The 57516-nt window shown below is 69.9% G+C and carries 53 protein-coding genes (2 of these 53 running past the window's edge); 24 read left to right on the forward strand and 29 right to left on the reverse strand.

Annotated features, from left to right (window positions below; genetic code table 11):
• The 3 genes from mmsB to chvE all read right to left on the reverse strand — a co-directional run.
• Positions 1-541 carry the 5' portion of a multiple monosaccharide ABC transporter permease gene (gene mmsB / locus BLU81_RS16920; protein ID WP_231954593.1) on the reverse strand. Its footprint begins 656 nt before the window's first position, so the window shows 541 of its 1197 coding nt (coding positions 1-541); the start codon lies at positions 539-541; its stop codon lies beyond the left edge, outside the window.
• Complete coding sequence (gene mmsA / locus BLU81_RS16925) at positions 538-2091, reverse strand: multiple monosaccharide ABC transporter ATP-binding protein (RefSeq protein ID WP_092545553.1); 1554 nt, start codon at positions 2089-2091, stop codon at positions 538-540. The genes mmsB and mmsA overlap by 4 nt, the downstream gene beginning before the upstream one ends.
• Positions 2092-2162: 71 nt before the next feature.
• Positions 2163-3287: a multiple monosaccharide ABC transporter substrate-binding protein gene (gene chvE / locus BLU81_RS16930; protein WP_197686256.1), complete on the reverse strand. Its 1125-nt coding sequence runs from the start codon at positions 3285-3287 to the stop codon at positions 2163-2165.
• Positions 3288-3579: 292 nt separating this feature from the next.
• Between chvE and BLU81_RS16935 the strand changes: the two genes are divergently transcribed.
• Entirely contained in the window at positions 3580-4779 is a 1200-nt protein-coding gene (locus BLU81_RS16935; RefSeq protein ID WP_092545554.1) for an ROK family transcriptional regulator, read from the forward strand.
• A 191-nt stretch (positions 4780-4970) separates the two neighbouring features.
• Here the strand turns inward: BLU81_RS16935 and BLU81_RS48340 are convergent, their stop codons facing one another.
• The 4 genes from BLU81_RS48340 to BLU81_RS16950 form a co-directional block, all read right to left on the reverse strand.
• Positions 4971-5141 carry a hypothetical protein gene (locus BLU81_RS48340; RefSeq protein WP_157751640.1) on the reverse strand — a complete coding sequence of 57 codons (171 nt, stop codon included), beginning with the start codon at positions 5139-5141 and terminating at the stop codon, positions 4971-4973.
• A gap of 1 nt (position 5142) precedes the next feature.
• A complete protein-coding gene (locus BLU81_RS16940) occupies positions 5143-5538 on the reverse strand; it encodes a nucleotidyltransferase family protein (protein WP_157751641.1) in 396 nt (131 codons plus the stop codon).
• 568 nt (positions 5539-6106) lie between these two features.
• A complete protein-coding gene (locus tag BLU81_RS16945; protein ID WP_231954595.1) occupies positions 6107-7360 on the reverse strand; it encodes an MFS transporter in 1254 nt (417 codons plus the stop codon).
• 393 nt (positions 7361-7753) lie between these two features.
• On the reverse strand, positions 7754-8614 hold the full coding sequence (locus tag BLU81_RS16950; protein WP_092545557.1) for a helix-turn-helix transcriptional regulator: 861 nt from the start codon (positions 8612-8614) through the stop codon (positions 7754-7756).
• On the opposite strand from BLU81_RS16950, the gene BLU81_RS16955 reads away from it, so the two are divergent.
• Positions 8613-9020: a DUF2000 domain-containing protein gene (locus BLU81_RS16955; RefSeq protein ID WP_092545558.1), complete on the forward strand. Its 408-nt coding sequence runs from the start codon at positions 8613-8615 to the stop codon at positions 9018-9020. The genes BLU81_RS16950 and BLU81_RS16955 overlap by 2 nt on opposite strands.
• On the opposite strand, the gene BLU81_RS16960 is transcribed toward BLU81_RS16955, so the two are convergent.
• A complete protein-coding gene (locus BLU81_RS16960) occupies positions 8995-9909 on the reverse strand; it encodes an Acg family FMN-binding oxidoreductase (protein WP_092545559.1) in 915 nt (304 codons plus the stop codon). The two genes, BLU81_RS16955 and BLU81_RS16960, sit on opposite strands and share 26 nt — an antisense overlap.
• A 127-nt stretch (positions 9910-10036) precedes the next feature.
• Between BLU81_RS16960 and BLU81_RS16965 the strand changes: the two genes are divergently transcribed.
• On the forward strand, positions 10037-10738 hold the full coding sequence (locus BLU81_RS16965; protein WP_157751642.1) for a hypothetical protein: 702 nt from the start codon (positions 10037-10039) through the stop codon (positions 10736-10738).
• A 7-nt stretch (positions 10739-10745) separates the two neighbouring features.
• Here the strand turns inward: BLU81_RS16965 and BLU81_RS16970 are convergent, their stop codons facing one another.
• From BLU81_RS16970 to BLU81_RS16985, 4 genes are all read right to left on the reverse strand, one after another.
• Positions 10746-11276 carry a flavoprotein gene (locus BLU81_RS16970; RefSeq protein WP_092545561.1) on the reverse strand — a complete coding sequence of 177 codons (531 nt, stop codon included), beginning with the start codon at positions 11274-11276 and terminating at the stop codon, positions 10746-10748.
• Positions 11277-11344: 68 nt separating this feature from the next.
• Entirely contained in the window at positions 11345-12574 is a 1230-nt protein-coding gene (locus BLU81_RS16975) for a WD40 repeat domain-containing protein (protein WP_231954599.1), read from the reverse strand.
• A gap of 52 nt (positions 12575-12626) precedes the next feature.
• Complete coding sequence (locus BLU81_RS16980; protein WP_092545562.1) at positions 12627-15299, reverse strand: molybdopterin-dependent oxidoreductase; 2673 nt, start codon at positions 15297-15299, stop codon at positions 12627-12629.
• Positions 15300-15347: 48 nt separating this feature from the next.
• Positions 15348-16094 carry an FAD binding domain-containing protein gene (locus BLU81_RS16985; protein ID WP_092545563.1) on the reverse strand — a complete coding sequence of 249 codons (747 nt, stop codon included), beginning with the start codon at positions 16092-16094 and terminating at the stop codon, positions 15348-15350.
• A gap of 154 nt (positions 16095-16248) precedes the next feature.
• Here BLU81_RS16985 and BLU81_RS16990 point away from each other — a divergent pair, with 154 nt between their 5' ends.
• Genes BLU81_RS16990 through cydC form a run of 4 tightly spaced genes read left to right on the forward strand, consistent with a single transcriptional unit; the run spans position 16249 to position 22108 of the window.
• Positions 16249-17634, forward strand: a complete 1386-nt coding sequence (locus BLU81_RS16990) for a cytochrome ubiquinol oxidase subunit I (RefSeq protein ID WP_092545564.1) — start codon at positions 16249-16251, stop codon at positions 17632-17634.
• 12 nt (positions 17635-17646) lie between these two features.
• A complete protein-coding gene (cydB, locus tag BLU81_RS16995; RefSeq protein ID WP_092545565.1) occupies positions 17647-18642 on the forward strand; it encodes a cytochrome d ubiquinol oxidase subunit II in 996 nt (331 codons plus the stop codon).
• Positions 18643-18665: 23 nt separating this feature from the next.
• On the forward strand, positions 18666-20336 hold the full coding sequence (cydD, locus tag BLU81_RS17000; protein ID WP_092545566.1) for a thiol reductant ABC exporter subunit CydD: 1671 nt from the start codon (positions 18666-18668) through the stop codon (positions 20334-20336).
• Entirely contained in the window at positions 20333-22108 is a 1776-nt protein-coding gene (gene cydC / locus BLU81_RS17005) for a thiol reductant ABC exporter subunit CydC (protein ID WP_157751643.1), read from the forward strand. Before cydD ends, cydC begins: the two co-directional genes overlap by 4 nt.
• 4 nt (positions 22109-22112) lie before the next feature.
• Here the strand turns inward: cydC and BLU81_RS17010 are convergent, their stop codons facing one another.
• On the reverse strand, positions 22113-24041 hold the full coding sequence (locus BLU81_RS17010; protein ID WP_092545567.1) for an ATP-binding protein: 1929 nt from the start codon (positions 24039-24041) through the stop codon (positions 22113-22115).
• Between the two features lie 343 nt (positions 24042-24384).
• On the opposite strand from BLU81_RS17010, the gene BLU81_RS17015 reads away from it, so the two are divergent.
• On the forward strand, positions 24385-24999 hold the full coding sequence (locus BLU81_RS17015) for a DUF6230 family protein (protein WP_092545568.1): 615 nt from the start codon (positions 24385-24387) through the stop codon (positions 24997-24999).
• 42 nt (positions 25000-25041) lie between these two features.
• A complete protein-coding gene (locus BLU81_RS17020) occupies positions 25042-26310 on the forward strand; it encodes a DUF6114 domain-containing protein (protein WP_092545569.1) in 1269 nt (422 codons plus the stop codon).
• Here BLU81_RS17020 and BLU81_RS17025 read toward each other — a convergent pair.
• Positions 26307-27836, reverse strand: a complete 1530-nt coding sequence (locus tag BLU81_RS17025) for a GGDEF domain-containing protein (protein ID WP_092545570.1) — start codon at positions 27834-27836, stop codon at positions 26307-26309. The genes BLU81_RS17020 and BLU81_RS17025 overlap by 4 nt on opposite strands.
• A 99-nt stretch (positions 27837-27935) precedes the next feature.
• Between BLU81_RS17025 and BLU81_RS17030 the strand changes: the two genes are divergently transcribed.
• From BLU81_RS17030 to BLU81_RS17045, 4 genes are read left to right on the forward strand one after another with little or no spacing between them, the layout of a single operon-like run.
• On the forward strand, positions 27936-28202 hold the full coding sequence (locus BLU81_RS17030; protein ID WP_092545571.1) for a DUF2277 domain-containing protein: 267 nt from the start codon (positions 27936-27938) through the stop codon (positions 28200-28202).
• Between the two features lie 51 nt (positions 28203-28253).
• Positions 28254-29132, forward strand: a complete 879-nt coding sequence (locus tag BLU81_RS17035; RefSeq protein ID WP_092545572.1) for a carbohydrate ABC transporter permease — start codon at positions 28254-28256, stop codon at positions 29130-29132.
• The gene (locus BLU81_RS17040; RefSeq protein WP_092545573.1) at positions 29132-29956 is read left to right on the forward strand and encodes a carbohydrate ABC transporter permease; all 825 of its coding nucleotides are present in this window, start codon (positions 29132-29134) and stop codon (positions 29954-29956) included. Before BLU81_RS17035 ends, BLU81_RS17040 begins: the two co-directional genes overlap by 1 nt.
• An 8-nt stretch (positions 29957-29964) precedes the next feature.
• Positions 29965-31245 (forward strand): ABC transporter substrate-binding protein, encoded by a 1281-nt coding sequence (locus BLU81_RS17045; protein WP_092545574.1) that lies wholly within the window; start codon positions 29965-29967, stop codon positions 31243-31245.
• Here BLU81_RS17045 and BLU81_RS17050 read toward each other — a convergent pair whose 3' ends face one another.
• The 15 genes from BLU81_RS17050 to BLU81_RS17120 all read right to left on the reverse strand — a co-directional run bounded on the left by BLU81_RS17050 (position 31246) and on the right by BLU81_RS17120 (position 48062).
• Positions 31246-31860 carry a hypothetical protein gene (locus BLU81_RS17050; protein WP_157751644.1) on the reverse strand — a complete coding sequence of 205 codons (615 nt, stop codon included), beginning with the start codon at positions 31858-31860 and terminating at the stop codon, positions 31246-31248.
• Positions 31817-33133 (reverse strand): nucleotide disphospho-sugar-binding domain-containing protein, encoded by a 1317-nt coding sequence (locus BLU81_RS17055; RefSeq protein WP_092545576.1) that lies wholly within the window; start codon positions 33131-33133, stop codon positions 31817-31819. Before BLU81_RS17055 ends, BLU81_RS17050 begins: the two co-directional genes overlap by 44 nt.
• Positions 33130-35187 carry a glycosyltransferase gene (locus tag BLU81_RS17060; protein WP_197686258.1) on the reverse strand — a complete coding sequence of 686 codons (2058 nt, stop codon included), beginning with the start codon at positions 35185-35187 and terminating at the stop codon, positions 33130-33132. The genes BLU81_RS17055 and BLU81_RS17060 overlap by 4 nt, the downstream gene beginning before the upstream one ends.
• A gap of 477 nt (positions 35188-35664) precedes the next feature.
• Positions 35665-36531 (reverse strand): formate transporter FocA, encoded by an 867-nt coding sequence (gene focA, locus BLU81_RS17065; protein ID WP_197686259.1) that lies wholly within the window; start codon positions 36529-36531, stop codon positions 35665-35667.
• A gap of 399 nt (positions 36532-36930) precedes the next feature.
• Positions 36931-38292 carry an MFS transporter gene (locus BLU81_RS17070; RefSeq protein ID WP_092545579.1) on the reverse strand — a complete coding sequence of 454 codons (1362 nt, stop codon included), beginning with the start codon at positions 38290-38292 and terminating at the stop codon, positions 36931-36933.
• Complete coding sequence (locus tag BLU81_RS17075; RefSeq protein WP_092545580.1) at positions 38293-39189, reverse strand: polysaccharide deacetylase family protein; 897 nt, start codon at positions 39187-39189, stop codon at positions 38293-38295. It lies immediately after the preceding gene.
• Positions 39186-40103, reverse strand: coding sequence for a polysaccharide deacetylase family protein (locus BLU81_RS17080; RefSeq protein ID WP_092545581.1), 918 nt, complete (start codon positions 40101-40103; stop codon positions 39186-39188). Before BLU81_RS17080 ends, BLU81_RS17075 begins: the two co-directional genes overlap by 4 nt.
• Positions 40100-40729 carry a cysteine hydrolase family protein gene (locus BLU81_RS17085; RefSeq protein ID WP_092545582.1) on the reverse strand — a complete coding sequence of 210 codons (630 nt, stop codon included), beginning with the start codon at positions 40727-40729 and terminating at the stop codon, positions 40100-40102. The genes BLU81_RS17080 and BLU81_RS17085 overlap by 4 nt, the downstream gene beginning before the upstream one ends.
• Positions 40726-41322, reverse strand: a complete 597-nt coding sequence (locus BLU81_RS17090) for an isochorismatase family protein (protein ID WP_092545583.1) — start codon at positions 41320-41322, stop codon at positions 40726-40728. Before BLU81_RS17090 ends, BLU81_RS17085 begins: the two co-directional genes overlap by 4 nt.
• Entirely contained in the window at positions 41319-41612 is a 294-nt protein-coding gene (locus tag BLU81_RS17095; RefSeq protein WP_092545584.1) for a Dabb family protein, read from the reverse strand. Before BLU81_RS17095 ends, BLU81_RS17090 begins: the two co-directional genes overlap by 4 nt.
• 18 nt (positions 41613-41630) lie before the next feature.
• Positions 41631-42374, reverse strand: coding sequence for a maleate cis-trans isomerase family protein (locus BLU81_RS17100; RefSeq protein ID WP_092545585.1), 744 nt, complete (start codon positions 42372-42374; stop codon positions 41631-41633).
• Positions 42371-44443 carry an FAD-dependent oxidoreductase gene (locus BLU81_RS17105; protein WP_092545586.1) on the reverse strand — a complete coding sequence of 691 codons (2073 nt, stop codon included), beginning with the start codon at positions 44441-44443 and terminating at the stop codon, positions 42371-42373. The genes BLU81_RS17100 and BLU81_RS17105 overlap by 4 nt, the downstream gene beginning before the upstream one ends.
• A gap of 14 nt (positions 44444-44457) precedes the next feature.
• On the reverse strand, positions 44458-46584 hold the full coding sequence (locus tag BLU81_RS17110) for a xanthine dehydrogenase family protein molybdopterin-binding subunit (RefSeq protein ID WP_092545587.1): 2127 nt from the start codon (positions 46582-46584) through the stop codon (positions 44458-44460).
• Positions 46581-47582, reverse strand: coding sequence for an FAD binding domain-containing protein (locus BLU81_RS17115; RefSeq protein ID WP_092545588.1), 1002 nt, complete (start codon positions 47580-47582; stop codon positions 46581-46583). Before BLU81_RS17115 ends, BLU81_RS17110 begins: the two co-directional genes overlap by 4 nt.
• 3 nt (positions 47583-47585) lie before the next feature.
• Complete coding sequence (locus BLU81_RS17120; protein ID WP_092545589.1) at positions 47586-48062, reverse strand: (2Fe-2S)-binding protein; 477 nt, start codon at positions 48060-48062, stop codon at positions 47586-47588.
• 195 nt (positions 48063-48257) lie between these two features.
• Here BLU81_RS17120 and BLU81_RS17125 point away from each other — a divergent pair, with 195 nt between their 5' ends.
• The 11 genes from BLU81_RS17125 to BLU81_RS17175 form a co-directional block, all read left to right on the forward strand.
• Positions 48258-49085 (forward strand): IclR family transcriptional regulator, encoded by an 828-nt coding sequence (locus BLU81_RS17125; RefSeq protein ID WP_157751645.1) that lies wholly within the window; start codon positions 48258-48260, stop codon positions 49083-49085.
• A 16-nt stretch (positions 49086-49101) separates the two neighbouring features.
• Positions 49102-50175 carry a class I SAM-dependent methyltransferase gene (locus tag BLU81_RS17130; protein ID WP_157751646.1) on the forward strand — a complete coding sequence of 358 codons (1074 nt, stop codon included), beginning with the start codon at positions 49102-49104 and terminating at the stop codon, positions 50173-50175.
• A 1-nt stretch (position 50176) separates the two neighbouring features.
• Entirely contained in the window at positions 50177-50476 is a 300-nt protein-coding gene (locus BLU81_RS17135) for a hypothetical protein (RefSeq protein WP_092545592.1), read from the forward strand.
• 36 nt (positions 50477-50512) lie between these two features.
• The gene (locus tag BLU81_RS17140) at positions 50513-52024 is read left to right on the forward strand and encodes an ABC transporter substrate-binding protein (RefSeq protein WP_157751647.1); all 1512 of its coding nucleotides are present in this window, start codon (positions 50513-50515) and stop codon (positions 52022-52024) included.
• A gap of 63 nt (positions 52025-52087) precedes the next feature.
• The gene (locus BLU81_RS17145; protein ID WP_092545594.1) at positions 52088-53164 is read left to right on the forward strand and encodes a class I SAM-dependent methyltransferase; all 1077 of its coding nucleotides are present in this window, start codon (positions 52088-52090) and stop codon (positions 53162-53164) included.
• Positions 53161-54198 (forward strand): ABC transporter ATP-binding protein, encoded by a 1038-nt coding sequence (locus BLU81_RS17150; protein ID WP_092545595.1) that lies wholly within the window; start codon positions 53161-53163, stop codon positions 54196-54198. Before BLU81_RS17145 ends, BLU81_RS17150 begins: the two co-directional genes overlap by 4 nt.
• On the forward strand, positions 54195-55214 hold the full coding sequence (locus tag BLU81_RS17155; protein ID WP_092545596.1) for an ABC transporter ATP-binding protein: 1020 nt from the start codon (positions 54195-54197) through the stop codon (positions 55212-55214). The genes BLU81_RS17150 and BLU81_RS17155 overlap by 4 nt, the downstream gene beginning before the upstream one ends.
• Positions 55211-55483 (forward strand): hypothetical protein, encoded by a 273-nt coding sequence (locus BLU81_RS17160; RefSeq protein WP_092545597.1) that lies wholly within the window; start codon positions 55211-55213, stop codon positions 55481-55483. The genes BLU81_RS17155 and BLU81_RS17160 overlap by 4 nt, the downstream gene beginning before the upstream one ends.
• On the forward strand, positions 55480-56406 hold the full coding sequence (locus BLU81_RS17165; RefSeq protein ID WP_092545598.1) for an ABC transporter permease: 927 nt from the start codon (positions 55480-55482) through the stop codon (positions 56404-56406). The genes BLU81_RS17160 and BLU81_RS17165 overlap by 4 nt, the downstream gene beginning before the upstream one ends.
• On the forward strand, positions 56403-57314 hold the full coding sequence (locus BLU81_RS17170) for an ABC transporter permease (RefSeq protein ID WP_157751648.1): 912 nt from the start codon (positions 56403-56405) through the stop codon (positions 57312-57314). The genes BLU81_RS17165 and BLU81_RS17170 overlap by 4 nt, the downstream gene beginning before the upstream one ends.
• Positions 57315-57326: 12 nt before the next feature.
• On the forward strand, positions 57327-57516 hold the 5' end (the start) of the coding sequence (locus BLU81_RS17175; protein WP_092545599.1) for a carbon-nitrogen hydrolase family protein. 1511 nt of this gene lie beyond the right edge of the window; 190 of the gene's 1701 nt are visible here — the first part of the coding sequence; its start codon is at positions 57327-57329; its stop codon lies off the right edge, out of view.

A 57516-nucleotide genomic window follows, 5' to 3' on the forward strand; every position in this document is an offset into this window, starting at 1 on the left:
GGTTGCCGAGGAAACCGAGCCAGTTCGGCAGCGCGCCGTTGGCCAGGGCGTTGAAGTCGCTGGGCAGGCCACCGACGGTGGTGCCGACGAAGTAGATCGCCAGACCGCGGAACAGCAGCATGCCGCCGAGGGTGACGATGAACGCCGGGATGCCGACGTACGCGACCCAGAAGCCCTGCCACGCGCCGACGATGCCGCCGATGATGATCGCCAGCAGGACCGCGACCGGCCACGCCACGTCCCACTGCATGACCATCAGACCGGTGAGGCCGCCGACGAAGGCGACCACCGAACCGACCGACAGGTCGATGTGACCCGCCACGATGATCATGACCATGCCGATGGTCAGGATGAACACGTACGCGTTCTGCTGGATCAGCGACACGACGTTGTTCGGCAGCAGCATCAGTCCGTTGGTGTCGAACTGGAACCACAGGGTGATCACGACCAGCGCCGCGACCATCACGTACTGCTTCAGGTTGCCGCCGAGGTAGCCGGCGAGCGAGCCGCCCTCGGTCTTGGTCTTGGTGGCCGTGCTCACCGGGTTGCTCCGCTCTTCTCCATGGTCATGTAACGCATGAGGCTCTCCTGCGAGGCCTCGGCGCGGGGCAGCTGACCGGTGATGCGCCCCTGGCTCATCGCGTAGATCCGGTCGCAGATGCCGAGCAGCTCGGGCAGCTCGGACGAGATCACGATGACGGCTTTGCCGGAGTCGGCAAGCTTGTTGATGATCTCGTAGATCTCGTACTTGGCGCCGACGTCGATACCGCGCGTCGGCTCGTCGAGGATCAGCACCTCAGGCTCGGCGAACAGCCACCGGCTGAGCACCACCTTCTGCTGGTTACCGCCGGACAGCTTGCCCACCTGCACGTCGACGCTGGGCGTCTTGGTGCGCATGTCCTTGCGGTACTGCTCGGAGATGGTGATCTCCTTGGCGGCGTTCACCACGCCGAGACGGGCGATCTTCGTCAGCCGCGCCGCGGTGGTGTTGCGCTTGATGTCCTCGATCAGGTTCAAGCCGTAGTGCTTGCGGTCCTCGGTGGCGTAGGCGATGCCGTTCTCGATGGCCGCCGACACGGTCTTGATACTGACCGGCTTGCCGTGCAGGAACAGCTGGCCGGAGATCCCGGAGCCGTAGCTGTGGCCGAACACGCTCATCGCCAGCTCGGTCCGGCCGGCGCCCATCAGCCCGGCGATCCCGACGATCTCGCCGGCCCGCACGTTGAGCTGGGCGTTGTCCACCACGACCCGGCTCGGGTCGTTCGGGTGGTGCACTGTCCAGTTCTCGATCCGCAGGATCTCCTCGCCGATGGTCGGCGTGTGATCCGGGTAGCGGTTCTCCAGGTCCCGGCCGACCATCGTACGAATGATGCGGTCCTCGGAGACCGGCTCCACCCCGTGCATGTCGAGGGTCTCGATGCTCTGGCCGTCGCGGATGATCGTCGTGCTGTCGGCGATCGCGGCGATCTCGTTGAGCTTGTGCGAGATGATGATCGACGTGATGCCCTCGGCCTTGAGCTGGCGCAGCAGACCGAGCAGGTGAGCGCTGTCCTCGTCGTTCAGGGCCGCGGTCGGCTCGTCGAGGATGAGCAGCTTGACCTTCTTGGACAGGGCCTTGGCGATCTCGACGAGCTGCTGCTTACCGACACCGATGTCCATGATCTTGGTGTCCGGCTGCTCGTTCAGGCCGACGCGCTCCAGCAGGTCGGCAGCCTGCCGGTTCGTCTGCGCCCAGTTGATCACGCCGCCCGAGGCCCGCTCGTTGCCGAGGAAGATGTTCTCGGCGATCGACAGGTACGGGCTGAGCGCGAGCTCCTGGTGGATGATGACGATGCCGCGCTCCTCGGAGTCACGGGTCGTCTTGAACTTGCAGGTCTCGCCCTCGAAGACGATGTCGCCCTCGTAGGAGCCGTGCCCGTAGACGCCGCTGAGAACCTTCATCAGCGTCGACTTACCAGCGCCGTTCTCGCCACAAATGGCGTGGACCTCCCCGCGGGCCACGCTCAGCGTGACGTCCGAGAGCGCCTTGACGCCCGGGAAGGTCTTGGTGATCCCCCGCATCTCCAGGATCGGGGTCGTGTCGTTGGCCATCGTACGACTCGCTTGCTCTAGGTCCGACCGGAACGGCCGGGCCCCCTCGCGGGGACCCGGCCGGTTGCGACTTACAGGCCGAGCTTGTCGGCGGTGTAGAAGCCGGAGTCGACCAGCTTGGTCTTGATGTCGTCCTTGACGACGACCACCGGCGGGAGCAGGTACGACGGGACGACCTTGTTGCCGTTGTTGTAGGTCTTCTCGTCGTTGACCTCGACCGTGGTGCCCTTGACGATCGCGTCGATCATCTTGGCAACCTGGTCACCCAGGGTGCGGGTGTCCTTCCAGACCGTCATGGACTGCGTGTCGGCCTGGATGTTCTTGACGTTCGCCAGGTCGGCGTCCTGACCGGTCAGGATCGGGTAGTCAGCGCCCGGCTTGTAGCCCTTGGACGCCAGCGACTGCGCGATACCCAGCGCGAGGGAGTCGTTCGGGGAGAGAACGACGTTGACCTTCTTGCCACCGGTGTAGAACGAGTTGAGACGGTTGTCCATCTCCGCCTGCGCGGTCTCGGACTTCCAGCCGGTGATGGAGACGGTCTTCCAGTCCTCTTCGCCGGCGATCTTCTTGCCCGACGGGATGACCAGCTTGCCGCTCTCGACGTACGGCTTGAGAACGTCCCACGCGCCGTTGAAGAAGAACTTGGCGTTGTTGTCGTCCGACGAGCCGGCGAAGGGCTCGAGGTTGAACGGGCCCTTGCCGTCCTTGAGGCCCAGCTTCTCCTCGATGAACTGGCCCTGGAGCTTGCCGACCAGGTAGTTGTCGAAGGTGGCGTAGTAGTCCACGTTCGGCGTGCCGTTGATCAGGCGGTCGTACGCGATGACCTTGATCTTGGCGGTGGCGGCCTTCTCGAGCACCGGGCTGAGCGCGGTGCCGTCGATCGAGGCGACGACCAGAACCTTGGCGTTCTGGTTGATCATGTTCTCGATCTGGGTGATCTGCTGGTCCACCTTGTTGTCGGCGAACTGCAGCGAGGTCGTGTAACCGGCCTTCTTCAGCAGATCGTCGAGGTGCGCGCCGTCGTTGTTCCAGCGCTCCAGGCTGCGGGTCGGCATGGCGATGCCGACCAGGCCGCCACCGGAGCCCGACGAACCGGAGGTGGACTCCTCGGCGTCGCGGGTGCTGCTGCAAGCGGAAGTCGCGGCCAGAGTTGCAGCCATGGCGACCGACGCGAGGACCCGGAAGTTCTTGGACACCTCGGCGTCTCCTTTCAATCGGGCCCGGGGGGTTTCGGGCCGCATTCAGCTTCGATTTGTTGCTGGGCACAACATACGGCGCTTACGAGCAGGTTTCACGAAGGGGTCCGTAACGGCTGTGTAACACTCCCCGTGACCGAGGAGGCCATCAACCGAGGTACCCGGAGGCGAAAGCCCGCACAGCCCGTGATCAAACTCGGGGCATCCTATTTGTTGGCACCAGCGACTAATCCCGCCAGGGTCCCCCTTCGACAGACCGCTATCGTGGCGTCACTCACGCGAAGGAGGGACGATGCAGACCGGAACGGTCAATCCACGAGCCGCGCACCTGTCCCTGGCGCTGCGCCACGTCGCCGACGCCACCGACGGTATCTCCCGGGCCGGAATCGCCGCCCGCACCGGCCTCAACCGGTCCACCGCGTCCAGCCTCATCGACGAACTGATCACCGGCGGCCTCGTCAAGGAGACCGGCTTCCACAAGGGCGCCGCCAAAGCCGGCCGCCCCGCCACCGCCCTCGGCCTGCGCGACGACGGCCCCGCCGGCCTCGGCATCGACGTCAACGTCGACTACACCGCCGTCTGCGTCGTCGACCTGACCGGCGCCCTGCGCTACAAACACGTCCTCGCCGAAGACCAGCGCGGCCACACCACCCGCGAGATCCTCGACCGGATCGCCCGCCTGGCCCGCGGCGCCCAGCAGGCCGCCGACGCCGACGGCCTCACCCTGTGCGGCAGCGCCGTCGCCGTCCCCGGCATCGTCGACCGCGCCCACACCAAGGTCACCCTCGCCCCCAACCTCGGCTGGCGTGACCTGGACGTCACCGAAGTCCTGCCCGCCGACATCCACGACGGCCGCACCACACTCGACAACGAGGCCAACTACGCGGCGCTGTCCGAATCGGCCCTACTACGCCGCCACGCCAGCTACCTGTTCGTCAGCGGCCAGATCGGCGTCGGCGCCGGCATCGTCCTCGACGGCACCCTCTACCGCGGCGCCCACGGCTGGTCCGGCGAGATCGGCCACCTCACCGTCGACCGCGACGGCCCACCCTGCCCGTGCGGCCGCCGAGGTTGCCTGGAGCGATACGCCGGCCAGGAGGCCATCCTCCGAGCCGCCGGCATCGGATCCGACGCCGGCACCAGCTTCGGCGTCCGCCCCACCGTCGCCGTCCTGGCCGAACGAGCCCGAGCCGGCTGCCCCGCCACCGTGAAAGCCCTGACCCGAGCCGGCCACGTCCTCGGCGACACCCTCGCCGGCTGCCTCAACCTCCTGGACCTCACCCACGTGGTCCTGGGCGGCATATACCGCGAACTGGCCCCCTGGATGTCCCCACCGATCGAACACGAACTGTCCACCCAGTTCCTCGGCGCCCCCTGGGCCATCCCGACGGTCCAGGTCGCCACTTACGGCCCGGAAGCCCCCGCGATCGGCGCCGCCCGCTCAGTGATCCACGACGTCCTGACCAACCCACTGCGCTGGCTGACCCGCTGACCCACCCCCGGCCCGCGCCACTCACCGCTTCTACCGGGCCTCCCGGCAGTCGTCGTTTCTTCAACCCGGCGCCGGTACGTTCCAACCGCCCCGCCGAATCCAGACCGCCCCGCCTCGTCGCCGCGAGGCAGGCGTGTCCCCTCCCGGCCGACCCGCGACCGCCGGGCCGAATGCGACCCTCACCGAAATCTTCAGCCGGGAGAATCAGCCGCTAAAACCACGACCTCGATGTCGCCGTCACCCTGGTAGCCGCGTTCCGCCTTGAAGCGCTCCCGAAGCGCTTCGTGCCGGTCCGTATAGGTGTCGTTGCGAAGTATCCGACCGATCGTGCGCTCAAAGACGATTAAGTAATAATTCACCATCTCACCCCATCTCGTCGCAGTCGCACTGGCCGAGCAGCATCTGCAACCTGTCGCGCAGACCGCTCTCTACGGTACGGGCCCGCCGGTGAAGTTCTTTGATCTTGGGGTCCGGCGTCCGGATGGCCGCAGCCAGCTGCGAAATCTCGAGGCCGAGCTGCTCGAACCCATCGAGCCTGTCGCCCAGCGACTGCACCTCGGCCAGAAAAGCCGCCCGCGTCACATGCCCATCTCCTGACGTGACCGCAATCCTTTCGGGCTCCGCTACGCCATCGCCATGACGCAGGCCGCGCCCCCACCGATCGCCCAACTTCTCAATGACCTCCGCCCAACGGTGTTGGAGGTCGGTTCGGACCTGCACTTCAACGGGGAGGCGCTCGACGAAGAGGACGACGTGCACCGCGCGGTAGCCGAAACTCGGCTCCTTCCTGCGATCCAGGACCCGAGACTCCTTGTCTTGAGTCGCATGGTCGGTTCGAGGCCCACGGCACGAAGGCGATCGCGGACATCCGCTAAAGCGTCGTCGTAAGCGGCGGGTACGAGCTCCAACAACTCGGAGTCCACAGCCGTGATCTGTTCGGCATCCCGGAGCCGGACGCCGAGCTTGTCGAATTTCGTACCTGAGATTGGCAGCGGCACGGGCAGACGATAAGGGCTTGTCTCGGGTCTTCTCGACCGCTTAACACGATGGGGTGAACGAGCGGTTGGAAAGCAGGTGCTGTCTATTCGGAGGGACGAATGGCGAAACAGCCCGAGGTGACGCTGAGGATGCGTTTGAAGTGGCGGTTCAGGTGGGGCTGGACCTACGGCCAGCAAGTCCCCGCGATCGGCGCAGCCCGCTCGGTGGTCCACGACGTCCCGGTTCCCCTCCCGCGGCCCGCGCCGCTCACCGCTGCTACCGGGCCGCCCTGCTGTCCGGCCCGCGCCCACCACCCGGTGTCATGCCGGCCAGCGCTCTCCGGCCGGTGTCATCGCGGCTTCGGTACCGCCGTGGGCATTTCTCGGGTGGTTCGCAGCGGTGACAGCAGGGCGGGCAGGAACGCGGCGGTCATTCCGGCCGCGCCGATCCACAGCACGGCGGGTGCACCGAGCAGGCCCCCGAGCGCACCGCCGAGCAGACCGGCGAGCGGCATACCGCCCCACTGGACGAAACGGACGGTGGCGCTCATCCGGCCGAGCAGACGATCAGGGGTAGCGGTCTGCTGGAGGCCCACCTGAGCGATCAGCCGGACCACGCCGCCCATCGAGACCAGAGCCAGTCCGGCCATCGCGAGCCACAACGGCCATCCCGCCCGGGTCATCGGCATGAACATCGCGGCCGGGGCCGTGCACAGCGGCGCCAGGCAGACGGCCGGGCCCGGCCCGATCCGGGTGATCACCCGCCGTGCCACCAGCGCACCGGCCAGCCCACCGCCTGCCATCGCGGACAGCGTCAGACCGATACCGAACGACCCCAGGCCGACATGCCGGGACAGGAACACCAGCAGCATCGTCTGGTAGGTGACCAGGAACAGGCTGAACACCCCGTCCGTGAACAGCATCGGCCGCAACAGCGGGTGGCCGAGCACGAACCGCAGCCCCTCCCCGATCTCCCGCATCAACCGCCGGTCACCGGTCGCCTCCACAACCGGCTCGGGTTTACCGACACCCCACATCCCGAGAGCGGACAGCAGCAGGCCGGCCGAACTCGCCACAAGCGTCAACGGCGCCCCCAGCCAAGCGACCAACGGCCCGGCCGCTCCGGGGCCACCGACACTGACCGCGGAACGCGCCGCGGCAATCTTCGAGTTGCCCTCGACCAGGTGCTCCCGGCCGACCAGAGCCGGCAGGTAACTGGTGTAGCCGACATCGAACAGCACCGTTGCCAGTCCGTGCGCGAGCGCGACCCCGAACAGCAGCCAGATCGTCAGCGCATCCGCCCACCAGGCGACCGGGACGACCAGCAGGAGTACCGCACGCACCAGATCCGCACCGATCAGAACCGGCCGTTTGCGCCAGCGATCGACCCACGCCCCCGCCGGCAGCCCGATCAGCAGCGACCCGGCCGTGGTCATGGCGGTGAGAACACCCACCTCGAACTCGCCCGCGTCCAGCCACAGAATCGCCACCAGCGGCAACGCCAGGAACACGAACCGATCCGCGAGCTGCCCGGCGACCGTCGCGGCGAAGAATCGACGGAAGTCCCGGACGAGGAAGAGGCCGGCACCAGGCAACCGAGACAAGGTTCTCCCCACAGGTCAAAATCGGGTCTACCGGTTCTAACATGCCGGAACACCAAGTGGTCCAATCTGGACGGACTTCTTCCCCGGCACAGGCGGAACACCAGACCAGGCCGGGCGCACGCCGCGGCCGGAGGTTGCGGGCGGGATTTTTCGGTGAGGGTCGCATTCGGCCCGGCGGTCGCGGGTCGGGCTGGAGGTTCCGCCTGCCTTGCGGGGACGCGGCGGGACGACCTGGATTCGGCGGGACGACCTGGAACGTACCGCCGCGGGGTTGGAGGACGACAACAGCCGGAAGGCGCGAACGGACCGTGTGCGAAGTTGCCTCGCGTCGCCGAATGCCGGATGCGAGCGGGGGTACCCGGCGATTTCACGTCGCGAGGTCGATCGGCGACGTCAGCACGTGGTGGAGAGGCCGGCGAAATGGCCGGGGGTGACGCCGAGGATGCGTTTGAAGTGGCGGTTCAGGTGGGGCTGGTCGTGGAAGCCGGCGTCGGTGGCTACCTGGCGTAGTGGGTGGCCGGTCAGGATCAGGCGGCGGGCCATGTCGACTCGACGGGAGATCAGGTACTGGTGGGGGGACATGCCGAACTCCTGGCGGAACGATCTGACCAGGTGGGCGGGGGCGAAGTGCAGGGTCGCGGACGCCGCGGGCAGGGACAGTCCGTCGACGATGTTGGCTTCCAGCAGGTCGCGGAGCCTCTGGGCGGCGGCCCGGCTCGGTGGGCGCGGGCCGGCGGGGTCGCCCAGGTGGGTGCGGAGACGATCGAGAGTCAGGGCCAGGAGGCTGCCGGCCAGCGGGGCGTCGCCGGGGACACGGATCAGCCGGTGCACTCGGGAGATCGCGGTGTGCAGGGCGGCGTCGGTGATCGCGGGTGCGTCGACGCTGGCGCCGATCAGGCCGGCCGGTAACTGGTCCTCCTCCAGGTAGAGGACACGTTTGCGGAAGCCGCCGGGCCGGGCCGACGTGCCGTTGTGCGGGATCCGGGGCGGCAGGACGGTGACCAGATCACCGAAGGCGCCGCGGGAGTGCCGGTCCAGGTCGTAACGGACGGCGCCGGCGTCGACGAGCAGCACCGTCCACGTGTCATGGGCGTGCATCGGGTAGGCGTGCTCGTCGAAACGGGCGTGCAGCACCTCGGCGACTCCGGGCAGTGGTGGCCGCCAGGCTCGGAGCGGCGACGGATGGCCGGCGTGCACGGGCACGTCAAAATCGTACAAGACCCGGGGTGTGGGCTCGGGAAACGATGGTTGCATGAGGTTCGAAACCAAGATTGCCGTGCTGTTGCGGGACGACCTGCTGACCTGGCAGCGGCTGAACGTCACCGCTTTTCTCGTCTCGGGGCTGGGTTCCACGGTTCCGGAGGTGGTCGGGCAGCCCTACGTCGACGCCGACGACGTCGAGTACCTGCCGATGTTCCGCCAGCCGGTGATGGTCTTCCAGGGCGGCAAGGAACTGCTCACGGCGGCTCACACGAAGGCGCTGGGCCGGACCCGGCTGTCCGTCTTCACCTCGGACCTGTTCGCGACCGGACATGACGCGGCCAACCGGGACGCGGTACGCGCCGTCCGTACCGCCGATCTGGATCTGGTCGGTATCGCCGTGTACGGCCCCCGCAACACCGTCGACAAGATCTTCAAAGGTGCGCTGATGCACCGGTGAACAGGTAGGACGTCGTCTCCGCCTCCGGACGCCGGGCAGCGGCCGGAGGCGGTTCGCCGATGACCGGGTAGCCGATGCGGATCACCAGGTAGGGGTGGACCGCCCCGCCGATCAGGGTTCCGAGCAGGCCCCGCGGCCACGGCGCTTCGACGAGTTCACTCATCGGCGAACACGCGACACCCCGGACCGTCGCGGTGAGCAGCAGCGCCGACAGGGCTTCGCCCGCCCGCAGCCAGTCCCCGCCGAGAGTGCTGTGCAGGATCAGGTAACGGGCGCCGACGTCACCGTCACCGGTTGCCGGGCCGTGCAGCGCCCGCATCGGCACCGGCCGGACCCCACCGGCCGACGACCCGCCGGACGCCCACTGCGCGACCTCGGCCGTGTGACCGGGACGGTGGGCGGCGTCGCCGGCGGCCCGGGCGGTGGCGGCGGCCAGCAGCGGGACCTCGTCCCGGCGTACCAGATGCGTGTCGAACCCGTGCGGAAGAACCACCCGGCGCAGCTCCGCGATGGTCTCGCCGGACGGTGGCTGGGCGCCGAAGGCACGCCGGTCGGTGTACCGGTGCGCGATGGCCCCGGCGAGCTCGGTGAACTCGGGCGCCGCCGTCCCGGCGAGGGTGATCCGGGCGAGCGGGTCGGTTCCGCGTTCGACGGCCAGGTCCCAGCCCTGCGCGCGGATCGTCACGACCGCGTGATGCAGGGCGGCACCACAACTGAGCAGGGCGAGATGCCGGTCCGGGTCGACGTGCGCGAGTAACCGCGCGGGGTCAGGGCGCAGTTCGGCGGTGTGCCGCCCGATCCGCCACTGCCACGGCTGCGTGTTCAGGATCGACGGCGCGTGCCGAGCCTGGCGTGCCGCGTGCGCGAGAACTGCCGTCCGGGAAGTCATACCCCGAGCCTGATCCACCCGAACCGAACCATGCAGGGCCATAAGGCCCGGACTCCGAGACCCCGATGGCGCCGGTCAATGATCTTGGTTAAGGTAGCGCGCTCGGGGATCTTGCGGAAAGGCACGCATGCGGAAGCGGACTGTCGGTGGCGCCATGATGTTGCTGGCGGTGGGTGGTTGCGCCGGTGCGGGTCCAAGTGATGCCGGCGGAGTGACGGCGAGTGCGAGCCCCAGCCCGGTGGACGCGGCTGTCGCGTTGGTACAGGCGCGGGCAGCACTGGAGAGCGCGTCCTACCGGTTCGCCACGACGCTGAACAACGGCGTCAGCGTCACCGGCGTCGTGGATCCGCGGAGTCAGGACTCGGAGACCGTGATGACGAGTCCCCAGGGCACCCTCACCATCCGCAAAGTCGACGGCGTGAACTATGTGCTGGTCGCCACCACCGAGTCGACGGGAGAACCCGGAACCGACGGCACGAAGTGGGTCAACGCGACGGCGGAAGGCGGTGGGGCCGCCGCGTTCGAACCGGCAACTCTGAACCAGAGCCTCTCGAGCGCCACCGAAGTGCGATGGGCCGACGACGACACCATCAGCGGCGTCATCGACATGGTGAAGGTGGCTGAGCAGCTCGGCGGCGATCCCACGGCACTCGCCGGGAAGGACACGCGCTTCCCGTTCGAGGCGGACATCGACGCTGCTGGACGGCTCGTCGAGTACCAGTTCATCCCGCCGGCCGGCCTCTCCGCCACATCCAGCGTCACGTATTCGGACTTCGGCACCCCGGTCGCCCTCGCCGCGCCCCCGGCCTCGGAAGTCAGGGCCCCCTGAACCGCGCTCAAGCAAGCGCGTGCAGGGCCGACTCCCAGGGGAAAGCCTCGATGGCCTCGGCACCGTCGGCGGTGTCGTGGGGTTCCCACTGGCCGGGGCCGAACAGGACCGTCACGCCCTCGGCGCGCAACTGGTCGACGCTGCGGCGGAACGGCAGGCGGGACGCCAGCGCGCGGTTGACGTACGGCAGCACCACCACCGGGATACCCAGGCCGGGTGCTTCGGCGAGCAGGCCCAGCACGTAGGTGTCCGCGACGCCCAGGGCGAACTTGTTGATCGTGTTGTACGTCGCCGGGGCCAGCACGATGGCGTCCGGGCGGGGCGGCCGGGGATCAGTCGGCGCCCGGTAGCGGCTGCGTACCGGGCGGCCGGTCTGTGACGCCAGGGCCTCCTGGTCGATGAAGGCGAGTGCCGACGGGGTGGCCACCACCTGCACCGTCCAACCGGCGGTCTGCGCCAGAGTGACCAGCCGCCCCACGTGACCGGCGGCGCCGGACGCACAGACGAGCACGTAGAGCACACCGTTCCCGACGATCATGGTTCTGGCATATCACGATCAACGGCGATCCCCGAAGCGCCGGGCGGCCGGACGCCCGGATCGGCGGGTCAGGCAGCGGGCTTGCCGGTGATGCGCCACAGCCGCACCTTGCCGTCGGCGCCCGCGGTGACCACGCGTTTGCCGCCGGGGATGATCCGCACCGCCCAGACCGGCCCCTCGTGCCCGGTCAGCGGCGAACCGACGAGGCTTCCGGTAGCCGTGTTCCACACCCGCACGGTTCCGTCGTCGCTGCCGGTGGCCAGCAGATTTCCGCCGCGGACGAACCGCAGGGCACGCACCGGCCCGGTGTGACCGGCGAGTGGCGCGGTCACCGCCCGGCGGGTCGTGGTGTTCCACACCTGAACGGTGTTGTCCCCACCGGAGGAGGTGGCGAGGAGCTTCTTGCCGAGGCTGAAGGTGAGCGCGTACACCGGCCCGGACCTGCTGGTGATCGGTTCGCCCGCGGGTTCGCCGGTCGCCGGGTTCCAGAGCCGCACCACATTGCCGCCGCCGGACGCGGCCAGCAGTTTGCCGTCGGGGCTGAAGCTGGTCGCGTACACCGGGCCGGGGTTCACGGTCAGCGCTTCGGCGATGGGCCGGCCGGTGGCGGCCAGCCACAGTCGTACCGTGTTGTCGACACCCGCGGTCACGAGGCGTTTGCCGTCCCGGCTGAAGGCGACCGACTGCACCGCACCGGCGTGACCGGTCAGCGTGTGCACCAGGCGCCCGGTGGCGGGTTCCCACAGCCGGGCCGTGCCGTCGTCACCGGCGGTGGCCATCAACTGGCCGTTCGCACTGAACGCCACCGAGCGCACCGGCCCGACATGGCCGGTCAGCAGCATTGCGGACCGCTTGCCGGTGACCGGATCCCACAGCGCCACCCCGCTGTCACCGGCGACGGCCAGCAGTCTGCCGTCCGCGCTGAATTCCAGGGAGTTGACCGCGCCGGTGACCCCGGTGAGCGGTTCGCCGGCGCGGCGGCCGGTGGCCGTGCTCCACTGCCACACCGTCGAATCGCTGACGGTGGCGAACACTTTCCCGTCCGGGCGCAGCGCGATACGACCGTTCACACCGGGCACGACAGCACGGGGCCGTGCGTCGGGCACGACAGCACGGGGCCGTGCGTCGGGCACGACAGCACGGGGCCGTGCGTCAGGGACGACGGTCCCGTGCTGCGACTTCCGGGCGGGTTGCGCGACGGCCGGCGCGGTGGTGAGCCCGAGCAGCCCGATCAGGGCCACGACGACGGCCCCTCCGGTGCGGAACCCGGCGTCTTTGCGCTCTCTGTTGGTAGCCACGATCGCACCGTAACGACCATTTCCAGCGCTTTTTACACTTTTTGCCGCATTGTCACTCCTGCAAGGCCTGCCAGATCCGGTCGGCGGTGTAGGGCAGGTCGGTCAAGCGGAGGCCGAGAGCGTCACGGAGGGCGTTGCCCAGGGCCGGCGAGACCGGGTTGTACGGCGATTCGCTCATCGACTTGGCGCCCAGCGGTCCGATCGCATCGTTGGTCTGCGCGAAGTGGACCTCGGTGAACGGGACGTCGGCGAACGTGGGCAGGTGGTACTGCCGGAACGCGGCAGTCGTCACCTGGCCGGACTCGTCGATGTCCACGTGTTCGGCCAGGGTCGCGCCCAGGGCCTGAGCGACACCGCCCTCGATCTGACCGCGCAGTTGCGCCGGGTTCATCACGGTGCCCGCGTCGGCACTGTGCACGGACCGGAGAATACGCAGCTCACCGGTACCGGGGTCGACGGCCACCCGGAAGAACTGGGCGTTGAACGCGACCGACCGGGGCGTGCCGTCGAAGTGGCCGTGCGCGGTGACCGGGCCGCCCGCTTTGACGACCAGGCCGGTCAGCGGAATCGAGCCGATCCCGGAGGCGGTGAGGTGGTGACTCTCGGCGGGAGTGCGGTCGGCGAGGGTGAGCAACTGGGCGCGCAGCGAGCGGGCCGCCGACAGCACCGCTTTACCGGCGACGACGACTCCGGTGGACGCGAACGCGCCGGTGTCGTGCCGGACCACGTCGGTGTCGGACTGCCGGATGACGATCCGGTCGGGGGTGGTGTGGAGTTCGTCGGCGACGATCTGGGCGTGCACGGTGGTGCTGCCGTTGCCGAATTCGGCGGTGCCGACGGCGAGTTCGTACCGGCCGTCGGCAAGCAGCGTGACACTCGCGTCGGCGTAGTGGCCACCGGGCGGGCCGGCCGCGATCATCGCAATGGCCAGACCTTGGCCGACGAGCCAGCCGGGCGGGGCCTCGTCGACGGTGGCGGCGGCCTCGCGCATCCGGTCGAGGCACTGGTCGAGGCCGTAACTGGCGATCCCCAGGTCGGGGGTGTGGCCGCCGGGCGCGGTCAGGTCGTCACCGGGGCGGACCACGTTGATCTCCCGGAAGGTGACCGGGTCCATGCCGATCATCCGGGCCACCTCGTCGAGGGTCTGCTCGACGGCGAACGTGACCTGCCCGAGCCCGTAACCACGGAAGGCTCCGGCGGGCACGGTGTGGGTGTACACCGCATGAGCGTCGGTCCGGATGTTTCCGCACTTGTAGACGGCGACCGTCTCATGGCAACCGTGGTGCATCACCGAGGGCCCGTGATTTCCGTAGGCACCCGTGTTTACCAGCACCTTCAACTGCAGAGCCGTGATCGTGCCGTCGAGGAGCGCCCCCGCCTTGACCGTCACCTCGAACGGATGCCGGGTGGTGGCGCCGTAGAACTGTTCGGCCCGGGTGTACTCCCATTTCACCGGCCGCCCGGTCCGCAGCACCGCGAGCGAGACCAGGTCCTCGACCAGCATCTCCTGCTTGCCCCCGAACCCGCCGCCCACCCGCCCGGCGATCACGCGCACCTTGTCGAGCGGGAAGCCGACGAGCCGGGCGACGGCCCGCCGGGTCAGGAACGGCGTCTGCGTGCTCGACCGGATGACCAGCCGATCGTCGTCGTCGAGCCACCCGACGGCACCGTGCGTCTCCAGACTCGCGTGCTGCACGCGCGGGGTCCGGAACGTCGCCTCGTAGACCGCGTCCGCGGCCGCGAATCCCGCTTCGACGTCACCGATCGACGCGTGCGACTCCCCCACCACGTTGGCGTCGGCGCGCGCGATCCCCTGTTCGATCCCCTTGTCCCCGTGCACCAGCGGCGCCCCGGGCAGCAGGGCAAGAGCCGGATCAAGGACAGCCGGGAGTACGTCGTACGACACCCGCAGTTGTCGCACCCCTTCCTCCGCCGCCGCCTCGGAGACGGCGACCACCGCGGCGACGCGCTGACCCGTGAACCGCAGCACCTCGTCGAGGACCCGGGTGTCGTAGGGATCCTCGGCCTCGTTCTCGTGCTGCCCGGTGGAGAACAGCCGGTCGGGCACGTCCTTGTGGGTGAGCACCGCCTCCACCCCGGGCACCGCGAGCGCGCCGGTGATGTCGATGTCCAGGATCCGGGCGTGCGCGTGCGGCGACCGCAGCACTTTCAGGTGCAGCAGGCCGGGTACGTCGATGTCGAACGTGTAGCGGGCGGTCCCGGTGACGACCTGTGGCCCTGCGGGCGCCCCGAGGTTCGACCCGACGGCGTTGGCACCGCGCGCGCACCCGGCCGCCGGACGGCCCTCGATCGCGTCGGTGATCGCGCGATACCCCGTACACCGGCAGAGGTTGCCCTTGAGGGATCTCGGCAGGTCCTCGCGCTGGGTGTCGGTGAGCGCCGCCGTCGTCATGATCATGCCCGCGGTGCAGAACCCGCACTGGAAGCCCTGCGCGTCGAGGAAACCCTGCTGGACCGGGTGCAGTCCGCCGCCGGCCGGGGCGAGGCCCTCGATGGTGGTGACGGCGTGGCCCTGCGCCCGGAACGCCGGGTAGACGCAGGAGTGCACCGGCGTGCCGTCGACGTGCACCGTGCAGGCCCCGCAGTCGCCCGCGTCGCAGCCCTTCTTGACCCCGAAGCAGCCCTCTTCCCGTAGGTAGGTGCGCAGGCACTGGCCGGGCCGGGGCGTACGGTCGTGCGGTGTTCCGTTGATCTCGATGGTCATGCGGTTTGCCTTCCTGCCGGCCGCCGGGTGCAGCCGGAAGTACCGTTTTCAGGCCGCGAGTTCAGCCCTGATCTGCGCCGCGTAGAGGTGGGTGAGGTGTCTCCGCCAGGCGGGACTGCCGTGCACGTCGTCGACCCAATCAGATAATTGGTCCAGATCTTTCACGACATGCGGCTTTTTGGTAGCAGCCGTCACTGTCAGTGACACCGCACCGTCCGGCTCGACCCGTCCGATCACCAGCACCGCCGATCTCCCATGACGGAACAGAGAGCCGCGGCGGTACGCGGTATGAGCGCTGAGCGCGTCCAGGGGCAACCGGATCGCGCGCAGGAACTCGCCGTCGCGCAGCACCGTCGTCCCCTCCCCGGTCACGAACTCGGCGGCCGGCACCCGGCGCTCACTCCCATCCGGCCCGATCAGCACACACGTCCCGCCGAGTGCCACGCTCAGCGAGATCATCGGACCGGCTGGCAGCGCCGCGCAGAGGTTGCCGCCGACGGTGGCGACGTTCCAGATCTTGAACGAGGCCAGGAACGCGTGGCAGCACTGGAGCACGATCGGGTACCGCCCGAGGCCCTCGGCCAGCTCGGCGATCGTGCAGGTGGCCGCAACCTCGACATGATCGTCACGGACGGTGAGCGCAGGCCAGCCCGCCGCCGCCAGGTCGAGCAGCCGGGTGAGGTGCGGGTGTGGCTCGCCGAACAGCGCGGTGCCGCCGCCCATCCAGGCGTCACCGGGACGCCACTGGCCGGGCGCGGCGGGGCTGATCACTTCTGTGACGGTGTGCAGATCCACATAAGCACGCTACGCGACCCATGTTTCCGATCCCCGCGATCTTCAAAGGCCCGGCGGAACCTGCCGTCCGTTCCTCCCGCTCGGGACTTTCGGCCCTGATCACGGGTGAAGTGCCTGGTCAAGAGTGGGCATCGACAATGGGGAAAGGACAGCGGTGGACGCGCTCGATATCTCGCGGTGGCAGTTCGGCATCATCACCGTGTATCACTACATCTTCGTTCCGATAACGATCGGGCTCTCTTTCCTGGTCGCGGGTATCCAGACCGCGTGGGTACGCACCGGAAAAGAAAGATATCTCCGGGCCACCAAATTCTGGGGAAAGCTCTTTCTGATCAACTTCGCGATCGGTGTCGTGACCGGCATCGTGCAGGAGTTCCAGTTCGGCATGAACTGGTCGTCGTACTCCCGCTTCGTCGGCGACATCTTCGGCGCGCCACTGGCCATCGAGGGCCTGCTCGCCTTCTTCCTGGAGTCGACGTTCCTCGGCCTGTGGATCTTCGGCTGGGACAAGCTGCCCCGGCGGGTGCACCTGGCGACGATCTGGATCGCGGCGACCGGCACCCTGCTGTCGGCCTACTTCATCCTGGCCGCGAACTCGTGGATGCAGCACCCGGTCGGCTGGACCATGGGCGACGGCCGGGCCGAACTGACGAGCATCTGGGCGGTACTCACCAACTCCACCACCCTGGTCACCTTCCCGCACACCATCACCGCCTGTTTCCTCACCGCCGGAGCGCTGCTGATCGCAGTGAGCGCCTGGCATCTCAAGCGAGGCAGTCAGGACGACGTGTTCCGGCCGTCGTTGCGGCTCGGCGCCTGGGTGGTGCTGGTCGCCGGGCTCGGCGTAATGATCACCGGTGACGTTCAGGCCCGGGTGATGACCGAGCAGCAACCGATGAAGATGGCCTCCGCCGAAGCGCTCTACGACAACACCTCCTCCGCCTCGTTCTCGCTGTTCACGATCGGTTCGCTGGACGGCTCCGAGGAGCTCTACTCGGTCCGCATCCCGTCACTGTTGTCCTTCATGGCGACCGGGGATCCGTCCGGGGAGGTCGAGGGGATCAACGACCTTCAGGCGGAGTACGTGGACAGATACGGTCCCGGTGACTACGTGCCCAACGTGCCGGTCGCGTACTGGTCGTTCCGGCTGATGATCGGTTTCGGAGTGCTCGCCATGGTGATCGCGGCCGCGGCGCTCTGGTTCACCCGCGGCGAACGGCGGCCGGCGTCACGCTGGCTCTGGATCGCGGCGGGCAGCACCGTCGCGATGCCGCTGCTGGCCAACGCGTTCGGCTGGATCTTCACCGAGATGGGCCGGCAGCCGTGGAGTGTGTTCGGGCTGTTCAAGACCGCCGACTCCGGTTCGCCGTCGGTGTCCACGGCCGAGGCCGCGACCAGCCTGATCGTGCTCACCCTGGTCTACGGGGTGCTCGCGGTCGTCGAGTTCGCGCTGATCATCAAATACGCCAAGGCGGGGGCACCGGAGATCGAGCCGCCCGCCGAACACGACGCCGACAAACCGCTCGCGTTCGCTTACTGAGGACCCGGAGACATGGAACTCACCACCGTCTGGTTCATTCTGATCGGCGTCCTCTGGGCCGGCTACTTCCTCCTCGAGGGCTTCGACTTCGGTGTCGGCATCCTGCTGCCGGTGCTCGGCCGGGACGACCGGTCCCGGCGGCTCGCCATCAACACCATCGGCCCGGTCTGGGACGGCAACGAGGTGTGGCTGCTCGTCGCCGGTGGCGCCACGTTCGCCGCCTTCCCCGAGTGGTACGCCACCCTGTTCTCCGGGTTCTACCTGCCGCTGCTGCTCATCCTGGTCGCGCTGATCGTCCGCGGGGTCGCCTTCGAATACCGCCACAAACGCGACGGGGCACGCTGGAAGCAGGGCTGGGACCTGTGCATCTTCTGGGGCAGCCTGGTCCCGGCGATCCTCTGGGGCGTGGCGTTCGGCAACATCCTGCGCGGCGTGCCGATCGACGGCCGGCACGAGTACGTGGGCGGCTTCGTCAACCTGCTCAACCCGTACGCGCTGCTCGGTGGCCTGACCACGCTGGCCCTGTTCACCCTGCACGGCGCGGTGTTCCTGGCGCTGAAGACCGATGGCCCGATGCGTGCCGAAGCCGGAAGGCTGGCCGCCAGGCTGGCCCTGGTGGCCGTGCCGATCGCGGCCGGCTTCCTGCTCTGGACCGGTCTCGTCAACCTCGACGGCTGGGGCATCGCCCTGTCCGTTCTGGCGGCGGCCGCCCTGCTCGGCGCGGTGTGGCTGACCCGGATCCGGCGTGAGGGCTGGGCGTTCACCGCCACCGGCGCGACCATCCTGTTCGCGGTCGCGGCCCTGTTCATCACCCTGTTCCCGAACGTCATGCCGTCGTCGCTGGACGCCGCGAACAACCTGACCGTCCTCAACGCGTCGTCCACCCCGTACACGCTGAAGGTCATGACCTGGGTGGCCGTCGCGTTCACCCCGATCGTGCTGATCTACCAGGGCTGGACCTACTGGGTGTTCCGCAAGCGCCTCAAGCTCAGCGACATCCCGGCCTGACCCCCTTTCTGCAAAGGACTCCGATGAAGCCGCTGGACCCCCGGCTCCTCAGGTACGCCCGCGCCACCCGGACCTATCTCGTGGCGACCGTCGTCCTCGGCGTGATCCACGCCGTGCTGCTGATCGCGCAGGCGGTCCTGCTCGCGGACGCCGTCACCGCGGTCTTCCTCGACGGTTCCGGCATCGGCGATCTGACGACCGGGGTCCTCGGCTTCACCGTACCGGTGCTGGTGGCACTGGCCGCGGTCATCGCTGCCAAGGCCGCGGTGGCGTGGCTGCAGGAGATCGCGGCGGTCCGCTCGGCCGCCGCGGTCAAGAGCCAGCTCCGCAACCGGCTCCTCGACCACGTCACCGCGCTCGGCCCGGCCGGTTCCGCTGGGGCCGGTTCCGCACCGGCCGGTGTGGTCGCCGCGCTCGCCGGGAACGGGCTCGACGCGCTCGACGCCTACTTCGCGAAATACCTGCCGCAGCTTGTGCTCGCGGTGCTGGTGCCGGGGATTCTGCTGACCCGGCTGCTGCCCGCCGACCTGATCGCCACCGGGACCATCGCGGTGACGTTGCCGCTGATCCCGCTGTTCATGGCACTCGTCGGGATGCACACCGAGGCGCAGAACCGGCGACAGTTCCGGCTCCTCGCCCGGCTGTCGCACCACTTCCTCGACGTGATCGCCGGGCTGCCGACGCTCAAACTCTTCGGTCGGGCCCGCGCCCAGGCCGGGATCATCCGCCGGATCAGCGAGGACCAGCGCCGCCACACCATGCGTACGCTGCGCACCGCTTTTCTGTCGTCACTGGTCCTGGAACTGTTAGCCACCCTCTCGGTCGCGCTCGTCGCCGTCGGCATCGGGCTGCGGCTCGTCGCCGGCAATCTCGACCTGGGCACCGCGCTGCTCGTGCTGATCCTCGCGCCCGAGGCGTACCGGCCGCTGCGGGAGGTGGGCGCCAACTTCCACGCCAGCGCCGAAGGGCTGGCCGCGGCCGAAGAGGTGTTCGCCGTGCTGGAGACGCCGTTGCCGGTCTCCGGGAGACTCGCGCCACCGGCCGGGGACATCGTGTTCGACGGCGTCGAGGTGCGGTTCCCCGGCCGGTCCGGAACCGCGCTGCGACTCGACGCCACCATCGAACCGGGTACAATCGTCGCGCTCACCGGCCCGTCCGGCTGCGGGAAGTCCACCGCGCTGAACGTGCTGCTGGGCTTCGTGAACCCGACGGCGGGACGCGTGACAGTCGGTGGCGTACCGCTCCCGGACCTTGATCCCGAAGCATGGCGCCGCCACCTGGCATGGGTGCCGCAACGGCCGCACCTGTTCGCGTCCTCGGTCTACGACAACATCGCCCTGACCGCACCGGCCCCTTCCACCGACGTCGTCGCGGCAGCGCGAGCGGCCGGAGCCGACGGGTTCATCCGCGAACTGCCGGAAAGCTACTCGACCCTGCTCGGCGACGACGGCACCGGACTGTCCGCCGGTCAGCGGCAGCGGATCGCCCTGGCCCGGGCCTTCCTGCGGGACGCGCCGATCGTGCTGCTCGACGAGCCCACCGCCAACCTCGACACCGAAACCGCCGCCTCGGTGATGGCCGCGATCCGCTGTCTGTCCGCCGGCCGCACGGTCCTGATCGCCGCCCACCGTCCGGAACTGATCGCCCTCGCCGACCGAGTCATCCTCCTGACCGAAAACCTGGTGCCGGCATGACATCCGCCTCCCTCCCCATCCCGGGCCCGGCGCCCTCCGGTTCGTTCTCTTCCTCCTCGTTCGGTGCGGGACGTGGGCTGAGTGCCTGGTCGCTGATCCGGCCGGCGGTGGGACGGCTCAGCCTCGCGGTGCTCGCCGGAGTCGGGGCCGCCGGAGCGGCGGTGGCGCTGACCGCCTGCTCGGCGTGGCTGATCTCGCGGGCCGCCCTGCACCCGCCGGTACTGCACCTGATGGTGGCGATCGTCGCGGTTCGGGCCTGCGGGCTCAGCCGGGGCGTGCTGCGCTACCTGGAACGGCTGATCGGGCACGACGCGGCCTTCAAGATCCTCACCGATGTGCGGGTACGCCTCTACACCCGCCTGGAACGTCTGGCCCCGGCCGGGCTCGCCGACTTCCGCCGCGCCGATCTGGCCCGGCGGCTCGCCTCCGACGTCGACGCCGTCCTCGACCTGGTGACCCGGGTGTTCCTGCCCTATGCGGTGGCCGGTGTCGTCGGGCTGGCGTCGGTGCTGGTGGTGGGCGCGCTGGTACCGGTCGCCGGGCTGGTCCTGGCCCTGGCGCTACTGGTCGTCGGCGTCGGTGTTCCGGTGATGCAGCGGGCTTCGGCGCACCGGGCCGACGGCCGTCTGGCACCGTTGCGTGCCGAACTCTCCACCGGCGTCGTCGATCTGCTGCACGGTCTGCCCGATCTGACCGCGTACGGGGCCACCCGTGCCCGCCTCGACCGCCTAGCCGAAGTCGACACCCGCCTGACCGAGACGTCCCGCCGGTCCGCCGCCACCGCCGGCCTGGGCGCCGCGGTGACCGCCCTGAGCACCGGCGCCGCCGTGCTGGCCGGCCTGACAGCGGGCGCCGTCGCCGTCCGCTCCGGTTCCCTGACCGGCGAACTCCTGGCTCTGGTCGTCCTGACCCCGTTGGCGGTCTTCGAGATCGCCGCCCCGCTCCCGGTGGCGGCCCAGCGCTGGGCCACGGCCCGAGTCTCCCTCCAGCGCCTGACCGAACTGTGGCAGACCCCGGACCCGATCACCGACCACCCGCAGGCGCCGGAATCGCGAGCCGATCCGCGTGGTGACTTCGGGTTCGATTCGCACCCCGACTCACCACGCGCCCGGGCTGGGCACGTGCCGGAGATGCGGATCGACGGGGTCACCGCGGGGTGGGTGGCCGGGCGTACCGCGCTGCGTGATCTTGATCTGGTGTTGCCTGCCGGTGGGCGGGTGGCGCTGGTCGGGCCCAGCGGGTCGGGGAAGAGCACGGTGGCGGCGCTGCTGGTGCGGTTCCTGGATCCGCGGGACGGGCGGGTCACCATGGACGGGCGAGATCTGCGGGAGATTCCGGCGGACGAGGTTCGGCGGGTGGTCGGCTATCTACCGGAGGACAGCTACCTGTTCGACACCACGATCGGTGACAACCTGCGGATCGGCCGGGCAGGGGCGGGCGACAGCGAACTGCATGAGGCGCTTCGGCAGGCGCGGCTGCTGGACTGGGTGCGGACCCTGCCGGACGGCCTCGGCACCCTGGTCGGCGAGCACGGGATGGCACTGTCCGGTGGGCAACGGCGGCGGCTCGCGCTGGCCCGGCTGCTGCTCGGCAACGCCCGGGTACTGATCTTCGACGAACCGACCGAACACCTGGACGACGAGACAGCGGCGGCACTGACTCATGACCTGCTGGACGCCGCCGGGGACCGCACCGTCCTGCTGATCACCCACCGCACCGACCTCACCGGCCTGTCCGTCACCCGCATGCCTTTCGGCAGTTCGCAGCGCTGACCGGTCAGACGTGGGCCGGGGACTTCAAGGGGACCGCAGCGGCCGGGAGGGTCAGGGTGAAGGTGGTTCCACGGCCCACCACTGACTGGACGGAGATCGTGCCGCCGTGGTCCCGGACGATGTCCCGGACGATGGCCAGGCCCAGGCCGGGGCCCTGGACTGCCTGGTCCATGGCGTTGCCGGCGCGATGGAACGGGGTGAACAGGCCGGGGACGTCCTCGGCGGGGATGCCGATTCCGGTGTCGGTGACCGAGATCGCGACGCTGCGGACGTCGGCCGCCATCCGGCAGGTGACGCTGCCGCCGGAGGGGGTGAACTTGATCGCGTTCTCCAGCAGTTTGCGCAGGGCCCGCTGCAACTGGGTGCGGACACCGCGTACCCAGCCCTGATCGGCGGTGAAGGTGACCGTCAGGTTCTTGGCCTTGGCCGCGCTGTCCAGCTCGTCCCGGACCGTCACCGCGACGGCCGCCAGATCCAGGGTTTCGGCGGCGACGGCGGTTCCGTCGGGACGGTCGAGCAGGATCAGGTCGCCGATGGTGTCGTGCAGGCGGTGGGCGTTGCGCAGGATGGCGTTGAGGGCGCGCTGCTGGACCGAGGTGAGCGCGCCCCCGTCCTCGTCGGCGATCATCTCGGTGTAACCGAGGATGCTGGTCAGCGGGGTGCGCAGTTCGTGGGTGACGGTCTGGATGAAGACGTCTTTGCGCTGGTCGAGCATCCGTAGTTCGGTGATCAGGCGGGCCTGGTTGTTCTGCAGGTTGAGCTGGCGCAGGGCACGTTCGATCTCCCGGCCGACCCCGGCGAGCAGGCGCTGTTCGGCGGCGGTCCAGGTGGGGTTGCCGGGGCGGCTGAGGTGCAGGTACCCGGGGGCGCATTCGGCGTCGCCGCCGACGGTCAGCCAGACGGTGCCGCCGGAGCCGCATACCGGGTCGCAGGATTTGCCGGTGATCAGTTCGACGACCCGGTCGACGGGCGGGCCGGGGGCTCCGGCGGGCCAGCCGGAGCACATCTCGCCGCGGCCGGGGACGACCAGTTCGCAGTGCACGGCGTCAGCGCCGACGGCGACACCGATGAGTTCGGTGATCCGGCGACCGGTGTGGGCGATGTCGCCGAGTTCCTGCATCTCGGTGGCGACGGCCTGGCGCAGGCCGGCCCGGGCGGCGCGGGCGTGTTCGGCGATGAGCAGGGTCTCGGTCTGGGCGGCCAGTTCGTTGAGCGCGTCGATGACGGTGCGCAGTTCGGTGGAGCCGGCCGGTTCGGCCCGGATCGACCGGTCCCCGGCGGCCAGGCGGCGGATGGTCACGGTCAGGTCGCCGAGGGGTAACAGCAGTTGACGCCGGCCGGTGCGGGCGACGCTGTAACCGATCGCGAGGATCGCCACGACCAGGCAGGCCGCCAGGATGGCCATCTCGCGGCGGTCGCCACTGGCTGCGGTACGCATGTCGGCGCGGTCGGCGGCGAGGGCCTGGTCCATCGCGGCGTTGACCCGGCGCAGTTCGTCGAAGAGTTGTTTGCCCTCGGCTGCGAGTTCGTCGTCGTCGACGGCGAGACGCCGGCCGCTGACGATCGGTACGGCGTAGGTGTCGAGCCAGGCCCGGACCGCCTCGCGCTGCTGGCCGATCAGCGCGGCGACCCTGGAGCCGGAGCTGCCCGCTCCGATGTCGTCGAGGGCGGCCATGACTGCCGCACGGCTGTTCTCGTACGGTTCGAGAAAGGCCACGTCGCCGGTGAGCTGGTAGCCGCGTACCCCGGTCTCGGCGTCGGTCATCTCCTGGAGCACGTGGTCGTTGGCGATCTCGGCGCGGGTGGAGCGCGCGGCCTCGGTGTCCTGTTCCGCCCGCAGCAGGGTGCCGAAACCGAACTGGACCAGCAGCAGGATCATGAAGAGACCGAGCATGGCGAGGGAACCCACGTTGAGGCGACGCTGCACACTCATCGGCGGCGAACCTCGCGGGCGGTCATGCCCCTCAGTTCGGCAGGTTGGGGCCGAGACCTAAGTCACCGCGCCCCAAATTCGTTTCGTTATCCATCCGCAATAAATCAGACCTTGCGTACCCCTGGTAACGGGTAACTGGGCTTAATGTCCGAAATATCGGACAGCTGAGCGGTTGGACTCACCGTACGTCACGTTGATCTCATGGTCGAGGTTACCGGCGGGTAGACGAGGCTCTTGTGAGCAGACCCCTTCACGGGCAACATTTCCGGCACATTACGACCGGAGCCATCGACGCTTCTCGTTACGACGGGCCGCCCGGTCGAACCATCCCTGAGGAGGTTCCGTGGCGGAGTCGCACAGCGGGCGCACCGACTGGCGCCGGTTCGCCGTCGCGGTGGCCGTGCCCACGGTCGTCGCCGGTGGGCTGATCCTGGCGCTGGCCGAAGGCGCTCTGGCGGCAAACTTCACGGTGTCCGGCAAACAGTTCAAACTGTCCGCCGACAAGCTCGTCGGCGCCGGATTCACCCAGTACAGCGGGGACCTGCGGACCGCGGACGAGGAGAACCACCCGGACGGTACGGTCCCGGCCGCCATGTCCGGCATCAGAAGCGCCGACCTGTGGGGACTCTGCCAGTCGGTCGCCGTCGGGCCGGTGACCCTGCGTATCGAGGCCGGGGACGACCCGGAGCATCCGGTGCACGCCGACGACCTGCTGATCGGCATGTCCACGCTCGGAGGTGACGCCACGTTCGAGGACATCCAGATCGGGCTGGACGCCGCCACCCTCACCCAGGACGGCGCGGAGACCCACGGTGCGGCACTCTCGTTCGGCCAGCAGGCCCGCAAGGTGACCATCGAGAAGCTACGGCAGGAGGCGTACTACACCTCTGCTTCCACGTTCACTCTCAACGACATGAACCTCGAACTGCACATCGGTGGCTCGCACGAGTGCTTCTGACCCGCGTACCCACGCGTCTGGTCATTTCTGAGCGGAGGATTCGTGGCTGCGGAGAACAACTGGCGGCACGGGCGCCCGTTCTGGGGCGGGCTGTTCCTGGTGGTGGCGGGGCTGGAGATGTTCGGCAGCGCGAACATGGAACTGGACGAGATTCAGATCCATGTCGGGCCGCAGGGCTTCTACTCGTACCTGCTGCCGGTGATGTTGATCGCCGCCGGGGTGTTGACCTGGCTTTCTCCCGAGCAGCGCCTGTTCTACGGGATCGTCGGGATCATCACGGCGCTGTACTCGTTCATCGGGCTCAACCTGGGCGGCTGGATCGCCGGGATGGTGCTCGGCATCGTCGGCGGCGCCCTGGTCATCGCCTGGAGCCCACCCGCCGCGAAGCCGGTCGACAAGCCCGCCGAACCGGCTGGCGAGCCGCTGCCCCACAAAGCGCTGGTCTTCCTGGCGCCGTTGCTCCTCGCCGCAGGGGTGGTGACCGCGGGGAATCGGCCGGCCGAGGCCGCTGAATGCCCGGCGGACCCGCCGTCCCGGGAGACCAGCGCGTCCCCGGCCCCGGCCAGCCTGTCCCCGACGCCGCCATCCGTTCCGGCCTCCCCGTCCCCCAGCGTCTCGCTCTCCCCCAGCGTCTCGCTCTCCCCCAGCACTTCGCCTTCACCCAGCGTGAGTGTGTCGGAGAGCGAGCATCCGATTTTGGAGGGGATCGACGACTTCTGGGATGGTGTCGGCGACCTGATCGGCATCGGCGGCGAGAAAGATAAAGCGGAAGCACCCGTCGAGAAGCAGTCCCCCGCGCCGCGGAAGAGCAGCGCAACGCCGAGGAAGAGCAGTCAAGCCGACGAGATCCCGTGCCTGGGTGAACGCCAGTTCGGCCTGCTGGCCGATGATGACGAGCTGCCCTTGGCCGGGGCGAAACCCGGCGTGGTCAAGACGGCGTCGATGACCATGTACGAGTCGTCCTACGGCGGGGTGGCCGAGGTCCCGACCGGCGAGGGCACCATCCGGTCGCTGAAGTTCACCATGGACAAGGTGGTGAACAAGCCGTTCCAGCTCACCATCGACGAGCCGGGCGACGCGACCACGGTGATCGACAGCGGTGAGCTGATCCTGGACGGCGACGTCGAGTTCTACAGCCCCCGGTTCGAGGGCAAACTGTTCGGGACGATCCCGGTCGTGTTCACCCCGGAGTCGCCGCCGCCCGTGACCCTCCCGGTGCTCTGGTTCACCGACGTGACTGTGCAGCTGGCCTACGTCCGCAGCGACGTCCTGACCGCCGCACCGCTGGACATCGTCGAGACGAATAGCTAGGCCGCGGCGGACTCGTACCGGCGAACCGTGCCCTTGCCCGCGGCTTTCGCGGCGTACATCGCGGTGTCCGCCCGGCGCAGCAGCCCGGTGAGGTCACCGCCCTCGTCCGCGGCGGCCAGGCCGATGCTGCCGCCGACCGTGACGGTGTGGCCGTGGACGCGCATGGGTTCGCTGATCCGGCGGAGCAGCCGCTTGGCCACCTCTTCGGCGTCGCCGTCCCAGCCCTCGTCGCCTTCACCGCTGCGCAAGCCGGACCCGTCGGACCCCTCGGCCTCGCTGCTGCGGACGCCGGTCAGCAGGATCGCGAACTCGTCGCCGCCGATCCGGCTGACCAGGTCCTCGGCTCGCAGTTCGGCGCTGAGCCGACGGGCCACCACGACCAGCACGTCATCACCGGCGGCATGCCCGTGGCTGTCGTTGACCGGTTTGAACCCGTCCAGGTCCAGGACCATCGCGGTCACGCCCAGATGCGGGCCAGCCAGGATGTCGGCGGCCCGGCTGTCGAAGGCGGGCCGGTTCAGCAGTCCGGTGAGCGCGTCGTGGCTGGCCTGGTGTTCGAGGGTGTCCCGCTGTTCTTCGAGGACCTCGGTCATCCGGCCCAGGCTCGCCAGGGTGAGGAACTGCCGGATCAGCACCAGGGAGAACGTGGCCAGCAGGGTCCAGACCAGCACCGGATCGAGCTGCCCGGTCGCGGCCTGGCGGGAGGCGGCGGTCGCGACGGCGAAGACCACCGGGACGTACGGCAGCAGGGCCCAGCCCCGGAACACCAGCGCACCGCCGCGTTCGACGCCGGGGCGGGAGGTGGCGAGCCGGCTGGACACCGCCATCACCAGGGCGCCGAGGATGTAGCCGCCGCCGACTCCGTCCGCGTACCAGAGATGGCCTTCGAGGTCGTTGCGGGTCGCGGCGAGCAGCGTCACCGCCTGGACCAGGGCGGCCGCCGCCAGCAACTGTTGTGCGCTGCCGCCCTGCCCGGGTTCGGCGGAGGCCAGGGTGACCAGGGCGATCACCGCGCCGAGCACCAGCAGACCGACGATGGTGACCCGGTAGCCCTCGCCGCCGACCTCGCCGGGCACCTGAGTGCCGGACAGCACGAACTCCCAGGCCAACGCGAACATCGCGCCGAAGACCGCGGCGACGTCGATCAGCAGGCGGACTGCCGCGAGTCCGTGCGGGCGCGGCGCGGCGAGGATCAAGGCGATGGGTACGAACCCGGCCGCCATCGTCGACAACAGTCCGCCCACACCGGCGAGGGAGCCGGCGCCGAGGGTCGAGATCAGCAGCACCACGTTGCCCAGTGACCAGATCCCGCACGCGACGGTGCCGCATCCGAAAGCGAGCCGCATCCGCCGGATGTTGGCCGGATCGGCGGCCCGCCGCCGGTAGTGGAATGCCGCGTATCCGCTGGCCAGCGCGATGACCGTGTCGGACACCGCCAGTTGGCCCCAGCGGGGTAGAAAAGGGTACAGAGCTTGCAGGGCCGCGGCGACCACCAGGCTCGCCAGCAATGCCGTCCGCAACCGCATGCGCACCCCGGTTTTCCCAGCACCGCGGACTTGATCGAGAAGGCCGAGTATTGCACAGAGAGCACTACGCTTGTTGCTTTCTGCCACGAGGGGGACCAGATGTGCCGGAGCATCCACCAGTTGCACAATTTCGAGCCGCCGGCGACGCCGGACGAGGTCCACGCGGCGGCTCTGCAGTACGTCCGCAAGATCGCCGGGTCGACCCGGCCGTCGCAGGCCAACCAGGCGGCCTTCGATCAGGCGGTGGCGGCGGTGACCGCGGCCACCGCGGAGTTGCTGTCCGCTCTGGTGACCACTGCCGCGCCGCGTAACCGTGAGGAGGAGGCGGTCAAGGCCCGGGCACGGGCGGAGAAGCGCTACGGGTGATGACGGACGGTAAAGCAGACCGTCACACCGGCGATCTATCATAGTTCCTCTATGGGACTACAGGGATTGCCGGTCCGCCGCACACTCACCGGCTACGCGTTCCTCGCTCCGAGCCTGATCGGGGTGATCGGGTTCCTGCTCGTCCCGGTGATCGTCGTGATCGGGATCAGCCTGCACCGGTGGGACCTGGTCAGCCCGGCACGCTGGGTGGGTCTGGACAACTACGCGGCACTGCTCGACGACCTCGCGTTCTGGCAGTCGATGCTGATCACCGGCATGTTCGTGGCGCTCGTCATCCCGGCGCAGGTGCTGCTCGGGCTGCTCGCCGCGGTGCTGCTGGACCGGCGGCTGCCCGGCTCGGTCGTCTTCCGGACCATCTTCGTGATCCCGTGGATCAGTGCCCCGCTCGCTCTCGGCGTCGTCTGGCGGTGGATCTTCGACCCGTCCGACGGTGCCGTCAACGCCCTGACCGGGATCCGTGTCGAGTGGCTGTCCGATCCTGATCTGGCGTTGCCGGCGGTGGCCGCCGTGACGGTCTGGCAGCACGTCGGTTACGTCGCCCTGTTCTTCCTGGCCGGGCTGGGCGGCATCCCCGGGCAGTTCGCCGAGGCGGCCCGGATCGACGGCGCCGGTGCCTGGCAGGTGTTCCGCCGGATCACGCTGCCACTGCTGCGCCCGACGATGTTCTTCGTCCTGGTGACGAGTCTGGTCACCACGTTCCAGACCTTCGACGTCGTCTACGCGATGACCCAGGGCGGGCCGTCCGGGAGCACCGACGTCATCGCCTCACTGATCTACCGGGAGGCGTTCACCAACTTCCGGATGGGCCGGGCCGCGGCCATGTCGGTCGTGCTCCTGCTGCTGTTGATCACGGTGACGGTGAGCCAGCAGCTCTACTTCCGCAAGCGCACGACGTACGAGGTGAGCTGATGTCCCGGCGGATCGCGAACGTGGTCACCTATCTCCTGCTCACCCTGGGTGCGATCGTCACGCTCGCGCCGTACCTGCTCAGCATCCAGACGTCGTTGAAGACACCGGAGCAGTTCGCCGCCCAGTCCCCGCTGGCCCCGCCGTCCCCGGTCAGCGGCGGCTCCTACGCCGAACTGGTCGTCGGCGATCACACTCTGGTGCCGCCGCTGGTGATCACGGTGCAGGTGGTGATCCTGGTGGTGCTCGGCCAGCTGACCTGCTCGGTGCTGGCGGCGTACGCGTTCGCCCGGCTCGACTTCCCCGGCCGCGACCTGCTGTTCTGGGTGTACCTGGGCACCCTGATGGTGCCACTGGCCGCCACGCTCGTGCCGAGGTTCGTGCTGGTCGCCGGACTCGGGCTGCGCGACACGTTCTGGGGCATCGTGCTGCCGACCCTGTTCGGTTCCCCGTACGCGGTCTTCCTGCTCCGTCAGTTCTTCCGCGGCATCCCCACCGAACTGCTGGACGCGGCGCGCATCGACGGCGCCGGGCATCCGCGGGTGCTGCGGCACGTGATCCTGCCGTTGAGCCGCCCGATCCTGGCCACGCTGCTGATCATCACGGTGGTGGCGCACTGGAACGAGTTCCTCTGGCCGCTCGTGGTCACCAGCAGTGAGCGCTGGCGGGTGCTGACGGTGGCGGTGTCGGCGTTGCAGAGCCAGTACAACGGCAACTGGACGCTGGTGATGGCCGCCACCACGCTCGCCACGTGTCCGTTACTGATCCTCTTCGTCGTGTTCCAGCGGCACATCGTCAAGTCGATCACGATCACCGGGATGAAATGAGGGCATCCATGCGCGTACTCGCCGCATTCCTTCTGCTGCTGCTCACCAGCTGTTCGGTGGCGGGCGGCCCGACCAGCGACCGGACCACCGTCACCTTCCGGCTCTGGGACGAACAGGTGGCCGAGGCGTACGAGGAGTCGTTCGCCGCCTTCGCGAAGCAACACGGCGACATCGACGTGGTGGTGCAGCTGGTGCCGTGGGCCGACTACTGGACCAAACTACCGACCGACATCGCCGCGGGCACTGCCGCCGACATCTTCTGGACCAACACCAGCAACTACGGGTTGTACGCGGACAGCGGTCACCTGCTACCGATCACCGACGGTCAGCAGTCCGGCTGGACCAGGTCGGTGGTGGACCTCTACACCCGGGGCGGCAAGCTGTGGGGCGTACCGCAGCTGTGGGATTCGATCGCTCTTTTCTACAACGAAGAGCTGGTCACGAAGGCGGGCGTCGACCCGGCCACCCTGGTCTGGAACCCGTCCGGCACCGGTGACACGTTCCTCCCGGCGGCCCGCAGACTGACCGTCGACAAGGCGGGGAAGAGCGCGGACCAACCCGACTTCAACCCCACGGCGATCGCCCGGTACGGGTTCAACGCCGCCCTGGACAGTCAGGCCGTCGGCGGGAACTTCGTCGGCTCCAACGGCGGCACCTGGCAGAACGGCGACACCTTCGACTACGCGGACCAGCCGAAGACCGTCGCGGCGATCCAGTACGTCGTCGACCTGATCAACAAGCATCACGTGGCCCCGTCGGCGGCCGACACCAACACCAACGGTGACAAGACCCTCCAGCTTTTCACCCAGGGCAGACTCGCCCTGTTCCAGTCCGGCCCCTACAACCTGAAGAACGTGCAGGAGGGCGCGAAGTTCGCCTGGGGCCTCGCGCCGCTGCTCACCGGCCCGGCCGGGCGGGTCAGCGTGGTGCACGGCGTCGCCGCGGTCGCCTCCGCGAAGACCCCGCACCGGGACGCCACCGAGAAGGTGCTGTCCTGGATCGGCTCCGCCGACGGCACCCGCCCGATCGCCGCCGGAGGTTTCGCCTTCCCCGGTGTGGTCGCCGCCGAACCGGACTTCACCGCGTACTGGCAGAAACAGGGCGTGGACGTGCGACCGTTCCTGAACGCCGCGCACGGCACCACGTTCCCGGCCCCGATCGGCCCCCGCGTGCAGGCCGGAGCCACCGCCGCGCTCCCGATCCTGCAACAGGTGTTCCTCGGACGCCAGCCAGTCCCGGCCGGCCTGCGCCAGGCCCAGAACGCCGCGAACAAGGCCATCGCCGAATAGTCAGTAGAGAGTGATCACCAGGTCGAGACCACGGGCGGCGAGATCGCGGCAGTGGCCGGCCCGGGATCGCAGGTCACGCAGGTTCCGGGCGAAACTCGCGGCGTCGTCCTCGGTCTCGTGGACCTGATAGACGCCCTGTTCGAGCATGTCGGCGACGGAGTACTCGCGGCGCGCGGCGACGACGTCCAGGTCGTCGATCAGCCGCGCCGCCTCGGCCAGTTGGGCGGCCGTCGAGCACCGCCACCTGATGCCCTGGCCACTCGTGGCGTGCTCGGCGAACCGGTCCACACCCATGATCGTCTGGTAGGCGCGGGCCTGTTCGCGCTGCTCCCACGAAGAGAGGGCGCGATAGCCGGCCGGATCCAGAAGGTACTCGGCCTGCTGGTGGTTGCGGCTCTCGAACCAGTCCGGGGTCCACCCGGTGCCCGCCGGCACGACAGCCAGCAGTTGCCGGGTGATCTCCGGAAGCTCCTCGGCTTGGGCAGGAGTGAGGCGGGCCCTCGGCTTGCGGCAGCGGTCGGCGAAACAGCCGAGGCCAGCCGGGAGACAGCGGTCGCGGCTGCGCCGCGATCTACGAACGCTGCCCTCGTTCAGCGACTTTCGAGAGGTGATCATGGGTCAGGGTATGGGCCAGATCGCGTCCTGGTGTACGCCGTAGTTGCTCGCCGATCGCCTGGGCCGCCGGTGCGCACTCGAGCGCACGTTGCACAGCGGCGGCGATGTCGTCCGCCGTAGCCGCGTTCGGGTCCAGGGCTACGCCGACGCCGGTGGTCTCGATCGCCGCCGCGCCCGCGAACTGGTCGGTGGAGAACGGGAGCGCCAGCATCGGCACTCCCGCGGTGAGGGCCTCGGTGACGCTGTTGTTGCCTGCGTGTGTGACCGCCACCGACGCCTGGTCCAGCAACGCGGTCTGCGGCAGGTAGGGACGCACGAGCCAGGTGTCCGGCACTGGAGGCAGGTCCTGGGCCGCCCCGGTCGCGAGCGCCACCCGCAGGCCGGAGCGCCGCAGAGCCCTGATGACCGTGCTCAGCACGTCCGCCCGGGTGGACAGGAAGCTTCCGAAGCTGACGTAGGCGAACGGCTGGTCGCCGGTCTCCAGCCACGATCGCACGTCGGCCGGGACGGTCTCGGTGCGGACCGCCGAGCCGAGAAAGGCATGCGGTGCCGGTAGGGGCCCGCGGGTCAGGTCGTGCAGCGCGGCGGGATAGTTGTAGAGCACCAGGTCGCCGTGTTCGGTGAAGGCGTCCGTCGCGGCGGCGGCGTTGGGCGCGAGAATGTGCAGCGCGGCGTTCCACTCCGCCGTGAACTCGTCCCGCACCGTACGGCACACCAGGTGCAGCGCGGCGAGCTCGCTCTCGGCCGGGCGGAACGCGGCCGGCCACGCTGTCGGGTAGCCGTAGACCTCGTCGCCCACCGGCAGCGCCGACGGGTGGCCGAGGACGACGTCCACGTGCGGCACGGCACCCGCGATCAGAGCCAGCCGGGCGCTGAAGGCCAGGTGGTCGACGACAATCCGGTCCGGCCGGACCTGCTCGACCACCTTGAGAACCGCCTGCGCCCGGTCGACCGGCTCCCACAGCAGGTCGTTGCGACGCGCCTCGGCCTGGAAACGCAACGTCTCGACCATCCCGCGGTAGGTCGCGGCGAAGAACCCGCGCAGCGCGTCGTCCTCGCCGGCCGGCTGCTGCTCCGCCCGGATCACACCCGGGTTGGAACCCCGGCCGAGCGGAAGGTCGCTGTGCTCGAAGCCGAACCCCGCGACCAGCGCGGCGGTGGCCGAGCCGGTCGCCACCACGACCCGTTCGCCGGCCCGCTGCCACGCGGTGGCGAGCGTGGCCAGCGGCAGCAGGTGGGAGGCGTAGTCCGGACTGATCACCAGCAGGGTCATGACCGGTGCTCCTCGACTGTCACGGACGCGTAGATGCCCGCCAGGCTACCCGCCATGGAGTCCACGGTCAGGCCGGCGCTGATCCGGGCCCGGGCCAGGTCGACCCGCGACGGCATGGGCAGGTCGGCGAGATCGAGGGCGGCCCGGAAGGCGACGGCCAGGGCGGCCGGGTCACCGGCCCGGGCGAGCAAGCCGGTGACGCCGTGCTCGATGTAGGTGGCCGGACCACCGGCGTCCGGCCCGACCACGACCAGACCAGCGGCCAGCGCCTCCAGCAGGGCGAGGCCGAACTCCTCTTTGAGGCTGGCGCACACGTAGACGCCCCCGGCGGCGATCAGGGAGGCACGGCCGGCGTGTGCGGCGGCGAGCCACCGGGCCACCACGTCGTTGGGCCGGTGGCCGGGCATGAGCAGCCCGGCCGAGGCGTCCGGGTCGTCGCGTAGCACCCGGGCGATGAGCTCGAGTTGCTCCCGCTCGTCCGGCGACGGATCCGCCAGATCGCCGCCGACGATCAGCAGGTTGCACCGCTCGCGCAGCGCCGGGTCATGGGCCCAAGCCTGCACCAGGGTCGCCATGCCTTTGACGCGGTGCAGCCGGCCGACGCTCATCGCCAGCGGCAGGCCGTGGCGGTGCGGCGGCAGAGCCCCGACGAGCGCGTCCAGTTCGGCCAGGGCAGGTGAGGCTGCCGAGTCCGTCAGTTCGGCAGCGGCCGCCCGGCTGACCTTGAGGTCGATGCCCTCCGCGACGACGCTGTAGCGTCCGGCTTCGGCGGCGATGTCGATGCCGATGAGCGTCTCGAGATCACGGGCGAGGTGCGGACGGGGGAAGAGAACGACGTGGTCGGCCTCGGCCGCCAGCCGTTGCACCAGCCGCGCCCGGAACCAGTAGTGCTCCCGTTCGTCGGCCAGGCCGAAGTTGTCGCGGCGCAGGCCACCCGTTCGTTCCAGGGCGCCGATGGTCGCATGCGGGTCGGGAGCCAGGGTGAACACCACCGGGATGTCCAGCTCCGCCGCAACCTCAGCTGCGGCCAGACTGCCGACCTCCGCCATCCGCAGGTGGACGACGTCGATGTGATGAGCGCGCAACAGGCGCCGGATGCCACGCCGCACGGCGACCCGGGCCGGCCACGCGTCAGCCGCGTTCACCGCCGGTCCCGGCATCGGCACGGCCGCCAAAACGTGCTTCTCGTCGCGGGTGAGGGCGGCCAGCGCACTCTCCGGGGTGCCTCGGGAGATGGTCAGCACGCGTCCCGCTCCGGGTTGGGCAGCGAGCTCGTCCCCGAGCCGGACGAGCAGGGTGGCGACGCCGCCGTTGTCCCCCGCACCGGCCCGGCTCAACTGCCGATCGATGTCCGCGTGCAGAAACAGCTGGGCGACCCGCAGGCCCGGTGCGCCGCCGGCGGGGGCACTGCCCGCGGCCAGTCCGAGATCGACGGCGGCCAGCCGGACCACCGCTCCGAGGTCACCACCCGCCGCCCAGAGGGACTCGATCACCCGTACCGCTTCCCGATCGCCGGGCCGGTCGCCCAGCGCGGCGACGGCTCTGACCCGGGCGGCCGGGCTCTCGTCCGGGTCGAGGGCGATCCGGCCCACGGCCTGACCAGTCGGCTCGGCGGAGAACAGGCCGAAGGTCTCGACGAGGCGCGCGCGGGCCTGCGGGTCACGCGTGTCAGCCAGGGCCCGCAGCAGAGCCGCGACGATGTGGTCCCCAGCCGGGCCGCCCCAGCTCTCCAGGGTCCGCTGTGCGAGCATGCCGGAGAAACCGCCGGCGACGACAACGCGGACAAGACGGTCGATGGCGTCGAGCCGCGGCAGACGGGACTGCAGCACCCACGCAGCATGCTCCCGCAGAAACGGCCGCCGATGCGACAAAAGCCGCGAGAGTACGGCGTCGGCCTCATCGTCGACAACCGCCCCGATCCCGTGCACCGCGGCCACCGCCGCCAACTCGTCCTCCCCGTCGACCGCAGCCGCCAGCAGCCTCATCACCGACGGCGCCGGGTCCCGCCCCGCCTCCTGAGCGAGCCCGTGATGGTCGCGGAGGACGTCGAGCATGGACGCACTGCGACGCACCTCGTGCAGTACGGAATTCACGGATGACGACATACTCGTACTTCGGCATAGCGGCCACCGACGGATGCAAAAGATCTTCACGAAATGAGTGCGCCACCCCACACCGGTGGCCGAGGTGCCAGCACCTCGGCGCCCGCTGCTTGCCGGCGGTCCCGGTCGTGCGGTTACCGAGCAGATCTCGCGTCATCGCCGCCGGGTCACACAGGGCAGGCAGGGGCGACAGTTCATCCATGACGCCGTCAAGCGGCGGCGGTGCGGTGTGACGCCGCCGAGGAAGTCACCGTCCGGCGGGAGCTTCGCCATGACGCCGGGAGACCTGCGCAACCCGCTGGCCGCACGTTTGACCACCTCGCGTGGCTGACGCGCCGACGATGTGGGCTGACTCGACCTGCTGAGGCGGGCCCCGTACCGCTGGATCACACTCGGCGTACGACGAGTCCCGGCTTGACCGCTGCCTCGTCAGGGGTGATCGGTGGTGCGGTACCGGCGGAAGATGGTCCAGTAGAAGATGCCGATCATGATGCCGCCGCCGACGATGTTGCCGAGGGTGACGGGGACCAGGTTGTGCAGGACGAAATGGGCCCAGGTGAGGTCGGCGAAGTCGGCCTTGACGAGCCCGGCGCCGCTCCAGAAGCCAGCGCCCGCGTTGTCCTTGATCAGCAGGCCGAGCGGGATCATGAACATGTTGGCCACCGAGTGCTCGAAGCCCGTGGAGACGAAGAGGGCGACGGGCATGGTGACCGCCAGGATCTTGTCGGTGGCGGTACGGCCGGAGTACGCGGCCCATACGGCGAGGCACACCATGAGGTTGCACAGGATGCCGAGCGTAAAGGCCTCCACGTACGTGTGCTGGACCTTCGCCAGCGCACTGTGCAGCACCACCCCACCCCAAGCGCCGTTCGCATTGCGCCAGACGCCGCCGAGGTACACGAGCGCCAGAATCGTCAGCGCGCCCGCGAAGTTGGCGACGTAGACGACGCCCCAGTTCCGGAAGAGTTGAGCCCAGGTGATGCGCCCGCTGGCCCGCGCCGTCAGCGTCAACGTCGAGGACGTGAACAGCTCCGCGCCGGTCAGCACGACCAGCACCAGACCGGTGGCGAAGGCGATGCCGCCGACCACCTTCGCCCCACCCCACCAGGCCAGGTTCTCCGCACCTACCTGGCTGGTGGTGTAGAAGACGAACCCCAGCGCAATGAAGGCACCACCGGTGAGCCCGAGCATGAAGGACTTCAGAGGCTTGCTCGTGGCCTTGCCGTACGCGGCGTCCTCGGCCGTCTGAGCCACCTGGGCCGGACTGAGCATGAACGGCTCAGAGATCGTAGACATGGGGCGAATCGTAGGCAGGGACATGCCCGGTTCAGCACGGGCAGAAGGAACTACCGGGACCGGCCGATGGTCACCACACGCCGGTCGCCGCGAGCCCGACAGCCGAGTCGGTCCAGGGAGCCGAGCCGAAGACTCACCGCGTGCCGATCGAAAGAACCTACTCCGAGCCGCTCGGCACCACGGGAGACCATCTCGTCGGCCGCCCTGTCGAGCCAGGTACAGATCGGTCGATCGCTTCGAGGTGTTCCGGTGGCCCAGCAAGGGAACCCACCCACACCACTTCGGCCGTCGACGACCTCACCCGACAGGCCAGCCTCGCTGCCTGGCAGAGCCGATCTCCGCCACCACAACAAAAAACGACACGATCAACCAAACCAGACTCAACCTTCACGGCTCCCGCTACTCAAACCTCCGGCGGCCGCGAACGATGGCGACCGTGTTGAGGAGGGCGAGAACTCCGCCGATGCCGGCGATGACCAGGCCCAGCGAGACGGCGCCCCCATGGGCCGCGGCCGGGACGAGCAACAGAGTGACGGCCGCGGCCGACAAGGCGGCGCCGACGTACTGGGCGGTGCGGTAAAGGCCGCTGGCGATGCCGAGAGCCGCTGTCGGGGCCGCGGCGTGCAGCTCGCCCTGGTTGCCGAGGTTGTTGAAGCCGTTGGGCACACCGAGCAATGCACCGACGACGATCATCGTCCACCACGCAGCGTCGTCGCGCAGGACCAGCGCCATGCTCATGCCTGCGATCACGGTGGTGACGCCGCCGATGATCAGCAGGGCGCGGGGCTGCAAGATCCGGCCGGCGAAGGTGGCCGCCATGGTGCTGAGCACGCCGGTGCCGAAGATCGGCATCATCAGCAGCCCGGCCTGGGCGGAGCCGAGCCCCCGCGTGGTCTCGAACCACTGGGGCAGGCCGTAGAAGACGGCGTAGAAACCGATGAAGGTCAGTACCGCCCGGCCGCAGGTGGTCAGTACACCGCGGTGGCGCAGCAGCAACCGGACGTCCACGAAGGGAGTCGCCGCGCGGCGTTCCCGCAGCAGGAAAGCCGCCCAGCAGGGCAGTGACAGGACGACCGGCAGCAGGGAACCGGCCTGGCCGAGGCGCAGCAACCCGGCCATCAGCAGGGTCAGGGCGGCGGTGAAGAGCACCAGCCCGGGCAGGTCCAGCCGGCCCAGCAGACCCTGCCGCCGACCGAGAGGTGGATCCTTGGGCACCGTGGCGTACAGCCAGACGGCCGAGTTGAGAACGAGCGGCAGATTGACCCAGAAGATGCTCTGCCAGCCGAACGCCGAGACCAGGACGCCGCCGACCGAGGGCCCGATGGCCGCGACGGTCTGCCCGCACAGCGCGATCGTCCCCATGGATCTTCGCTGGCCCTCGCCCGGGGTGCCGGCGAGCCGGCGCACGAGCACCATCGCGGCCGGGAAATGCACCGACGCGCCGATCCCCATCAGGACGCGGTCCGCGACGAGCCAGCCAGCCGAGGGCGCGAACGGCCCAGCGATCGCGGTGAGCAGCACGACGGCGAGCCCGGCGGCGTAGAGCCGCCGGGCTCCGAACAGGTCGACGAGGCGGCCCATGGCGGGCGAGGCCACAGCACAGGCGATGTACATGCCGGAGACCAGCCACGGAAGGGCGGCGGTCTCGCCGAAGTGGGCGCCGATGGACACCAGCGCGACCGCGATCATCGAGGAGTTGAAGCCCTGCAGCACAGTGCCCGAACCGAGCACCCAGCCGAGCTGGCGGGATAGCGATTTCACTTAGCCGGTGACCTGGCCCGGTAGCAGGATACGGATGTCCGGGTGTGCGGCCAGCCGGGTCAGCACCCGCTCGGCGACGTCGGCGAAGCAGGCCTGGCCGAGGACCCAGCCGAACCAGCTCAACCCGAGGAACCGGGGGCCGGTGACGGCCGCGTCGGCCAGGAGCTGGTCGACGGTGTCGTCGAGCAGTCGTTCGTAGTCGCCGAAGGGCAGGCCCCGGGTGTAGAGCGCGAACATGTCCTCGGTCTCCAGCCCGAACGGCAGCGCGGTGAGGCCGTCACCGACCGGGACGGGCACCTCGTCCAGCGGCCAGTCACCGAACCAGGCGAAACCGGCGCCACGCAGGATGCCACTGGTCAACGGCGTGCTTGCGCGTTCGGGAGAGAACCAGCCGGTGGATGTGCGGCCGGTGGCCGCTTCGACCGCGGCGCGCGCCTCCCGTATGTACCGCTGCTGCTCGTCGGGGGTCATGGCGGGAGACAGGATCGCGTTGGCCGCCTCACCTCGCACAACGATCTCACCGGCCAGGGACGAGACCGCTGCGGCCAACCCGGGTAGCCGGGTGCCGTAGGAATCGAGGGCGACCGCCACCGGCACGTTCAGGCCGGCCGCGATGTCCAGGAGCCGGAAGATCCCGGTGGTGAGACCGAAGTCCCATTGCGATAGCCGTGCGACCTGACCGTGGCGGGGCTCGCTGGTCTCGCGGCCGACACCACCCTGCATCGCCGCGGGCTTGTGCCGCGGCGGCAGCACGACGTCCTGGTATGCCGGCGCGTGCAACAGCACGCTGACCGTGAGCGGGGCATCGGCTTGCCACGGGGGCCGTGACGGTTCGTAGGAGCGCGGGATGTCCGGGGCGTAGACGATCGCGTCGGCGGGGTGTGGGATCAGGGTCATCGGGCGAGTCCCTCGGCGTGGGCGACCTGTTCGTCGTAGTGGTGCTCGAGATAGTGATCGGTGATCTCGCCGGCTGTGGTGACCCAGATCCGCTCGTCGCCGCGGACATGGTCGAAGATCTCCGCCAGGTACCGGGCCAGGTACGGCTGTCCGGAGACGAACGGGTGGGTGGCCAGGCAGGCGACGCGGCCCTGTCCGTCGCGGTCGCTGTCGCGCAGCAGCCGGTCGATCTGGGCTTTCGCGATGGCCACGAAGTACTCGCCGGTGAAGTGCTTGGCGTGCAGCAGCGGCACATCGTTGAGCATGAACGAGTACGGGATCGACACCAGCCGGTCGCCGGTCGCGGTGCGCAGCGGGCGCGGCTGTTCGTCGTGGATCCAGTCGGCGTGGTAGGTCATGCCGTGCTTGACCATCAGGTCACAGGTGTTGTCGGTGCCGCTGACCTTCGGGCCCAGCATGCCCTTGATCCGCCGCCCGCCGTAGTAGGTCTCGGCCAGGCGTTGCGAAAGGGCCAGGAACGCGTCCTCGTCGTCGTAGGCCATGTCGTAGATCGGGCGCAGGTTGGAGATGCCGTGGCTCATGATCTCCCAGTCCCGCTCGAACATGGCGTCGCGGACCTCAGGCATTTCCTCCAGCACCGACAGGCTCAGCGAGACCGAGGCGGGCATCGCGAACTGGTCGCTGACGCGCAGCATGCGCCAGAACCCGGCCCGGTTGCCGAAGTCGCGGTGCGCGTAGTGCTGCAGGTCAGGTGCGGTGACCCGGCCCTGCGGGGAGCCGCCGCCGGGCGGGACGTAGTCGTAGTGCTCGATGTTGGGCGCGTGCCAGAAGGCGAGTGTTCTGCCCTGCGGCCAGGTGACCTGTGGCCGGCCGGGCAGGGGGGCGTAGACGAGGCGGTCGTTGTTGTCGATCATGCGGCCAGCCGCTTCAGGGTCTCGTCGAGGGAGACGACGTCGGCGAACCGGTCCTGCATGTCCCAGAGCGACACCTCGCCGGACAGGGTGCGGAAGTCGTCGACGCATTCCTCGACCACTGACACGCGCAGGCTGCGGTAGGCGGCGTCCATGACGGTGGCACGGACACAGCCGCTGGTGCTGGTGCCGGCGACGATCACCTCGTCGGTACCCAGCTTGGCCAGCAGGTCGTCCAGGCCGGTCCGGTAGAAGCCGGTGGCGACCGTCTTCTCCACGACGTGGTCGCCGTCCTGCACGGCTACGACCGAGCTGACCTCGGTCCACGGGTTGCCGCGCTCGCAGCGTTCGGTGAGCGAGGAACGGACCCTCTGGGCGAGCATCCGGTCATCGAGCGAGTCGAGGATCATGACGAGATAGATCACCGGCACGCCCGCGGCCCGGGCGGAATCCAGCAGGGCTGCGGTGTTGCGCAGGGCGATCGCTGCCGAGGGACCGCAGCCCTCGTGCTCGACGAACGCCTTCTGGAAGTCCACCACGAGCACGGCCGGGTTCTCCCCCGGCCCGATACGGGTCCGCTCGGCCCGTAGCTCGCGGATCCGGGCCACCTCGGCGTTCCAGTCGGTCATGGCGTTACACCCTTCTTCAGATACGGAAGATCGTTCATCAGTACGACGTCGGCGATCTTGGCCGCGATGTCGTTCAGGTTGGCCTCGTGGATCGCCGGGTCCCGGTCGCCGACGGCTTCGCGGACCACGAGCGGGACGAAGCCGTGCTGGAGTGCGTCCAGGGCACTGGCGCGCACACAGCCGCTGGTGGAGAGCCCGGCGATGAGCAGGGTGTCGATGCGTCGGGCGGTGAGTGACGCGGCCAGGGCAGTGCCGAAGAAGGCACTGGGGTACTGCTTGGTCAGCAGCATCTCGCCGGGCCGGTGTTCCAGGCCGGCGATCGGCTCGGCGAGTGGGTTGCCGGCGGCGAACGCGGCGCTGCCGGGGACCTTGCGCGCGAAGAGGCCGCCGTCGCCGGGTTGCTCGTGCCGGACCCGCGTGATGATGACGGGCAGGCCGGCCGCGCGGACGAGCGCCAGCAGCTCCCGCATCCGGTCGACGGCATCCTCGACGCCGGCGTACAGCGGTGAGCCGGGCTCGGTGTAGGCGCGGGCCGGATCGATCAGCAGCAGCGCGGGTCGCTCACCCGGATCGAGGTGTCCGCCGAAGATCATGCGGCCACCTGGACGAAGGTCTTCGCCGCGAGCACCGGGGCGATCCGTTCCTTGATGACGGCGACGTGGTCGGGGTGGGTCCGGTAGCCCTCCCAGGCGGCCTGGTCGGCGAAAGTCAGGTGGAAGACCAGGGTGGCGTTGCCTGGGGTGAGGCCGGCGTCCCGGTCCACCTTGGCCTCGACGAGCCCGGGGATCGTCGCGGGCAGCGCGAGCAGCCCGGCCACGATCGCGTCGGCGTTCTCGGCGGTGGCCTCGTCGACCAAGGTCAGCATGCCGATGTGCTGGAACATGTGCTCTCCTCGGGTGGGTCAGTGGTCTGCCAGCAGGCGGCCGTGGCCGGTCAGCTGGTCGGGGATGCCTTGAGCACGCAAGGCGTGCCACACCGTCGCCGCGTTGATGGCGATGACCGGCTTGCCGAGCTCGGCTTCCAGCTCGGCGGCCACGGCTACGGCGGCGAGGTTCGTGCCGGCCTGCACAAGAACGTCGACGTCCGGCGCGTCGACCTCCAGGAACGCCGCCCGGATCTCCGCGGGCGTGACGTCGGCGATGGAGGTGGCGCTGTCGCACTTGAATCCGCGTACGGCGGCCACGTCGTAGCCGAGGTCGGTGAAGAAGGTACGGACCTGCTCGTCACCGACCGGCTGGTAAGGGGTGATCACGGCGATTCGGCGGGCGCCGAAGGCCTTGAGCGCGGCGTCGCAGGCGGCGGCGCCGCTGGAGACCTCCAGGCCGGAGATCTCCCGAATGTGCTTCTCGAAGTCGGCGTTCCCGGCGGCCCCGCCCCAGAACGTCTCGGCGGACATGCCCATGACGATGCGGTCGGGCAGACAGGTGACGACGTCGCGGACGGCGGTGTCGAGCTGCGTGCGCAGGTCTTCGAGGAACGCCACCATGTCGTCGTCTCCGCCCAGACCGGGCTTCGCGATGTAGATGCGGCCCGTGTGGAAGCTGACGCCGGGTGGGCGCATGTCGTTGTACTCGGCCTCGACGACGGTGTTGGTGGACGGCACGATCACGCCGAGGACGGCGCGGGGGGAGGTGACGGTGGTCATGCGGGCTCTCCTTCGGTGAGCAACGTGGCAAGGTCGGACCAGGTCCGGGTGAGAGTGGTGTCGGCGCTGCCTTCGGCGGCTATCGAGGCGTAGGCGGAGTACACCGCGCGGGTGGCGGCGAGCAGCCCAGCGACCGGGAAGAGCACGACGGCGACGCCGGCGGCCCGCAGGTCGTCGAGCTCGGCCGGGCCGGGCAGTTCCCGGGCGGCCTCGCTGCGGCTGATCACCAGCGGCAGCCGGGTGGCCTGGTGCACCCGCAGCAGCCGGTCGGTGTCGAGTTCGCCCTCGAGGAACAGCAGGTCGGCTCCGGCCGCCGCATAGGCCCGCAGGCGGTCCAGCGCGGCGTCGAAGCCCTCGGGCAGCAGGGCGTCGGTACGGGCGATCACCAGCAGTTCCGTACGCGCGGCGACCGCAGCCCGGATCTTGGCGGCCATCGCCGTCGTACCGATGAGTTGTTTGCCCTGCTCGTGACCCTCGCGCTTGGGGTGTCGCTGATCCTCCAACTGGATGGCGGCCGCGCCGGCGCGTTCGTAGGCGCGGACGGTCGCCGCGACCTGGTCCGGGCCGCCGTAGCCGTCGTCGCCGTCGGCGATGAGTGGGACGCCGGTGCTCGCGGCCAACCGGCGGATCTGGGCGACCATGTCGGAACGGCCCACGTAGCCGTTGTCGAGCGCACCGAGCGCTGTCGCTGCGACCGCTGCCCCGGAGACGTACCCGGCAGGAAAGGACGTGAGGGCTCGGGCGGAGACCGCGTCGTGTGCGCCCGGCGCGAAGACGACGGGCCCGGTGGCGAGAGCGGCGGCGAGGCGGCGGCCGGCGGGGCTCGGCACGCGCGGCCCGGCGGCGCGCAGCCCGGCCGCCAGCTGCCGGCGTGACGTACTCCATGAGGTGAGCATCGAACTGCCGAGCAGGTAGCGGCGGGCCAGTTCCGGGTCGGCGGCCGTCTTGCCCAGGCTCAGCGCGCGCTTGTGGCGGGCGCCGGTGTCCGACTCCTGCAGGTCGGCATAGTTGCGCCTGGTCGTCGTCTGCACGTAGGAGACGGCGGCGTCGCGGCGCGCCTCGGCGTACGCGCGGGCGCAGCCGCCCGGGTCGGCGCCTTCCAGGGCGGCCAGGACCGCGTCGGCGGCGGCCCAGGCGTCCTGGACGCCGCTGTTCATCCCGAGCCCGCCGAGCGGATTGTTGACGTGTGCGGCGTCCCCGGTGATCAGTACCCGGCCGGCGGCGAAGGTCGCGGCGACCCGCTGGTGGACGGCGTAGACGGTGATGTGCTCCAGCGGGTAGTCCTCGGCACGGGGCACGATGCGCCGTAGCCGGGTCTGCACTGCTCGCGGGTCGGTGGCCTGCTCGTCGGTCACGTCCGCGGCGATCTGCATGAGGATGCGCCAGTGCCGGGGGGTGCGCAGCAGCACGCCCCAGTCGTCCGGGTCGGACACGTACGACACCGGCGCCAGACCGGGGATGTCGTCGGCGAGCTCGTGCGTGGTGGAGGCGACCAGGAACCGCTCGGGGAAGGTGAAGCCCTCGAACGCGATGCCGAGGCTCTTGCGCACGGCCGAACCGGCGCCGTCCGCGGCGATGACCCAGCGGCCGCGATACGAGGGTTCGCGGCCGTCGCCGGGCACGAAAACCCCCACGCCGTCGCTGCCGATCTCGACCCGCCGCACCGGGGCGCCGAAGACGAGCCGGGCGTTCGGCAGCTCACGCAACCGGCTGGCGATGATCTCGGTGAGGTTGTTCTGCTCGCTCTGCAGCCGGTACGGATACTTCGTGTCGCCGGCCAGCACCGCCAGGTCGAGGTCGGCGAGCACCGTCCCGGTCCGGTCGCGATACTGGAACGTCCGGGCGATCAGGCCCCGCTCGTGCAGCGCGTCAGCCACGCCCAGCTCGTCGAGGATCTCCAGCGTCGGCGGGTGGAACGTCGACGCGCGGGACTCGGCGGCGAGCGTGTCGCCAGCCTCGAGGACGACGACGTCGACGCCGCGCCGGGCGAGCGCGAGCGCCGCCACCATGCCGACGGGGCCCATCCCCACGACGACGACGGTCGCGGGGGAAGGCAGGGGGTTGGTCATGCGGGTTGTTCCCTTCACAGTAGGTCCGTGAGGCGGATCGGGAGCCGGCGCAGCCGCCGGCCGGTCGCGTGGAAGACCGCGTTGGCCACGGCGGCGGCCACGCCGACCATGGCGACCTCGCCGAGGCCTTTGACACCGAGGGGGTTGAGCAGCGGGTCCGGCCGGTTGACGAAGTCCACGTCGATCACGCCGATGTCGGCGTTGACCGTGACCGGGTAGTCCTCCAGCGTCGCGTTGAGAAAGCCGCCGTGACGGGGGTCGGTCTCCAGGTGCTCGCGCAGCGCACCACCCAGTCCCCAGACAACGCCGCCGCGGACCTGCGCGGCGGCGGTGACCGGGCTGGCCACCCGGCCGCAGTCGGCGACGCTGACCACCCGGGGCACGCGGATGCGGCGGGTGACCGGTTCGACCGCCACCTCGACGAAGTGCGCGATGAAGCTGTACGCCGTGAACGTCGGGTACACCGGGCCCGCTGCGGCCAGCAGGCCCTGCCGGGCGCGGTCGAGCATCGCCTCCGGCAGGCCGTTCCCGGCGGTAGCGACGGACGGCGGGTCGGCCGGGTCCCGGTCCTGCCGGTCCCGTTCGGTGCGCAGGCGGGCCAGCGCGGCATGCACGGCGGGAAGGGCGGAGGCTGTCCCCCAGGATCCTGCGGTGAGGTGCTGGGCGCCGTCGAGGGTGTCGCCCAGCCGGACGTTCACCCGGTCCACTTCGATGTCGAGGTCTGCGGCGACCAGCAGGGCCACCGCCGAGCGCAGCCCCTGACCCATCTCGTGGCCGTCGACGAGGACGGTGACCGAGCCGTCGGCGTGCACCTCGATGGTCGCGGAGGCCGCGGCGGTCGACGCAGGATAGGCGCCGATGGCGACTCCCCAGCCGAGTTCGGTGCCGTCCGGTCCGCGCATCCGGCCCGGGCGGGGGTCCCGTTCCGCCCAGCCGAAGAGCTCCGCGCCCCGGCGCAGACACTCGCCGACGTGCCGGCTGGAGAACCGCAGCCCGCTCACCGGGTCGGTGGTGGTGTCGTTGGCCAGCCGGAGCGCGACCGGGTCGAGGCCGAGGGCGTACGCCAGTTCGTCCACCGCGGACTCGAACGCCCAGACGGCCGGTTGCTCGTACGGCGCGCGCATGTAGCCGGGGGTCTGGACATCGGTCCGGACCAGGTGCTGACTGCCGCCGAATGCGCGGTAGCCGTACAGCCGCGAGGTGACCTTGGTGTAGGAGGCGGGGAACAGGTCGTGCCGGGAGGTCTGCTGGGTAGCGTCGTGCAGCGCGGCCACGATCAGGCCGTCGGCCTGCGCGCCGAGGCGGACCCGGTGCCGGCTACGCGGGCGGAAGCTGCCCTGGTGGAAGGTCTGGGTACGGGTCAGCTCCAGCCGCACCGGGCGGCCGATCCGGCGGGCGGCCAGGGCCAGCGGGCCCAGGTGCGGCTGCAGGGCGTTCTTCTGCCCGAACCCGCCGCCCAGGTACGGCGACACGACCCGCACCAGCTCTGGGTCGATGCCGAGCTGACGGGCCAGTCCGTGCCGCACGGCCCCGGCGTTCTGCGTTCCCTCGTGGACGGTCAGACGGTCGCCGTTCCAGGCGACGATGCTGGCGAGCAGTTCCAGCGGGGCGGCGTTCTGCGCCGGATGATCGTAGGTGGCGTCGACGTGAACGGGGGCCGCGGCGTACTCGGCCTGCGGATCGCCGACGACGATGTCCGCGGCGAACGGGATCGGGATGGCTTCCTGCTGGCGCACCGTCTCCGCGTGCTCGTCGTCGAGGCCGGTGATCGCCGGTTCGGCGGCATAGTCGGCGGTCACCGCGTCGGCGGCCGCGCGGGCCGCGACCACGGTGTCCGCCACCACCAGGGCTATCGGCTGGCCGCGGTAGGCGATCCGGTCGCCCAGCAGGGGCTGGAAGCTCTGCACCGCGAAACCGCCGGCCATGTTGTGCCCGGCTGGGCGCAGTTCGTCCGGGGACAGGCGGGTCAGCACGAGGCGAACCCCCGGCACTGCCTCGGCCGCGCCGGTGTGCACGGCTGTCACCCGCCCCCGGGCGATCGTCGCCACCGCCAGCGCGGCATGCAGCATCCCCTCGGGGTGGTGGTCGGTGGCGAACCGGACGGCTCCGGTGACCTTGTCCCGGGCGTCGACGCGGGTCATGCCGTGGCCCGCTCGTACGCGATGGTGAGGGCTTCGATGACGGCCCGGCGGCCCAGCTCCACCTTGTAGCCGTTTGCGCGGCCGGGCCGTGCGCCGCTGAGGGCGAGTTCAGCGGCCGTGCGGAACTGCAGGGTGCCGGGAGGCTGCCCGATCAGGGCATGCTCGGCGGAGGGTGTGCGCCAGGGCACGGTGGCGACGCCGCCGAGGGCGAGGCGGCAGTCGCGGATCCGGCCGGTGGTGTCGAGGTCGAGCGCGGCGGCGCAGGAGGCGAGGGCGAACGCGTACGACTCCCGCGGCCGGATCTTGACGTAGGTCGAGGCGCGTGCGGCGGCCGTGGCGGGAACCCGGATCCGCAGGATCAGCTCGCCGGAGGCCAGGGTGTGCTCGCGGTCCGGGTGATCGCCCGGTGCGAGATGCAGACCGGCGAGCGGGATTGTCCGCTCGCCATTCGGGCCGGTGAGGTCGATGACGGCGTCGAAGGCGAGCAGGGCGATGGCGGCGTCGCCGGGGTAGACGGCTGTGCAGTGTGCGCTGGTGCCGAGCACGGCCTGGCCGTTGTCGAGGCCGTCGGCTGCTGAGCAGCCGCTGCCGGGCGCGCGCTTGTGGCACGGCAGTGCCGGAACAGCCCGGAAGTAGCAGCAGCGGGTGCGCTGCAGCAGATTGCCGCCGAGCGTCGCCGACGAGCGGATCTGGGGCGAGGCCGCCCGCGACAGGGATTCGGACAGGGCAGGAAAGTCACGGACCACCGCGGGGTGCGCGGCGACGTCGGCCATCCGGCTGGCGGCACCGAGGACCAGCCCGTCCGGGCCGGCTTCGATCCCGGCGAGTTCGGGCACCCGCTGAATGTCGATGACCGTGGCCGGCTGTTCGACGCCGAGCTTCATGAGGTCGTACAGGGTGGTGCCGCCGGCGAGCAGCCGGACGCCGGGCCCGGCCTGGCTCAGCGCCCGGACGGCGGCCTCGGCGCTGTCGGCCCGCAGATAGGTGAACGCGTGCACGGGTCAGCCCGCCGCACAGGCCCGGACAGCGGCCACGATGCCCGGGTACGCGCCGCAGCGGCACAGGTTGCCGCTCATGTACTCGCGGACGGTCGCCTCGTCGTGGGCGTTGCCTTCGGCCACGCAGGCCAGCGCGGACATGATCTGGCCCGGCGTGCAGTATCCGCACTGCAGTGCGTCGTGCTCGATGAAGGCCTGCTGCATGGGGTGCAGGGCGCCGTCCGGTCCCGCAACGCCCTCGATCGTGCGCACCGCACGGTCATCGGCCTGTACGGCGGGGGTCAGGCACGCCAGCACCCGCCGGCCGTCGAGATGGACCGTGCACGCACCGCACTGGCCGTGGTCGCAACCCCGCTTGGCGCCGGTGAGCCCGAGCCGGTCGCGGAGTACCTCGAGCAGCGACTCCCGCGGATCCAGCACGAGCCGAACGTCCCCGTCGTTGACGGTGCACGCGACCGCAATCTGGCTTCCGATCGTCATGTGTTCCTCTCTGCGGAACAAGATTCAAGTGCCCGGGATCCGGGCAAGATCGAGTAAAGATGCTCTACCTGCAAATTCTTGTTAACTCTTGTTTCGAGAGCGTTGCCTGATCAAATTTGGCCGTAGCTTGTTCCTATCGACGGAACATGGCGCTGCTGTGTTCCTCCCAGCGGAACCAGAGCGGCGGTGACCATAGTGGAGACCCAGACGCGTCTTGCCGGTCCAGCCATCGGCAGCGAAACGGCCGGCCGTGTGATCGACGTGCTGCTCCTGTTCGGACAGGGTCCGACCCGGCGTGGCGTCACCGAGATCTCCCGCGAGCTCGGCCTCAGCAAGACGGTCGTGCATCGCATCCTGCAGAGCCTCGTGCAGCGCGACGTCCTGGTCACCGATCCGGACAGCCGGGACTACCGGCTCGGTGCCGCCGCCCTCGCGCTGGGGTCCCGCGCGATCCGCGAGGCCGAGTTACGGGTCATCGGCCTGCCTTTCCTGTTGCGGCTGCGCGACGAGACCGGAGAGACATCCACCTTGTCTGCCCGGGTCGGCCTCGAACGTCTGCATCTGGCCCAGGTGGAGAGCGAACAGGAGGTGCGCGTCTCGGTGCCGGTCGGCCGGCGCGTGCCGCTGTACGCCGGTTCCTCCAGCCTGGCCATCCTGGCCTGGATGCCGCCCGCCGACCAGCATGTCGTGCTGTCCCGGCCCATTCCCCGCTTCACCGCGCAGACGCCGCAGGACCCCGAGAAGGTCCTCTCCCGACTTACCGAGATCCGGCAGCGCGGCTGGGCCGAGACCGCCGCCGAACGCAAACCCGACGCCGGGGCAGTCGCCGCCCCGCTGCTCGGCCCTGACGGCGAAGTTGTCGGTGCGATCTCGGTGGCCGGACCGATCAACCGCATGGATCCCGAGACCCGGGCGCGGTACGCCCCATTCGTCCTCAACGCCGCCGCCGAGCTGTCCACGGCGCTAGCCAACATCACCGATGCCATCCCCACCGACGATGACATCGCATTCCACGAGTCCTGACCAGGAGGCCTCCGTCATGGAAGTCAAACTCGACCAACGATCCCGAGCCGCCCTGCAGTTTCTGGGCTCCACTCAGAGCTTCGCCGGCGGAACCCTGCAGCCCATCGCCGCCCGCCAATACGAGCAGGCCGTTCCCGAACCACCGGACACCCTCGCCGGGCGGCGCGAGTCGGTAAGCGAGGCCCTGGACAACTCCGGAGCCTGGCGCGTCGACCGGCTGCTCACCCGCTGGGTGGCCGAGGAGGTCTACGTCCGGGCGCTGCCCGCCGTCGAGCGTCTGCGGCCCGAGGCACAGGCCTGGCTGGCCGATGTGGACGAAGCACCGGGCACTCTGACCCTCGACCCCGGGCTGGTCCCGCCGTCCTACTGGGACAGCGGCTTCCACCTCACCCCGGGCGGCTGGGACGGTCACGACCTGATGGGTCTGACCATCCACGAGCTCGTCTACTCCTACGTGCTCACCCCGGGCGGGGTCGGCGCGGTCAAGACCGGGGAGAACCTCAACGACCAGCGCACCCAGGTCGCCCTGGAGGCGCACCGCGACTCCTACCGGCGCATCGTCGAGCTCGGTTCGGGCACCGGTCGTTACACCTTCGCCGTGCAGCGCACCTACCCGACGGCCGAGGTCATCGGCGTCGAACTGTCGCGTACCTCCCTGCAGTACGCGCACGCCGTGGCCGCGAGCCGGGAGCTGCCCATCCACTGGGTGCAGGCCGCCGCCGAGCACACCGGCCTCGAAAGCGGGTCCTTCGACCTGGTCACCTTCTACACGTTGATGCACGAGGCACCCACCAAGGCCAACGAGGAGATCCTCGACGAGGCCTTCCGGCTGCTGGAGCCCGGTGGCGACCTGCTCATCGGCGAGGTCGCGCCGTGGGACAAGCACACCGCGTTCAAGTCCGTCGTCCTCGACTGGGAGACGGAGAACCGGGGTGAGCCGTACTGGCGCGACGCGATGCTCATGGATCTGCCCGGCATGCTCACGCGCGCCGGTTTCACCGACATCGAGGCGTACGGCCTCGGCACGAACAACTACCCGTGGATCACCCGGGCCCGTAAGCCCGTGACTGCTGACGGAAAGGACGCCTGACATGGCCGGCGGCGACGTCGCACAGCGACCGCAGTACCTGGGCAGCGACCGGCTGGACGACCTGGCCCGGATGATCCTCGAGCTCACCACCGAGCTGTGGATCCTCAAGGACCGCACCATCGTGCTCGAACACCTGCTCGCCGAGCACGGCGTCGTCTCCCCCGGCGCGGTCGACCTCTTCCAGCCCGGCACCGACCTGGCCCAGTCCCTGCGCGACGAGCGCGAGGCCCTGGTGCGCCGGGTCATGGGCGCTGTCCTGACCTCCGACGAACGACTCGCACTCGCACTCGGCAAGAAGTAGGAGACGCATATGGCAACTGGCGGTTCGCGCGGCCCGATGAGCCGGCGAAGATTTCTCTCCCTGACCACCGGCGCCGGCGCCGGATTCGTGCTCGCCGGCGGCGCACTCAGCGCCTGCACCCCCGGGAGCACCAGCGGCGGCGGTGACGCGAGCAAGCTGGTGATCGGTACCTCGATCACCACCGAAACCCTCAACCCACTCGACAAGCAGTACGCCACCTTCCAGTTCAACGCCTTCGACGCACTCGTCCGCCAGTTGCGCGGGCAGACCGAGGCCGAGCCGCGCCTGGCCGAGTCCTGGACCCAGGTCGACGACACGACCTGGGACTTCAAGCTGCGCCAGGGGGCCACGTTCCACGACGGCACCCCGGTCACCGCGCAGGACGTGGCGTTCACCTACTCCGAGGTTCTCGACAAGCAGTACGCCAACGCCACCACGATCATCTCGATCGGCTCGGTCACCGCCGTCGACGCGAGCACCGTGCGGATCGTCACCAAACGGCCCGACCCGCTGCTACTCAACGCCGTCGGGCAGATCTTCGTGGTACCGGCCGCGTACTGGAAGAAGGTCGGCGCCGACGGCTTCAGCGCGGCACCGATCGGGTCCGGCCCGTACAAGATCACATCGTTCTCCCCGGACACCGGCATCCAGTTCGAGGCCTACCAGGGCTTCTGGGGCGACAAGGCCGCCACCGCCGCGGTCGAACTGCGGTTCTTCAGCGCCAACACCGCTCTGGCCGCCGCGTTCGAGGCCGGCGAGATCGACGCGGCGCACGAACTGCCCTCGACCGCGATCAAGACCCTGGCCGGTGGCACGAACAAGGTCACCGCCGAGGTCAGCGGCTCGCAGAACATGTTCCAGTTCAACACCACCAAAGGGCCGTTCAAGGACCTGCGGGTACGCCAGGCGGCGGTGGCAGCGGTCGATGTCAAGGCACTGCTCACCGCGCTGACCGACGGTGCCGGCGACCTCGAGGACGGGCAACTGCCGCTCAAGGGCGTCAACGGCTACGCGGAGAGCATCACCCGCCCCGCGTACGACCCCGAACGCGCCAAGTCGCTGCTGACCGAGGCCGGGGCGACCGGCGCGGAGATCACCATCTCCGGCATGGCCCTGTTCAAGTCGCTGCTGGAGGCGATCGGCGGGCAACTCGACGCCGTCGGCTTCAAGACGACCATCAAGGCCAACGAGACCGCGGTCTGGGTGCAGGAGTTCAAGAACGGCTCCGACGCCGACATCTTCTACCGCGGTGCCTCCTACACCGGGGTCTTCGACGCCAATCGGCCGTTCCAGTTCGTCTCCTTCGGCGCCAAGCCGGCGGTCAAGGACGACAAGTGGACGCAACTGTTCCAGGCCAGCCGCACCGAGATGGACCCGGAGGCACGCCGGACCAAGCTCGCCGCATGCAGCGAATACCTGCAGCAGCAGGCCTACATCCTGTGGACCTATGGCCGTCCCTCGGTCAACGCGGTCACCCCCGCGGTCAAGGACCTGGACTTCACCAACGGCCTGGTTCTGCTACTCGACCCGATCACCAAGACCGCCTGATCCCGCGCGGACCGGTCAGCGCCGCCCGGTCCCGCCCCCTTCGATCCCGAACGGAGGAAACCCATGACGATGACGACCACCGGTGCGCCCCTCGTGGCCGACCTGCCCGTCGACCAGCGCGGCCGTGCCGAGTTGGACTTCCTCCGCGCGGTACGCGGAGGACTCGCCCCGTTGCGCACCCGTATCCGTGAGCGGTTGCAGGCCGGGGGCGCGTTCGACGGGCCCTTCACCACCATCGAGGCGCTGCGGGCCGGTGCCGATGCCCAGCTGAGGGACGCGCCCGACCACCGCGTCACCGGTGCCGTGCTGCGCTGGGCCCGTGACCAGCAGACCCCGCGCGCCACCGCCCTGTTCGACCGCAACCGCGACCGGCTGCTGATCTACGCCACCCCACGCAGCACCGACCCGGTCGACGACCGGCTCGGCGAGCAACCGCCACCGCGCTACTGGACCTACGAGTTCCACGGCACCACCGGCGGCTGGGACGGCCACGAGCACATGGGCTTCATCCACCACGAGCTCGTCTACGGACGGCTGCTCACCGCGGCGTACGGCGGCGACATCTTCGCCCAGCGCACCACGGTCGCGCAGGCCGCGCCCCGTGACGACTACGCCCGCATCGCCGACCTCGGCTGCGGCACCGGCCAATACACGATGAAACTTGCCGAGGTCTACCCGCAGGCTCGGATCACCGGCGTCGACCTGTCACATGCCGAACTGGTCTACGCTCGCCGCCGCGCCGAGCAAGCCGGCCACGACTGGCACCTGGTCCGCGCTCCGGCCGAGGACACCACCCTGCCAGCCGACTCGTTCGACCTGGTCACCTCGTTCATCCTGCTGCACGAGGTGCCACCGCACATCACCCGCAAGATCTTCGCCGAGGCGTTCCGGCTGCTTGCCCCAGGCGGCGACGTGCACATGTCCGACGTCGCCCCGTACCGGCTGCGCAGCGGTTACCAGGCCTGGGCCGACGACTGGGACGCCGAGAACGGCTCCGAGCCGTGGTGGCGCAGCGCGGCCACGATGGATCTCGCCTCCGTCGCCACCGACGCCGGCTTCGTGGAGGTCCGCCAGGCAGCGTCGGGGCGCGAGTCGTACCCCTGGGTGTTGACCGCCCGTAAGCCGGCGGCCGCCGCATGACCCCGGCCTCCGCCGTGGCGGCGGTCCCGGCCGGCACCACCGCGGCCGCGGGTGAGACGCTCACCTTCACCGACGTACGGGTGTCCGTACCCACCGCCAACGGCCCGCTGCAGATCCTCGGCGGCGTCACCTTCGACGTCCCGGCCGGCGCGGTGGTCGCGCTCGCAGGCGAGTCCGGATCCGGCAAGTCCACCGCCATGCTCAGCGTCCTGCGCCTGCTCCCGTGGGGCGCCGAGGTCACCGGTTCCATCCGGTACGGCGAGCGCGAGGTCACCGCGCTGACGGCCCGGCAGTTGCGCGAGTTCCGGGCCCGGCACGCCCGCGTGATCTTCCAGGACCCGTGGAGCTCACTGCACCCGATGCACACGCTCGGCCAGCAGCTGATCGAGTCCGCCCGAAGCGCCGACCCGGCCCTGTCGAAACGCGACGCCCGCCGCCTCGCCGTCGAGACCCTCGCCCGTGTCGGACTGCCGGACCCGGACGCACGCATGGCGGCGCACCCGCACCAGCTTTCCGGCGGACAGTTGCAACGCGTGATGATCGCCATGGCGCTGGTGGCCCGCCCGACCCTGCTGCTGTGCGACGAGCCGACCACCGCACTCGACGTCACCACCCAGGCGCAGATCCTCGAATTGCTGCGCGAACTGAACCGCGACATGGGCCTGACCGTCATCATCGCCACCCACGACCTGGAGGTCATCGCGGACTTCGCCGACCACCTCGTCGTCATGTACGCCGGCCGCGTCGCCGAGCAGGGGCCGGTCGCCCGGATGCTGGCAGCGCCCCGGCACCCGTACACCTGGGCGCTGCTGGGCGCGGCACCCGCCCGGCAGCGCGGTACCCGGCTGCTTCCCATCGAAGGCCGGCCGCCCCGGCTCGACGAATTGCCCCCGGGCTGCGCGTTCGCCCCCCGCTGCGTCTTCGCGGAGGCGCAGTGCACCGAGACCGACCCGCAGCCGCTGCTGGTGGACCCCGCGACGGGACATCGCACGGCCTGCGTACGGGTGCAGCAACAGGAAGGACGAACGGCATGAGCGACCCGGTCCTGCGCCTCGACGGCATCGAACAGACCTTCCGCGGCACCCGCGGCGTCCACCTCCGGGCTCTGGACGGGGTGTCACTGAGCATCGGCCGCGGCGAGACTCTCGGCCTGGTGGGAGAGTCCGGCAGCGGCAAGAGCACGATCGGCCGCACAGCGCTGCGCCTCTACCGCCCGACCGCGGGCTCGGTGCATTTCGAGGGCCACGACATCACCCGGATGCACGGCCGTGAACTGGGCCGGGTGCTGCGCCGTCGTTCGGCGATGATCTTCCAGAACCCGTCCACCTCACTGAACCCTGCGCTGCGGCTGGCCGACACCCTCGACGAGCCGCTGCGCATCCACCGCGCCGGTACCCCCGCCGAGCGGCGCTCCCGTGTCGGCGAGGCCCTGGAACGCGTCGGACTGGATCCAGCCATGGGCAGCCGCTACCCGAAGGAGCTGTCCGGCGGGCAGCGGCAGCGGGTCGGCGTCGCCCGGGCGTTGATGCTCAACCCGGCCCTGGTGGTCGCCGACGAGCCCACCGCCTCGCTGGACGTCTCGGTGCAGGCCCAGGTTGTCAACCTGCTCGCCGACCTGCAGGCCGAGCGGGGCTTCTCGTACCTTTTCATCAGCCATGACCTGGCCCTGGTCCGGCACCTCAGCCACCGCATCGCCGTGCTCTACCTGGGCCGGATCGTCGAGATCGGACCGGCTGCCGACGTCTTCGACCGGCCCGCGCACCCCTACACGACCGCGCTCGCCTCGATGGGCCATCCGGCGAGCGAGCGGGTCGTCCCCGGCGGGGAGATCCCGTCACCGGCCGCACCGCCGCCCGGCTGCGCCTTCCATCCCCGGTGTCCGATCGCTCGCGACCGGTGTGGCACCGAACGCCCGGTCTTGCAGCCCACCGGCGACGGGCGCGAGGTCGCCTGCCACTTCGCCGGGGAACTGACCCTTACCACCGCACGTGAGCAGCCGGCGGCACCCCCGCCGCCGCTGCCCCTGCCCACCGCGAAGGAACTGGTGTGAGCGGCTTCGCCCTGGACGACCCCAAGTACCTGCAGGCTTCCGACCTCGACGGGGTGCTACGCGCCGTGCTGGAGGTCGCCTCCGAGCTGTGGGTGCTCAAGGACCGGTTCGCCGTCCTGGAACAGGTCATGGCCGAACGCGGCTACGTCACCCCCGAGGACCTGGACCGGACCGAGCCCACCGTGGACACCGAGGCCCGGCTGGCCGCCGAGCGGACCGCATTCACCGCCCGCATCATCGGGTCTGTCGCCGGAGCAGACCCGGCATGACCCGGTTCCTCATCCAGCGCCTCGCGCTGATGGTCCTCGTGGTGGCGGGCGTGACGACGTTCCTGTTCGCCCTGTCGCGGCTCTCCGGCGATCCCGCGCAGATCTTCTCGCCGCCGGAGGCAAGCGACGCCGTCGTCGCCGCCACCCGGGAACGGCTCGGCCTCGACGCCCCGCTGTGGCAGCAGTACGCCGACGCGATCACCGGAGCGTTCCAGTTCGACTTCGGCACCTCGTTCGCCTTCCGTACGCCGGCCGGGCAACTCGCGCTGGAACGCCTCGGCCCGAGCCTGACCGTCGTGCTACCCGCTCTGCTGCTGGCGTTCCTACTGGCCCTGGCCATCGGCACGTTCGCCGCGCTGTACCCCACCCGGCTGCGGGGACGGGTCGCGATGGCCGGCGCCTTCGTCACCGACGGCGTTCCGTTCTTCCTGGTCGCCTTCGTACTCGTGCTGGTGTTCGCAATCTGGCTGCGCTGGGTGCCGGCCACCGGCAGCACCGGGCTCATCAGCCTCGTCATCCCGGTCGCGGTGCTCACCATCCACGCTGTCTCCACCCTGTCGCGCCTGGTCCGCGGGCAGTTGCTCGACGCGCTGGCCACCGGTCCGGTCGTCACCGCCCGGTCCAAGGGCCTGCCACCCCGCACGATCCTGCTGCAGCACGCCTTCCCGATCGCCCTACCCCCGGTGCTGGCCTGGCTGGGCATCCAGTTCTCCTTCATGTTCAGCGCGCTGCTCGTGCTGGAGCCGATCCTCAACTATGGCGGACTGGGCGGGCTGCTCGTACGTTCGGTCACCAACCGGGACTTCCCAGTCGTGCAGGCATGCGTCTTCGTCATCGCCGTACTGATCACCCTCGCCAACATCGGCACCGACATGATCGTGCGGTTGCTCGACCCGCGGCTACGAGCAGGAGTGAGCCGATGACCACCGTCGCCGCGCCCCCGCGCAAGGCACCGTCCCGGTTCCGGGAGATCGCCACGCGCACCTGGGCCAACCCGTCCGGCAAACTGGCCCTGTCCATGCTGGCCCTGCTGGTGCTCGCCGCGGTGTTCGCGCCGCTGCTGGCCGGCCAGGACCCAGCCGTGCAGAAACTGTCGGCCACCAACGACCCGCCATCGTGGCTCGGCGGCATCGGCGGGCATCCGCTCGGCGCCGACAACCTCGGCCGAGACGTGCTCAGCCGCATCCTGCACGGCCTGCGCCTCAGCCTCGCCGTCGGTGCGCTGACCGCCACCGCCGGGGCCGTGCTGGGTCTCGCCCTCGGACTGCTGGCCGGCTACTACGAACGCAGCGTCGGCGCGGTACTGCTGCGCCTGGCCGATATCCAGTTCTCCATCCCGTTCGTTGCCGTCGGCATCGCCCTGGCCGCCGTCCTGGGCCCCGGCATCGGCCGTCTGATGGTGGTGCTCGCCCTGTGGGGCTGGCCCATCTACGCCCGCACCATCGTCACCACGGTCGCCCAGACCTGCCGCCTCGACTACGTCACCGCCGCCCGCACCATGGGAGCGCACCCGTTCGGCCTGCTCCTGCGGCACGTCGCCCCCAACATCCTCGGCCAGGTGATCGTGCTCTGGTCGACGACCGCGGGCGCCCTCGTGCTCGCCGAGAGCTCCCTGAGCCTGCTCGGCCTCGGCGTGCAGCCACCCGGCTTCTCCCTGGGCAGCATGCTCGCCGACGCCCCGACCAGCCTGCGCCTGAGCTGGTGGGCCACGGTCTTTCCCGGCGTCGCCCTGCTGCTGATCGTGCTCGCGTTCAACATGCTCGGCGACGCCGTCCGCGACGCCCTGGAGCCAGGGACCCACCGTGCCCCTCACGACCCCGACCTGACCTGATAAGGATCCCCCGTGACCGACACCCCGGTGCGATTCGCCGCCGCACAGTTCTTCTCCGGCACCGACGTCACCGCCAACGCCGCCCGCTGCGTCGACCTGCTCACCGAAGCCACCGCAGCCGGTGCTCGCCTGCTCGTGCTGACCGAGAACGCCAACCGTGTGCGCGACTACGTCTCCCGGCAGCAGTGCTGGGAACTGTCCG

The organism is Actinoplanes derwentensis, assembly GCF_900104725.1.
Classification (GTDB): domain Bacteria; phylum Actinomycetota; class Actinomycetes; order Mycobacteriales; family Micromonosporaceae; genus Actinoplanes; species Actinoplanes derwentensis.

Bases quoted from the DNA above. Each gene is read 5' to 3' on its own strand.
- mmsA (WP_092545553.1), bottom strand. From the start codon at position 2,091: ATGGCCAACGACACGACCCCGATCCTGGAGATGCGGGGGATCACCAAG.
- BLU81_RS16935 (WP_092545554.1), top strand. From the start codon at position 3,580: ATGCAGACCGGAACGGTCAATCCACGAGCCGCGCACCTGTCCCTGGCG.
- BLU81_RS48340 (WP_157751640.1), bottom strand. From the start codon at position 5,141: ATGGTGAATTATTACTTAATCGTCTTTGAGCGCACGATCGGTCGGATA.
- BLU81_RS16955 (WP_092545558.1), top strand. From the start codon at position 8,613: ATGAGGTTCGAAACCAAGATTGCCGTGCTGTTGCGGGACGACCTGCTG.
- BLU81_RS16950 (WP_092545557.1), bottom strand. From the start codon at position 8,614: ATGCAACCATCGTTTCCCGAGCCCACACCCCGGGTCTTGTACGATTTT.
- BLU81_RS16960 (WP_092545559.1), bottom strand. From the start codon at position 9,909: ATGACTTCCCGGACGGCAGTTCTCGCGCACGCGGCACGCCAGGCTCGG.
- BLU81_RS16965 (WP_157751642.1), top strand. From the start codon at position 10,037: ATGCGGAAGCGGACTGTCGGTGGCGCCATGATGTTGCTGGCGGTGGGT.
- BLU81_RS16970 (WP_092545561.1), bottom strand. From the start codon at position 11,276: ATGATCGTCGGGAACGGTGTGCTCTACGTGCTCGTCTGTGCGTCCGGC.
- BLU81_RS16980 (WP_092545562.1), bottom strand. From the start codon at position 15,299: ATGACCATCGAGATCAACGGAACACCGCACGACCGTACGCCCCGGCCC.
- cydB (WP_092545565.1), top strand. From the start codon at position 17,647: ATGGAACTCACCACCGTCTGGTTCATTCTGATCGGCGTCCTCTGGGCC.
- cydD (WP_092545566.1), top strand. From the start codon at position 18,666: ATGAAGCCGCTGGACCCCCGGCTCCTCAGGTACGCCCGCGCCACCCGG.
- cydC (WP_157751643.1), top strand. From the start codon at position 20,333: ATGACATCCGCCTCCCTCCCCATCCCGGGCCCGGCGCCCTCCGGTTCG.
- BLU81_RS17010 (WP_092545567.1), bottom strand. From the start codon at position 24,041: ATGAGTGTGCAGCGTCGCCTCAACGTGGGTTCCCTCGCCATGCTCGGT.
- BLU81_RS17025 (WP_092545570.1), bottom strand. From the start codon at position 27,836: ATGCGGTTGCGGACGGCATTGCTGGCGAGCCTGGTGGTCGCCGCGGCC.
- BLU81_RS17030 (WP_092545571.1), top strand. From the start codon at position 27,936: ATGTGCCGGAGCATCCACCAGTTGCACAATTTCGAGCCGCCGGCGACG.
- BLU81_RS17035 (WP_092545572.1), top strand. From the start codon at position 28,254: ATGGGACTACAGGGATTGCCGGTCCGCCGCACACTCACCGGCTACGCG.
- BLU81_RS17040 (WP_092545573.1), top strand. From the start codon at position 29,132: ATGTCCCGGCGGATCGCGAACGTGGTCACCTATCTCCTGCTCACCCTG.
- BLU81_RS17045 (WP_092545574.1), top strand. From the start codon at position 29,965: ATGCGCGTACTCGCCGCATTCCTTCTGCTGCTGCTCACCAGCTGTTCG.
- BLU81_RS17050 (WP_157751644.1), bottom strand. From the start codon at position 31,860: ATGATCACCTCTCGAAAGTCGCTGAACGAGGGCAGCGTTCGTAGATCG.
- BLU81_RS17055 (WP_092545576.1), bottom strand. From the start codon at position 33,133: ATGACCCTGCTGGTGATCAGTCCGGACTACGCCTCCCACCTGCTGCCG.
- BLU81_RS17060 (WP_197686258.1), bottom strand. From the start codon at position 35,187: ATGCTCGACGTCCTCCGCGACCATCACGGGCTCGCTCAGGAGGCGGGG.
- focA (WP_197686259.1), bottom strand. From the start codon at position 36,531: ATGTCTACGATCTCTGAGCCGTTCATGCTCAGTCCGGCCCAGGTGGCT.
- BLU81_RS17075 (WP_092545580.1), bottom strand. From the start codon at position 39,189: ATGACCCTGATCCCACACCCCGCCGACGCGATCGTCTACGCCCCGGAC.
- BLU81_RS17080 (WP_092545581.1), bottom strand. From the start codon at position 40,103: ATGATCGACAACAACGACCGCCTCGTCTACGCCCCCCTGCCCGGCCGG.
- BLU81_RS17085 (WP_092545582.1), bottom strand. From the start codon at position 40,729: ATGACCGACTGGAACGCCGAGGTGGCCCGGATCCGCGAGCTACGGGCC.
- BLU81_RS17090 (WP_092545583.1), bottom strand. From the start codon at position 41,322: ATGATCTTCGGCGGACACCTCGATCCGGGTGAGCGACCCGCGCTGCTG.
- BLU81_RS17095 (WP_092545584.1), bottom strand. From the start codon at position 41,612: ATGTTCCAGCACATCGGCATGCTGACCTTGGTCGACGAGGCCACCGCC.
- BLU81_RS17100 (WP_092545585.1), bottom strand. From the start codon at position 42,374: ATGACCACCGTCACCTCCCCCCGCGCCGTCCTCGGCGTGATCGTGCCG.
- BLU81_RS17105 (WP_092545586.1), bottom strand. From the start codon at position 44,443: ATGACCAACCCCCTGCCTTCCCCCGCGACCGTCGTCGTCGTGGGGATG.
- BLU81_RS17110 (WP_092545587.1), bottom strand. From the start codon at position 46,584: ATGACCCGCGTCGACGCCCGGGACAAGGTCACCGGAGCCGTCCGGTTC.
- BLU81_RS17120 (WP_092545589.1), bottom strand. From the start codon at position 48,062: ATGACGATCGGAAGCCAGATTGCGGTCGCGTGCACCGTCAACGACGGG.
- BLU81_RS17130 (WP_157751646.1), top strand. From the start codon at position 49,102: ATGGAAGTCAAACTCGACCAACGATCCCGAGCCGCCCTGCAGTTTCTG.
- BLU81_RS17135 (WP_092545592.1), top strand. From the start codon at position 50,177: ATGGCCGGCGGCGACGTCGCACAGCGACCGCAGTACCTGGGCAGCGAC.
- BLU81_RS17140 (WP_157751647.1), top strand. From the start codon at position 50,513: ATGAGCCGGCGAAGATTTCTCTCCCTGACCACCGGCGCCGGCGCCGGA.
- BLU81_RS17145 (WP_092545594.1), top strand. From the start codon at position 52,088: ATGACGATGACGACCACCGGTGCGCCCCTCGTGGCCGACCTGCCCGTC.
- BLU81_RS17150 (WP_092545595.1), top strand. From the start codon at position 53,161: ATGACCCCGGCCTCCGCCGTGGCGGCGGTCCCGGCCGGCACCACCGCG.
- BLU81_RS17155 (WP_092545596.1), top strand. From the start codon at position 54,195: ATGAGCGACCCGGTCCTGCGCCTCGACGGCATCGAACAGACCTTCCGC.
- BLU81_RS17165 (WP_092545598.1), top strand. From the start codon at position 55,480: ATGACCCGGTTCCTCATCCAGCGCCTCGCGCTGATGGTCCTCGTGGTG.
- BLU81_RS17170 (WP_157751648.1), top strand. From the start codon at position 56,403: ATGACCACCGTCGCCGCGCCCCCGCGCAAGGCACCGTCCCGGTTCCGG.